60 protein-coding genes and 4 tRNA genes (1 of these 64 only partly in view) are annotated in these 56,724 nt (G+C 57.3%); 7 read left to right on the top strand and 57 right to left on the bottom strand.

The genetic code is table 11. From position 1 onward, the window contains the following. Positions 1–582, bottom strand: the 5' portion of a protein-coding gene (locus Q7C20_RS02140; RefSeq protein ID WP_375064998.1) for a sugar nucleotide-binding protein. The gene continues 303 nt to the left of window position 1, outside the view; only the first 582 of its 885 coding nucleotides appear in the window; it begins with the start codon at positions 580–582; its stop codon lies off the left edge, out of view. Positions 583–749: 167 nt separating this feature from the next. On the opposite strand from Q7C20_RS02140, the gene Q7C20_RS02135 reads away from it, so the two are divergent. Then, on the top strand, positions 750–4,997 hold the full coding sequence (locus tag Q7C20_RS02135; RefSeq protein ID WP_375064996.1) for a DEAD/DEAH box helicase: 4,248 nt from the start codon (positions 750–752) through the stop codon (positions 4,995–4,997). Between the two features lie 119 nt (positions 4,998–5,116). Here Q7C20_RS02135 and Q7C20_RS02130 read toward each other — a convergent pair whose 3' ends face one another. After that, complete coding sequence (locus Q7C20_RS02130; RefSeq protein ID WP_375064994.1) at positions 5,117–7,219, bottom strand: mechanosensitive ion channel family protein; 2,103 nt, start codon at positions 7,217–7,219, stop codon at positions 5,117–5,119. A gap of 254 nt (positions 7,220–7,473) precedes the next feature. Here Q7C20_RS02130 and Q7C20_RS02125 point away from each other — a divergent pair, with 254 nt between their 5' ends. From Q7C20_RS02125 to Q7C20_RS02115, 3 genes are read left to right on the top strand one after another with little or no spacing between them, the layout of a single operon-like run. Beyond that, the gene (locus tag Q7C20_RS02125; protein ID WP_375064992.1) at positions 7,474–8,253 is read left to right on the top strand and encodes an endonuclease/exonuclease/phosphatase family protein; all 780 of its coding nucleotides are present in this window, start codon (positions 7,474–7,476) and stop codon (positions 8,251–8,253) included. Beyond that, positions 8,250–9,512 carry a cardiolipin synthase ClsB gene (gene clsB / locus Q7C20_RS02120; protein WP_375064990.1) on the top strand — a complete coding sequence of 421 codons (1,263 nt, stop codon included), beginning with the start codon at positions 8,250–8,252 and terminating at the stop codon, positions 9,510–9,512. Before Q7C20_RS02125 ends, clsB begins: the two co-directional genes overlap by 4 nt. After that, on the top strand, positions 9,502–10,458 hold the full coding sequence (locus Q7C20_RS02115; RefSeq protein ID WP_375064988.1) for a lysylphosphatidylglycerol synthase domain-containing protein: 957 nt from the start codon (positions 9,502–9,504) through the stop codon (positions 10,456–10,458). The genes clsB and Q7C20_RS02115 overlap by 11 nt, the downstream gene beginning before the upstream one ends. Positions 10,459–10,587: 129 nt before the next feature. Here the strand turns inward: Q7C20_RS02115 and Q7C20_RS02110 are convergent, their stop codons facing one another. The 3 genes from Q7C20_RS02110 to Q7C20_RS02100 form a co-directional block, all read right to left on the bottom strand. Next, positions 10,588–11,343 carry an alpha/beta hydrolase family protein gene (locus tag Q7C20_RS02110; protein ID WP_375064986.1) on the bottom strand — a complete coding sequence of 252 codons (756 nt, stop codon included), beginning with the start codon at positions 11,341–11,343 and terminating at the stop codon, positions 10,588–10,590. Then, complete coding sequence (locus tag Q7C20_RS02105) at positions 11,333–12,442, bottom strand: DUF3182 family protein (RefSeq protein ID WP_375064984.1); 1,110 nt, start codon at positions 12,440–12,442, stop codon at positions 11,333–11,335. The genes Q7C20_RS02110 and Q7C20_RS02105 overlap by 11 nt, the downstream gene beginning before the upstream one ends. Before the next feature lie 171 nt (positions 12,443–12,613). After that, positions 12,614–13,573: a GlxA family transcriptional regulator gene (locus tag Q7C20_RS02100; RefSeq protein WP_375064981.1), complete on the bottom strand. Its 960-nt coding sequence runs from the start codon at positions 13,571–13,573 to the stop codon at positions 12,614–12,616. A 96-nt stretch (positions 13,574–13,669) separates the two neighbouring features. On the opposite strand from Q7C20_RS02100, the gene Q7C20_RS02095 reads away from it, so the two are divergent. Beyond that, a complete protein-coding gene (locus Q7C20_RS02095) occupies positions 13,670–14,233 on the top strand; it encodes a cysteine hydrolase family protein (RefSeq protein WP_375064979.1) in 564 nt (187 codons plus the stop codon). Positions 14,234–14,254: 21 nt separating this feature from the next. Here Q7C20_RS02095 and tam read toward each other — a convergent pair whose 3' ends face one another. Further along, positions 14,255–15,016 (bottom strand): trans-aconitate 2-methyltransferase, encoded by a 762-nt coding sequence (gene tam / locus Q7C20_RS02090; protein ID WP_375064977.1) that lies wholly within the window; start codon positions 15,014–15,016, stop codon positions 14,255–14,257. Positions 15,017–15,117: 101 nt separating this feature from the next. Between tam and Q7C20_RS02085 the strand changes: the two genes are divergently transcribed. Further along, on the top strand, positions 15,118–16,026 hold the full coding sequence (locus Q7C20_RS02085) for a LysR family transcriptional regulator (protein ID WP_375064975.1): 909 nt from the start codon (positions 15,118–15,120) through the stop codon (positions 16,024–16,026). A gap of 65 nt (positions 16,027–16,091) precedes the next feature. Here Q7C20_RS02085 and Q7C20_RS02080 read toward each other — a convergent pair whose 3' ends face one another. Both Q7C20_RS02080 and Q7C20_RS02075 read right to left on the bottom strand, forming a co-directional pair. Further along, on the bottom strand, positions 16,092–16,619 hold the full coding sequence (locus Q7C20_RS02080; protein WP_099235124.1) for a single-stranded DNA-binding protein: 528 nt from the start codon (positions 16,617–16,619) through the stop codon (positions 16,092–16,094). Positions 16,620–16,628: 9 nt separating this feature from the next. Continuing rightward, positions 16,629–18,023 carry an MFS transporter gene (locus Q7C20_RS02075; protein WP_375064973.1) on the bottom strand — a complete coding sequence of 465 codons (1,395 nt, stop codon included), beginning with the start codon at positions 18,021–18,023 and terminating at the stop codon, positions 16,629–16,631. A 178-nt stretch (positions 18,024–18,201) separates the two neighbouring features. On the opposite strand from Q7C20_RS02075, the gene uvrA reads away from it, so the two are divergent. Then, positions 18,202–21,036, top strand: coding sequence for an excinuclease ABC subunit UvrA (gene uvrA, locus Q7C20_RS02070; RefSeq protein WP_348062057.1), 2,835 nt, complete (start codon positions 18,202–18,204; stop codon positions 21,034–21,036). Positions 21,037–21,101: 65 nt separating this feature from the next. On the opposite strand, the gene bfr is transcribed toward uvrA, so the two are convergent. From bfr to birA, 49 genes are all read right to left on the bottom strand, one after another. After that, the gene (gene bfr, locus Q7C20_RS02065; protein ID WP_375064970.1) at positions 21,102–21,566 is read right to left on the bottom strand and encodes a bacterioferritin; all 465 of its coding nucleotides are present in this window, start codon (positions 21,564–21,566) and stop codon (positions 21,102–21,104) included. Between the two features lie 155 nt (positions 21,567–21,721). After that, entirely contained in the window at positions 21,722–23,170 is a 1,449-nt protein-coding gene (locus Q7C20_RS02060; RefSeq protein WP_375064968.1) for a catalase, read from the bottom strand. Between the two features lie 241 nt (positions 23,171–23,411). After that, complete coding sequence (rplQ, locus tag Q7C20_RS02055) at positions 23,412–23,798, bottom strand: 50S ribosomal protein L17 (RefSeq protein ID WP_017135967.1); 387 nt, start codon at positions 23,796–23,798, stop codon at positions 23,412–23,414. 41 nt (positions 23,799–23,839) lie between these two features. Continuing rightward, positions 23,840–24,841: a DNA-directed RNA polymerase subunit alpha gene (locus Q7C20_RS02050; RefSeq protein WP_003176403.1), complete on the bottom strand. Its 1,002-nt coding sequence runs from the start codon at positions 24,839–24,841 to the stop codon at positions 23,840–23,842. Positions 24,842–24,863: 22 nt separating this feature from the next. Beyond that, the gene (gene rpsD / locus Q7C20_RS02045; protein WP_003210056.1) at positions 24,864–25,484 is read right to left on the bottom strand and encodes a 30S ribosomal protein S4; all 621 of its coding nucleotides are present in this window, start codon (positions 25,482–25,484) and stop codon (positions 24,864–24,866) included. A gap of 18 nt (positions 25,485–25,502) precedes the next feature. Beyond that, positions 25,503–25,892 carry a 30S ribosomal protein S11 gene (rpsK, locus tag Q7C20_RS02040; protein WP_002555466.1) on the bottom strand — a complete coding sequence of 130 codons (390 nt, stop codon included), beginning with the start codon at positions 25,890–25,892 and terminating at the stop codon, positions 25,503–25,505. Positions 25,893–25,922: 30 nt separating this feature from the next. Next, the gene (gene rpsM / locus Q7C20_RS02035) at positions 25,923–26,279 is read right to left on the bottom strand and encodes a 30S ribosomal protein S13 (RefSeq protein WP_177013738.1); all 357 of its coding nucleotides are present in this window, start codon (positions 26,277–26,279) and stop codon (positions 25,923–25,925) included. Between the two features lie 129 nt (positions 26,280–26,408). After that, positions 26,409–26,525, bottom strand: coding sequence for a 50S ribosomal protein L36 (gene rpmJ / locus Q7C20_RS02030; protein ID WP_002555468.1), 117 nt, complete (start codon positions 26,523–26,525; stop codon positions 26,409–26,411). A 27-nt stretch (positions 26,526–26,552) separates the two neighbouring features. Then, a complete protein-coding gene (gene secY, locus Q7C20_RS02025; protein WP_071485371.1) occupies positions 26,553–27,881 on the bottom strand; it encodes a preprotein translocase subunit SecY in 1,329 nt (442 codons plus the stop codon). Beyond that, on the bottom strand, positions 27,882–28,319 hold the full coding sequence (rplO, locus tag Q7C20_RS02020; protein ID WP_003176407.1) for a 50S ribosomal protein L15: 438 nt from the start codon (positions 28,317–28,319) through the stop codon (positions 27,882–27,884). A gap of 3 nt (positions 28,320–28,322) precedes the next feature. Then, positions 28,323–28,499 carry a 50S ribosomal protein L30 gene (gene rpmD / locus Q7C20_RS02015; RefSeq protein ID WP_003176408.1) on the bottom strand — a complete coding sequence of 59 codons (177 nt, stop codon included), beginning with the start codon at positions 28,497–28,499 and terminating at the stop codon, positions 28,323–28,325. 2 nt (positions 28,500–28,501) lie between these two features. Beyond that, complete coding sequence (gene rpsE / locus Q7C20_RS02010) at positions 28,502–29,002, bottom strand: 30S ribosomal protein S5 (RefSeq protein ID WP_375064951.1); 501 nt, start codon at positions 29,000–29,002, stop codon at positions 28,502–28,504. A gap of 3 nt (positions 29,003–29,005) precedes the next feature. Next, a complete protein-coding gene (gene rplR, locus Q7C20_RS02005; RefSeq protein WP_015886135.1) occupies positions 29,006–29,356 on the bottom strand; it encodes a 50S ribosomal protein L18 in 351 nt (116 codons plus the stop codon). 10 nt (positions 29,357–29,366) lie between these two features. Beyond that, positions 29,367–29,900 carry a 50S ribosomal protein L6 gene (gene rplF, locus Q7C20_RS02000; protein WP_003176412.1) on the bottom strand — a complete coding sequence of 178 codons (534 nt, stop codon included), beginning with the start codon at positions 29,898–29,900 and terminating at the stop codon, positions 29,367–29,369. Positions 29,901–29,912: 12 nt separating this feature from the next. Beyond that, positions 29,913–30,305: a 30S ribosomal protein S8 gene (gene rpsH / locus Q7C20_RS01995; protein ID WP_010566853.1), complete on the bottom strand. Its 393-nt coding sequence runs from the start codon at positions 30,303–30,305 to the stop codon at positions 29,913–29,915. A 207-nt stretch (positions 30,306–30,512) separates the two neighbouring features. Continuing rightward, positions 30,513–30,818 (bottom strand): 30S ribosomal protein S14, encoded by a 306-nt coding sequence (gene rpsN, locus Q7C20_RS01990; RefSeq protein WP_003176414.1) that lies wholly within the window; start codon positions 30,816–30,818, stop codon positions 30,513–30,515. A gap of 13 nt (positions 30,819–30,831) precedes the next feature. Then, positions 30,832–31,371, bottom strand: coding sequence for a 50S ribosomal protein L5 (rplE, locus tag Q7C20_RS01985; protein WP_003176415.1), 540 nt, complete (start codon positions 31,369–31,371; stop codon positions 30,832–30,834). Between the two features lie 20 nt (positions 31,372–31,391). Then, positions 31,392–31,706: a 50S ribosomal protein L24 gene (gene rplX / locus Q7C20_RS01980; RefSeq protein ID WP_003176416.1), complete on the bottom strand. Its 315-nt coding sequence runs from the start codon at positions 31,704–31,706 to the stop codon at positions 31,392–31,394. Between the two features lie 11 nt (positions 31,707–31,717). Then, a complete protein-coding gene (gene rplN, locus Q7C20_RS01975; RefSeq protein ID WP_002555479.1) occupies positions 31,718–32,086 on the bottom strand; it encodes a 50S ribosomal protein L14 in 369 nt (122 codons plus the stop codon). A gap of 23 nt (positions 32,087–32,109) precedes the next feature. Then, positions 32,110–32,376 (bottom strand): 30S ribosomal protein S17, encoded by a 267-nt coding sequence (rpsQ, locus tag Q7C20_RS01970; RefSeq protein ID WP_003176419.1) that lies wholly within the window; start codon positions 32,374–32,376, stop codon positions 32,110–32,112. A gap of 2 nt (positions 32,377–32,378) precedes the next feature. After that, positions 32,379–32,570 (bottom strand): 50S ribosomal protein L29, encoded by a 192-nt coding sequence (gene rpmC, locus Q7C20_RS01965; protein WP_002555481.1) that lies wholly within the window; start codon positions 32,568–32,570, stop codon positions 32,379–32,381. Then, complete coding sequence (gene rplP, locus Q7C20_RS01960) at positions 32,570–32,983, bottom strand: 50S ribosomal protein L16 (RefSeq protein WP_003232424.1); 414 nt, start codon at positions 32,981–32,983, stop codon at positions 32,570–32,572. Before rplP ends, rpmC begins: the two co-directional genes overlap by 1 nt. A gap of 12 nt (positions 32,984–32,995) precedes the next feature. Further along, positions 32,996–33,682, bottom strand: a complete 687-nt coding sequence (rpsC, locus tag Q7C20_RS01955; protein WP_003176422.1) for a 30S ribosomal protein S3 — start codon at positions 33,680–33,682, stop codon at positions 32,996–32,998. 13 nt (positions 33,683–33,695) lie between these two features. Further along, a complete protein-coding gene (gene rplV / locus Q7C20_RS01950) occupies positions 33,696–34,028 on the bottom strand; it encodes a 50S ribosomal protein L22 (RefSeq protein ID WP_003210077.1) in 333 nt (110 codons plus the stop codon). An 11-nt stretch (positions 34,029–34,039) separates the two neighbouring features. Next, positions 34,040–34,315 (bottom strand): 30S ribosomal protein S19, encoded by a 276-nt coding sequence (rpsS, locus tag Q7C20_RS01945; RefSeq protein WP_003232420.1) that lies wholly within the window; start codon positions 34,313–34,315, stop codon positions 34,040–34,042. A gap of 16 nt (positions 34,316–34,331) precedes the next feature. Then, positions 34,332–35,156 carry a 50S ribosomal protein L2 gene (rplB, locus tag Q7C20_RS01940; RefSeq protein WP_003176423.1) on the bottom strand — a complete coding sequence of 275 codons (825 nt, stop codon included), beginning with the start codon at positions 35,154–35,156 and terminating at the stop codon, positions 34,332–34,334. A gap of 14 nt (positions 35,157–35,170) precedes the next feature. Continuing rightward, positions 35,171–35,470, bottom strand: a complete 300-nt coding sequence (rplW, locus tag Q7C20_RS01935) for a 50S ribosomal protein L23 (protein WP_002555488.1) — start codon at positions 35,468–35,470, stop codon at positions 35,171–35,173. Further along, a complete protein-coding gene (gene rplD, locus Q7C20_RS01930; protein ID WP_003176424.1) occupies positions 35,467–36,069 on the bottom strand; it encodes a 50S ribosomal protein L4 in 603 nt (200 codons plus the stop codon). The genes rplW and rplD overlap by 4 nt, the downstream gene beginning before the upstream one ends. Positions 36,070–36,081: 12 nt before the next feature. Then, on the bottom strand, positions 36,082–36,717 hold the full coding sequence (gene rplC / locus Q7C20_RS01925) for a 50S ribosomal protein L3 (protein ID WP_003194649.1): 636 nt from the start codon (positions 36,715–36,717) through the stop codon (positions 36,082–36,084). 81 nt (positions 36,718–36,798) lie between these two features. Continuing rightward, positions 36,799–37,110 (bottom strand): 30S ribosomal protein S10, encoded by a 312-nt coding sequence (gene rpsJ, locus Q7C20_RS01920; protein WP_003186070.1) that lies wholly within the window; start codon positions 37,108–37,110, stop codon positions 36,799–36,801. Positions 37,111–37,269: 159 nt separating this feature from the next. Continuing rightward, complete coding sequence (gene tuf / locus Q7C20_RS01915; protein WP_095109688.1) at positions 37,270–38,463, bottom strand: elongation factor Tu; 1,194 nt, start codon at positions 38,461–38,463, stop codon at positions 37,270–37,272. A gap of 30 nt (positions 38,464–38,493) precedes the next feature. Further along, entirely contained in the window at positions 38,494–40,599 is a 2,106-nt protein-coding gene (gene fusA, locus Q7C20_RS01910) for an elongation factor G (protein ID WP_076016466.1), read from the bottom strand. Positions 40,600–40,629: 30 nt separating this feature from the next. Continuing rightward, positions 40,630–41,100 (bottom strand): 30S ribosomal protein S7, encoded by a 471-nt coding sequence (gene rpsG / locus Q7C20_RS01905; protein ID WP_002555493.1) that lies wholly within the window; start codon positions 41,098–41,100, stop codon positions 40,630–40,632. Between the two features lie 118 nt (positions 41,101–41,218). Continuing rightward, on the bottom strand, positions 41,219–41,590 hold the full coding sequence (gene rpsL / locus Q7C20_RS01900; RefSeq protein ID WP_002555494.1) for a 30S ribosomal protein S12: 372 nt from the start codon (positions 41,588–41,590) through the stop codon (positions 41,219–41,221). Positions 41,591–41,806: 216 nt separating this feature from the next. Then, entirely contained in the window at positions 41,807–46,006 is a 4,200-nt protein-coding gene (gene rpoC, locus Q7C20_RS01895; protein WP_375064883.1) for a DNA-directed RNA polymerase subunit beta', read from the bottom strand. A 64-nt stretch (positions 46,007–46,070) separates the two neighbouring features. Next, positions 46,071–50,144, bottom strand: a complete 4,074-nt coding sequence (gene rpoB, locus Q7C20_RS01890) for a DNA-directed RNA polymerase subunit beta (protein WP_375064881.1) — start codon at positions 50,142–50,144, stop codon at positions 46,071–46,073. Positions 50,145–50,363: 219 nt separating this feature from the next. Next, positions 50,364–50,729: a 50S ribosomal protein L7/L12 gene (gene rplL / locus Q7C20_RS01885; RefSeq protein WP_092230792.1), complete on the bottom strand. Its 366-nt coding sequence runs from the start codon at positions 50,727–50,729 to the stop codon at positions 50,364–50,366. A 78-nt stretch (positions 50,730–50,807) separates the two neighbouring features. Next, positions 50,808–51,308 (bottom strand): 50S ribosomal protein L10, encoded by a 501-nt coding sequence (gene rplJ / locus Q7C20_RS01880; RefSeq protein ID WP_276195110.1) that lies wholly within the window; start codon positions 51,306–51,308, stop codon positions 50,808–50,810. A gap of 199 nt (positions 51,309–51,507) precedes the next feature. Then, positions 51,508–52,203 (bottom strand): 50S ribosomal protein L1, encoded by a 696-nt coding sequence (gene rplA, locus Q7C20_RS01875; RefSeq protein ID WP_003232403.1) that lies wholly within the window; start codon positions 52,201–52,203, stop codon positions 51,508–51,510. After that, complete coding sequence (rplK, locus tag Q7C20_RS01870; RefSeq protein ID WP_003210097.1) at positions 52,203–52,634, bottom strand: 50S ribosomal protein L11; 432 nt, start codon at positions 52,632–52,634, stop codon at positions 52,203–52,205. Before rplK ends, rplA begins: the two co-directional genes overlap by 1 nt. A 117-nt stretch (positions 52,635–52,751) precedes the next feature. Next, positions 52,752–53,285 (bottom strand): transcription termination/antitermination protein NusG, encoded by a 534-nt coding sequence (nusG, locus tag Q7C20_RS01865; RefSeq protein WP_003176436.1) that lies wholly within the window; start codon positions 53,283–53,285, stop codon positions 52,752–52,754. A 9-nt stretch (positions 53,286–53,294) separates the two neighbouring features. Next, positions 53,295–53,663: a preprotein translocase subunit SecE gene (gene secE, locus Q7C20_RS01860; RefSeq protein WP_003232399.1), complete on the bottom strand. Its 369-nt coding sequence runs from the start codon at positions 53,661–53,663 to the stop codon at positions 53,295–53,297. A gap of 45 nt (positions 53,664–53,708) precedes the next feature. Next, positions 53,709–53,784: transfer RNA gene (locus Q7C20_RS01855), tRNA-Trp, on the bottom strand. 161 nt (positions 53,785–53,945) lie between these two features. Next, positions 53,946–54,021, bottom strand: a tRNA-Thr gene (locus tag Q7C20_RS01850). Between the two features lie 26 nt (positions 54,022–54,047). Continuing rightward, positions 54,048–54,121, bottom strand: a tRNA-Gly gene (locus Q7C20_RS01845). A 23-nt stretch (positions 54,122–54,144) separates the two neighbouring features. Further along, positions 54,145–54,229, bottom strand: a tRNA-Tyr gene (locus Q7C20_RS01840). Between the two features lie 143 nt (positions 54,230–54,372). After that, entirely contained in the window at positions 54,373–54,819 is a 447-nt protein-coding gene (locus tag Q7C20_RS01835; RefSeq protein ID WP_375064863.1) for a hypothetical protein, read from the bottom strand. Between the two features lie 7 nt (positions 54,820–54,826). Next, entirely contained in the window at positions 54,827–55,576 is a 750-nt protein-coding gene (locus Q7C20_RS01830) for a pantothenate kinase (RefSeq protein WP_375064861.1), read from the bottom strand. After that, positions 55,566–56,525 carry a bifunctional biotin--[acetyl-CoA-carboxylase] ligase/biotin operon repressor BirA gene (birA, locus tag Q7C20_RS01825; RefSeq protein ID WP_375064859.1) on the bottom strand — a complete coding sequence of 320 codons (960 nt, stop codon included), beginning with the start codon at positions 56,523–56,525 and terminating at the stop codon, positions 55,566–55,568. The genes Q7C20_RS01830 and birA overlap by 11 nt, the downstream gene beginning before the upstream one ends. Positions 56,526–56,724: the final 199 nt, after the last annotated feature.

Raw genomic sequence — 56,724 nt, 5'->3', positions numbered from 1 at the left:
AATCACCCGCGCCGCATCGTCCACCGGCGTTGGATTACCGCGCCGGTCATCAGCCATCAGCAATTCATCGGTTTTTTCGGCACGGGCCAGGAAGCGCCCGAGCGTGCCGTCGGCACTGTCATCCAGCAACCAGCCAAACCGCAGTAACACATGCTGCGGGCAGGTGGCGCGCACGCTTTGTTCGATACGCCACAACGCTTGACCGCGCAGGCCCAGGGGCACTGGTTCGTCTTTTTCGCTGTAGGCGGTGGCGCGGGAGCCGTCGAATACGCGGTAGCTGGACGGTTGCACCAAGGTGATGTTGTGGTGCTGGCACAGTTCGGCCAAGCGCTCGATGGCGTATTCCTGGCTGGCCAGACGGGTAGCGCTGACGGCTTCGGCCTGGAACCAGTCGAAATAGTAGGCGAGGTTGATCAACGCATCGGGACGAGTGTCGTCGAGCAATTGGGTGAGGCTCGCGGCATCCCAGCCGTCTTGGGGCGGTTTGGGTGCGAGGAAACCAATGTCTTCCTCTGCACCGAGGCGAATCAGCGCTTGCCCGAGGGCATTCCCGCCGCCCAGTAACATAAGGCGCATTCGCATAGATTGAGCAGGCCCGGTCTGTTTGGAACGATGGCTATGGTCGGCAGGCGTGTGAGGCCTGACGTAGGGTTTAATCAGAATCGTTGCATTTTGCGGGTTTGTAGCGCAACCGTCACGGATAAAGTGCGCGGTTGCAACTTGTTGAAGCGGGCGCTATCAATCACTAGATGAACCTTCCTGAACTCACCGATACCGCGTTGAGCGGTTTTCACCCCGCCGTCAGCGCCTGGTTTCGCAGCACATTCCCCTCGGTGACCGGCGCCCAGGCCCAGGCGTGGCCGCTGATTCGCCAGCGCCGCTCAACGCTGATCGCCGCGCCCACCGGCTCCGGCAAAACGCTCACGGCGTTCCTCGCGGTGCTTGATGACCTGGTTCACCAAGGCCTGGCCAACGGCGGGCACCTGCCGGATGAAACGCAGGTGGTTTACGTGTCGCCGCTCAAGGCGCTGTCCAACGACATCCAGATCAACCTGCAAAACCCGCTGGCCGGGATCAGCGAGCACTTGCAGCGCCTGGGCTTGCCGCCGCTGGAGGTCCGCACCGCCGTGCGCACCGGCGACACCCCGCAAAAAGACCGCGTGCAGATGCGCAAGCGCCCGCCGCATATCCTCGTCACCACACCCGAATCGCTCTACGTACTGCTCGGCTCAGACTCCGGCCGGCAGATGCTCGCCAACACGCGCACGGTGATCGTCGATGAAATCCATGCCATCGCCGCCGGCAAACGCGGCAGTCACCTGGCCCTGAGCCTGGAACGCCTGCAAGGCTTGTGCGCCGAGCCGTTGACGCGCATCGGCCTGTCTGCCACGCAAAAGCCGATCGAGGCCGTGTCGCGCTTTCTGGTGGGCACGGGCCGCGAATGCGCGATTGTCGACATCGGCCATGCCCGCCCCCGCGACCTGGATATCGAAGTACCGCCGGTGCCGCTCTCGGCGGTGATGGCCAACGACGTGTGGGAGTTGGTTTACGACCGCCTCGCGGCACTGGCCCGCGAGCACCGCACCACACTGGTGTTCGTCAACACCCGGCGCCTGGCCGAACGCCTGGCGCGGCACTTGAGCGAGCGCCTGGGCAAAACCGCCGTGGCCGCCCACCACGGCAGCCTGGCCAAGGAAATGCGCCTGGACGCCGAGCAACGGCTCAAGGCTGGCGAGCTGCAAGTGTTGATCGCCACCGCGTCGCTGGAATTGGGGATTGATATTGGTGATGTGGATCTGGTCTGTCAGATCGGCTCGCCGGGCTCCATCAACGGCTTTCTGCAACGGGTCGGCCGCTCCGGCCACCAGGTCGGCGGCACGCCCAAGGGGCGCCTGTTCGCGACAACGCGCGATGACTTGATCGAATGCGCCGCCCTGCTCGACTGCGTGCGCCGAGGCGAGCTGGACACGCTGCACATCCCTGTAGCGCCGCTGGACGTGCTGGCCCAGCAGATCATCGCCGAGGTCAGCGCCCAAGAATGGTCGGAACAGGCGCTGCTCGCGTTGATCCGCCGCGCCTCACCCTTCGCAGAGTTGGACGAGCGCCATTATCAGGCGCTGCTGCAAATGCTCTCGGATGGCTACAACGGTCGTCAGGGCATTCGCAGCGCCTACCTGCACCGCGACGCCGTGACCCACACCTTGCGCGGGCGCCGTGGCGCCAAGCTCATCGCCGTGACCAGTGGCGGCACCATCCCCGATAACGCCGACTACAGCGTGTTGCTCGAACCTCAGAGCCTGAATATCGGCAGCGTCAACGAAGACTTCGCGGTGGAAAGCATCGCCGGGGATATCTTCCAGCTGGGTAACACGTCCTACCGAATCCTGCGGGTGGAAGCCGGCAAAGTGCGGGTCGAAGACGCCCATGGGCAGCCGCCGACCATCCCGTTCTGGCTCGGCGAAGCACCGGGGCGCAGCAACGAATTGTCGGCGGCGGTGGCGCGGTTTCAGGGGCAGTTGGACGCGTTGTTGAGCGCCACCCCCGGCGACCTGCAAGGCGCGCAGGACTGGCTCAGCGAAACCCTGGGCCTGAACCGCGCCAGCGCTGAGCAACTTCTCGATTACCTGGCCCGTACACGCCTGGCCCTGAGCGCGTTGCCGTCTCAGGACACCTTGATCATGGAGCGGTTTTTCGACGCTTCCGGCGGCACCCAATTGATCATCCACACGCCGTTTGGCAGCCGTATCAACCGCGCTTGGGGCCTGGCGCTGCGCAAGCGCTTTTGCCGCACGTTCAACGTCGAATTGCAGGCGGCGGCCAGCGAAAATGCGATCGTGTTGTCGCTGTCCACCCGTCACAGTTTTGAGCTGGATGAAGTGTGGCGCTATCTCAACAGCCACAGCGCTGAGCACATACTGATTCAGGCCGTGCTGGAGGCGCCGCTGTTCGGCGTGCGCTGGCGCTGGAATGCCGGAGTGGCGCTGGCGTTGCCGCGCTTTACCGGCGGGCGCAAAGTGGCGCCGCAGATCCAGCGCATGAAAAGCGAAGACCTGATCGCCAGTGTGTTTCCCGACCAGATCGCCTGCCTGGAAAACCTCGCCGGTGAACGCGAAGTGCCCGAGCACCCGCTGGTGGAGCAAACCCTCAACGACTGCCTGCACGACGCCATGGACAGCGACGGCTGGCTGGCCCTGCTGCGGCGTATGGAGAACGGCGACGTGCGCCTGATCAGCCGCGACCTGCCCGCGCCCTCGCCCATGGCCGCAGAAATTCTCAGTGCGCGCCCCTACACCTTTCTTGACGACGCGCCGCTGGAAGAACGCCGCACCCAGGCCGTGCTTAACCGGCGCTGGAGCGACCCGCAAAGTACCGACGACCTCGGCGCGCTGGACCTGGACGCCATCGCCGGGGTGCGCGATGAAGCCTGGCCGACGCCCCAAGGCCTCGATGAAATGCATGAGGCGTTGATGAGCCTGGCGTGTATCGCCCAGAGCGAAGTCACGCCGCAGTGGGCCGAATGGCTGAACACGCTGGCCAAGGGTGGCCGCGCGTTTCAATTGCACAATGGCCTGTGGGTCGCCGTGGAACGTTTGAATTGTTTACAGGCGATTTACCCCAACGGCCTGCCGATGCTGCCCGGCTTCGATGAGCCGTGGGCCTTTGATGAGGCGATCACAGAGGTACTGCGCGCTCGCCTCAGTGGCTTCGGCCCGCTGAGCCTGATCGAGATCGCCGCGCCCCTCGCCTTGACGGTCGCCGACGTCAGCCAGGCCCTCGCCCGCCTGGAGCAGGAAGGCTACGTGATGCGCGGCCATTTCACCCCCGGCGCCAGCGCCGAGCAATGGTGCGAACGCCACCTGTTGGCGCGCATTCATCGCTATACGGTGAAGCGCCTGCGCCGGGAAATCGAACCGGTGGCGTTGCAGGACTTCATGCGCTTTCTGTTTGATTGGCAGCACGTCTCCGACTGCACGCGCGGCCAGGGCAGCGCAATGCTGGCGCAGATCGTCGGCCAGTTCGAAGGCTATGCCGCCGCCACCTCGGCCTGGGACAGCGACTTGCTCAGCGCGCGGCTCAAGGATTACTCATCCACCTGGCTCGACGAGTTGTGCCGCAGCGGCAAGCTGGTGTGGACGCGACTGAGCCACAAGGCCGGCGCGATGGCCTTGCGCAGCACGCCGGTGGTGTTGCTGCCGCGCAGCCAGGTGGCGCTGTGGAGCGGGCTGACTGAGCTCACCGACAGCACGACGCTGTCGCCCAAGGCGCAGAAAGTCCATCAGGCCCTGCGCGATCAGGGCGCGCTGTTTTTCGATGAACTGGTGCATGAAGCCCATCTGCTGCGCAGCGAACTGGAAACCGCCCTGCAGGAATTGGTGGGCGCAGGGTTGGTCAACGCCGACAGCTTTGCCGGCCTGCGCGCGCTGACCACGCCCGCCAGCAAACGCCAGGCACGCAGCAGTCGGCGTGGGCGCGGGGCGTTTATCGGCGGCATGGACGATGCCGGGCGCTGGGCATTGGTGCGCCGTGCGCCCACCGTCACCGGCGCGCACTCGGCCGAGACGCTGGAGCATGTCGCGATGACCTTGCTGCGCCGTTATGGCGTGGTGTTCTGGCGGTTAATGGAGCGCGAGGCGGATTGGTTGCCGAGCTGGCGTGAGTTGCTGCGCACCTTCCATCGGCTGGAGGCGCGCGGCGAGATTCGCGGTGGGCGTTTTGTAAGTGGGTTGGCGGGGGAACAGTTTGCGTTGCCGGAGGCAATTCCGTTGCTTCGTGAAGTCCGGCGGCGCCCGCATGACGGCAGCCTGGTGGCGGTGTGTGGGGCTGACCCGCTGAATCTGGTGGGCACGCTGCTGCCGGGTAACAAAGTGCCGGCAGTGAGCGGGAACCGCGTGGTGTACCGGGATGGGTTGCCGGCGGCGGTGATGGTCGCGGGTAAGCAGCAGGTGTTGGTGGAGGTGGATCAATTGGCGGTGCAGGAGAAGTTGATCAGGCACTGAGGTGGGGTGACTTTAAGTGCCTCTTCGCGAGCAAGCCCGCTCCCACATTTGAACGGGTTCACACAATCAAAATGTGGGAGCGGGCTTGCTCGCGAAGAGGCCAGTGCAGGCACCCTCACTCACTGAGTACGCGGCTGCTCCGTCAACACCACCGGCGCCGGCACCTCTTGATCCGGTTCATCCACCTGCGCGTTGCGCTTGGGCAATAAAACCTGCTGTGGATAAGTTTGCGCGAAGTGCACCTCGTCACAGTTATCCACAAGCTTTTTCAGCCGCTGGTTAAAGGCGCGACTCACCGCATATTGCCCGCCCGACACGGTGCGGAACTGCGCCGTGAGCACCACGCCGTTGAGGTCCATCTTGTCCACACCAAACACCTCCAGCGGCCCCTGCAGGTTGTACTTGAGGAACACGTCATCGCTGATCGACTGACCCGCGCCGCGAATCAGTTCGACGGCCTTGTCCACATCCGTGTCGTACGTGAACTGCACCGAGAAGAACGCATAGGCAAACTGCCTCGACTGGTTGGTGACCGCCTTGATCTGGCCGAACGGCACCGAGTGCACAAAGCCCTTGCCGTCGCGCAGGCGCAGGGTGCGAATGGTCAGGCCTTCGACGGTGCCCGCATGGCCGGAATCGAGCACCACCCAGTCGCCGATGGACAGCGTGTCTTCAATGATAATGAACAGGCCGGTGATCACGTCCTGCACCAATTGCTGAGAGCCAAAACCGATGGCCAGACCGACTACACCGGCACCGGCCAACAGGGGCGCGACGTTGATGCCGAGGTTGGCCATGGTGGTGATCGCGCAGATCACCACCAGGATGATTTTCACCGCATTGCGCACCAGCGGCAGAATGGTTTTCACCCGCGTGCTGGGCTGGCGGCTCGAGCGTTTATTCACCGGCGGTTTCAGCGCTTCCTGAATCGCCGTGTCGAGTACCACCCAGAACAGCCAGGTCATCAGCAGAATCAGGCCAATGCTGCTGAGGGAGTCGCTGATCGCCCGGCCAATGGAATTGCGCTCGGCAAACTCAAACAACGACACGCCCCAGATACGCCCCAGCACTTCGATAAAACCGATGGCCATGGCGATGCGCAAGATCGCGTGCAACAAGCTCAGGAAGCGTTCCTTATAAGCACTGCTGCGCTGGATGGCGACCTGGCTGCGCGACTTGAACAGGTGTTGTAGAACCGTGCTCAGAAACACCGTGCCGATCAGTAAGATGGTGGTGAACAACGCGCATCGCAGGGCTTTCTGATTGTCGTCGCCGGCGCTGATCAGGTTGATTGCAGACACCAGCACCATCAACAGAATCGGCCAGTACCAAAGCCCGGAAAACACCCGCAACGATTGCTGCACGGCCGGGTGTTTAAGACGCTGGGAAAGCGGACGGTTGCGGATGAGATGGGCCACAGGCCGACGCAAGCGAATCACCAGTGCGCCGAAAATCACGGCCGCAAACATACCGGTGAACACCGCCACGCTGCTGGTGATATTGCCACCAAATTGACGAGCGATTTGCGGGCTGGTCAACGCGTCGCTGAGTGCGGCGAGGAAGCCGATCAAAAACAGTGGTTTTGGGCAGTAATCGCGGATGATCTGCACCGCCGGGCGTTTGTGCCCCACGTTAAACATCACGATGACGCACAGCAGAATTGACGTGGAGAAGATGCCGCTACTGGTCGCGTAGGCAAAACACAGCGCCAGCGCGCGGCCGATGGAGGTCGGCAGAAAATGGCTGACGTACAGCGTCAACGGCAAACAAATGATTGCAGGAATCGTGTAGGGCACGAAGTAACCCAGCACACCTTGCAAGCGTCCGCGCCGTTCCACAAAGGCCCGACGGCTCACACGCTTGACGATGACGCGACCCAGCAAGGTCAACAGCGCAAAGGCGCCGATCCAGGTGCCGGACAACACCAGAAAATCCCCGGCGACGCTCCAGGGCGAGCGGTCGGATGGACGATTGACCAGCCGCCCGACTTCATTGGCTGCGCGATCGGCGCGTAAACGCCAGGCGTCCAGCACGTTCTGGTTGAGGTCGAGTTTGTCTTGCACATCATCAATGCTGGAACTGATGGCCCCCAACAGGCCGCCCTCCACCAGAATCTCCGGCTTGGCCGGCGCCTCTGGTTCCGGCGCGGTGGCCGCAGCTTGCAGTTCGCCGCTGCCAAACAGCAGCGCACCAAGCAGTAATGCAGTCTTTAGATTCAGCAAAACACCGGGCTCCTCAGGAAGGGTCTGTAAGGAACTGACGGGTTTTCATCCTGATCGTTCCGCACCCGGCGTGAGAATGCCTAACGCGCACCGTCACTTGCGGCACTCCCACGCAGCGCATGGGAACGATCTGTGCGTAGGTGCTCGCGCCCACAGTTGCCGTGTGCCGTCGGTAAGAAGCTGGAAACTTTCAGTCAAAAATCGCAGTCAGCCATAAACGGGGGCAAGGCCCCTACCCTTATTCAGGAGCAAACATGGCTGCGATTCCCGACTGGGTGCCCACCACCCCCAGCGTCGCCATCACTCGCTTCACGGTGTTGACGGTCAATATTCACAAGGGCTTCACCGCCCTGAACCGGCGTTTCATCCTGCCCGAGTTGCGTGAAGCGGTGCGCAGTGTGGGCGCCGACATGGTGTTTTTGCAGGAAATCCACGGCACCCACGAACACCATCCCCAACGCTACAGCGAATGGCCGGACATGCCGCAGTACGAGTTCCTCGCCGACAGTATCTGGCCGCAGTACGCCTACGGGCGCAACGCGGTTTACCCCCATGGCGACCATGGCAATGCCTTGCTGTCGAAATTCCAGATCGTGCGCCATGACAACCTCGATATTTCCCAAAGCGGTCATGAAAATCGGGGCCTGCTGCATTGCGTGTTGCGCCTGCCGGGCAGTGGTCAGGAGGTGCATGCGATCTGCATTCACCTCGGCCTGCGCGAGGTGCACCGCCAGCAGCAGTTACGCTTGCTGGAGCAGCGCATCAGTGAGATTCCTGCCGATACGCCGCTGGTTGTTGCGGGCGATTTCAATGACTGGCGCCAGCGCGCCGACCTGAGCAAAAGCGGCCTGCGGGAAGTGTTCACCGAGACTCACGGCAAACTGCCGCGTACCTTCCCAGCCCGCTTGCCGTTGTTGGCGCTGGACCGCATTTATGTGCGCAACGTGAAAATCCATAACCCAAGGGTGCTGACCACTCGCCCGTGGTCGCACTTGTCCGACCATGTGCCGCTGTCGGTGGAGATCGAGCTATGAACGTTGCAGTCGAGCATATTTCCACCGACCAGCCGCCGGATGAAGCCAAGGCGCGTGACCTGGATTACGGCTGGCAACCGGGCAACAGCGTTGAACTGCTGGAAAATGGTGAGGCGTATTTCCCCAAGGTGTTTGCGGCGATGCGTGAGGCCAAGCGCGAGATCCTGCTGGAGACCTTTATTCTTTTCGAAGACAAGGTGGGTCATGAGCTGCAAGGCATTCTGATCGAGGCAGCGCAGCGCGGCGTGAAGGTGGTCATGAGCCTGGATGGTTTCGGGTGTGGCGAACTGAGCCCGGCGTTTCTGAGCGAGTTGGCGCAGGCCGGGGTGGCGGTGCAGATGTTTGACCCGGCGTCGAAGCGGCTGGGTATCCGCACCAACTGGTTTCGCCGCCTGCACCGCAAGATTGTGGTGGTGGATGCCGCCGTGGCGTTTATTGGCGGGATCAATTTTTCTGCCGACCACTTGGGCGATTTCGGGCCAGAGGCCAAGCAGGATTACGCCGTGCAGGTGACCGGCCCGGCGGTGGCCGACTTGCACCATTTCGCCCTCGCGCAAAGCGGTCGCCAGGTACGCACGCGGCGCGGCTGGCGTCGGCGCCAGCAACGTCCTTCGCCGTGGGCAACCGATACGGGCGAAGGCATGGTTCGCCTGATTTACCGCGACAACCTGCAGCACCGTGATGACATTGAAGAAGCCTATATCTACGCCCTGAGCAAAGCGCAAAAACGCGCGGTGATCGCCAATGCCTACTTCTTCCCCGGCTACCGCCTGCTGCGGGAGATCCGCAATGCCGCGCGCCGTGGCGTGCACGTACAACTGATCATGCAGGGCCAGCCCGACGTGCTGCTGGCCAAGCTGGCGGCGCGCATGCTCTACGACTATTTGCTCAAGGATGGCGTGGTGATTCACGAATACTGCCAGCGCCCGCTGCACGGCAAGGTGGCGCTGGTGGATGACGAATGGAGCACGGTGGGGTCGAGCAACTTGGACCCGCTGAGCCTGTCGCTGAACCTGGAAGCCAATGTGCTGATTCGCGACCGAGCGTTTAATCAGCAACTCTATGAGCGCCTGGAATCACTCGCCCAAAACCACTGCCAGACCATGCCGGAAAATCGCAAGCCGCGTTTGTGGCTGTGGCGACTGACCGTGGGGTTTCTGGTGTTTCATGTGATGCGCCACTTCCCCGCGCTGACGGGCTGGCTGCCAGCGCACAAACCGCGACTCAAACCTTTCGAGCACCAGGCCCATGACCTCTAAAGCCGGCGGTTCACGCTTCAAACGCTGGAAGAAGCCACTGACCGTGGTGTTTTTCCTGTTGCTGATCGTGTTGTTCACCCTGCTCGCCCGGCGCATCGACTGGAGCGAGGTGGTGCAAACACTGGGTGATTTCAAATTGCGTACGTTGCTCATCGCAGGCGCAGTGACGTTGTGCAGTTTTCTCGTCTACGCCAGCTTCGACTTGATCGGCCGCACTTACATTCGCCAGCCGCTGGGCTGGAAGCAAATCCTGCCGGTGGGGATTATCAGCTATGCGTTCAACCTCAACCTAAGCGCGTGGGTCGGCGGGATCGCCATGCGTTATCGGCTGTATTCGCGGCTTGGCGTCAGCACTGCCAATATTGCCAAGATTCTGGGGTTGAGCCTGGCCACCAACTGGTTTGGCTATATGGCACTGGCCGGCGTGGTGTTCGCCAGTGGCTTGGTGACCATGCCGCCGGGCTGGAAGGTCAGCACCACCGCGTTGCAGGGCATTGGCGCGCTGCTGATCGTGGCCAGCATGGGCTATCTGGCGGCGTGCCAGTTTTCGAAGAAGCGCGCGTGGTCGATCAAGGGCATCGAGATCAACCTGCCGTCGCTGCGCATGGCGTGTTTGCAGTTGGCATTGGGTGCGCTGAACTGGTCGTTGATGGCAGCGGTGATTTTTACCCTGCTGCCGGCGAAACTGGATTATCCGCTGGTGCTAGGCGTGTTGCTGATCAGCGCGATTGCCGGGGTGGTGACGCATATTCCAGCGGGCCTTGGGGTGCTGGAGGCGGTGTTTGTTGCACTGTTGCAGCATGAAGCGTCGCGGGGCAGTTTGCTGGCGGGGTTGATTGCGTACCGGGCGATTTATTTTATTTTGCCGCTGTTGATTGCGTTGGTGATGTACCTCACGGTGGAGGCCAAGGCCAAGGCGTTACGGGTGAAGAAGGCGCCGGCTTGAGACAATGTTGACTGGTTTGGCGCCTTCGCGAGCAAGCCCGCTCCCACATTTTGACCGAGTCCTACCGTTGGAATGCGGTTCAAATGTGGGAGCGGGCTTGCTCGCGAAGGCGTTCTAAAGAGCAGCATTTTATCGAGATTGAATAATGCTCAACCGCTCGCCCACCACCATCTCGGTAATCCAGTCCACCAAAATTGAGGTGTACGCCTGCTGAGACACCGGATCGCTCAACGAATGATCAGCCCCATCGATAATCCGGTGAGTCAACGAATGCGTCTGCTGGCACGCCGCGCGGTAGCTCATGATTGTGGCGTGGGGCACATGGTCGTCGGTTTCCGACTCGACAATCAGCACATCACCGGTAAAGGCCGAACAGGCGTGCAACGCGCGGTTGGTGCCGGCGTGCACCAGCGTGCTGCGGTAATCCATCAAGTCGGCTTTATCCAGATCGCGCTTGGGCTTGAGCCATTCCCGGTCGCGGTACAGCGCCGGCGCGCGCAGCGCCAGCCAGCGCACCGGGCGCAATGAAGTCAGGATCGCGGCGAGGTAACCGCCATAACTGGTGCCCACCACTGCCACCGCCGAGGTGTCGATGGCCGGGTGGGAGAGCAAGCGGTCGTAGGCCGCGAGCAGGTCACGCAGGTTGTCTTCGCGGGTCACGCGGTTCAGCGCAATACCCGAGCCGGCGTGACCGCGCAGGTCGAAGGTCAGGCAAACGCATCCAAGCCCTGCAATGCCTTTGGCCCGTTCCAGGTCGCGTTCCTGGCTACCACCCCAGCCGTGTACAAATAACACCCCCGGCACTTTGGATTTGGGGCTCAGAAAGGTGCCACTCATCTGTTCGTCGTCTATATCGATCGCAATGCTTTCGCTTCTAGCCGTCATAAGATTTAACCGTCACATACTTGAGGAGAAAGTCGCTGTTTTCCGCAGGCCCGCGATACACCTCAATGGCATCCGCTGGCAGCGGTTGATCCACGTAGGTTTCAACCGAACACACATGAATGGCGCGCAGGCCAGGGTGATTGATGAAGCTTTGCAGCGCCGCGACTTCCGCACTGCTGGCCCCGCCCATGCGCCAGGATTGTTCGAGCACGCCACTGCGGCGTTGGCCGTCGCTGTCCAGGCCCTGGGCAATGTCGTAATTGCGCCGCGAAGCGTAGAAGCCGGGATAGGCTTCATCTGCTGCGGTGTCGAAGACCTGCGCTTGTTCGATGGCTTCGCGCACATCAGCGGGCAAGTCGAGCTTGAGCAGGCATTCGTAGTCACCGGGCACCACCAGTAGATTGGAGCCGCCGTAGACGTCTTCGCCCTGCCCGTCTTTCGTCAGGTATTGCTCGCCGCAGTAGCTCAAGACGTGATCGCCGATAAAGCTTTGGCCCACGCTGTGGGTGACCACGTCGTGCAGGTCCTGTTCCAGCACGACGCCTTGATTGAACAGTTGCGCCGCGTCGGGCCGCAGCAGCACGGCTTCGAATTCGTCGAGGCTGTGGATAACTTCCTGGCCTCGCCCGGCGCAGGCGTGCACGGGTTTCAGGCGGATCGGCCCGCTGTAAAGCAGGCGCGTGGCGGCGGGCAATGCGTCTGCAAGGGCAAATACACTGAGGCCGTCGAGCACCACCTTGCGCACACGCTCACCGAATACTGTCGACCAGCCTTCCGGCGCCATGGCCTCGGGGCTGAGCAGGCCATGGCTGATGGCCTTGGTGCAGATGAAGTCGTGATCAACATAGCCACCCCACAAGTCTTCGGGACCTTTGATGTTGAGTGCGTAAGCCTGGTGCAAACCGACCAGCGTCTGGGTGGGCAGCCAGTAAAGATCACGCCCGGCATGTTTGTGCGGGTCGTAGCTGCCGCCGAACCTGAGGCCGAGAATATGCGCCAGCCAGCGCGCCAGTGCGCGGTTGGTCTCGATTTCGTGCCGGGGCGCGCCCTCGCGGGTGGAGTGAGCGACTACCAGTTTCCTGCGTTGAGTCGGGGTCATACGTCCCCCTTGGCTATCCTGCCATGAGTGTAGACGTTGGGTTGCAGGGATCAGGCCAGGGCGTGTTTAAGGGGGATGGTCATGAAATCAGTCAGTTGGCGCAAAACAGGTGGCAGTTGGCCTGTTTGATTCTGCACGACGCCGCATTAAAAAGGCGGCGTTCTGCACGGTTCACACGCCAAAGCGGCTGCGGTAGTCGCTCGGCGCCAAGCCAGTGATTTTCTTGAAGGTGGCGCGAAAGGCACTCGGGTCTTGGTAACCGACTGTCCAGGCGATGTGGTCGATGGTGCCGTTGGTGAATTCCAGCATTTGCCGCGCCTTGCCCACCCTTAAGTGCTGGCAATATTCGGTCGGTTTCAACCCCGTGGCAGTGCGAAAGCGCCGCAGGAACGTTCGCTCTTCCAGCCCCGCCTCCTGCGCCATCGCCGTGACCGACACGTCCACCGCACCGCTGGCTTGCAGCCAATGCTGAACCTTCAAAATGGCGCCGTCGCCATGCCCCAGGATCGGCGCAAAGTTGCTGCCGCACTGGCTGGCGCTGTCGCTGTGTTCGATTACCAGGAAACGCGCGGTGTCGGCGGCGATGCTCGGCCCCATTAGACGGTCGACCAGGCGCAGGCCCAGTTCGGACCAGGCCATCAGCCCGGCGGTGGTGATCAGGTCGCCATCATCGACGATGGGTTTATCCGCCTCCAGGCGCACAGCCGGGTAGTGCATGGCGAAAGACTCGGCGGAAGACCAATGCGTGGTGGCGCTGCGTCCGTCCAGCAGGCCACTGCGCGCCAGCATAATCGAGCCGATGCACACGCCGCCGAGTACGGTGCCGGCCGCGTGCCTGGCGCGAATCCACGCCAGCAGCGCGGGCGGCGCCTGCTCTTCGGTGAACTCACCAATGGAAGGTGGCACCAGTAGCGCCATCATCGGCTGTTCCGGGCCTGGGTGACTGTCAAATACGCGCGAGGTCGAGCCATGGGCGTCCACCTGCCAGTGGCTGATTCGCAGCCAGGGCAGTTGCGCAGATTGATGCTCGGCGGCGATCCGGTTGGCCACGCCGAACAGGTCGGTCAAGCCATGCACCGCCGCCAGTTGCGCACCCTGGTAGATCAATACGCCCAGCTCTACAACGGCCATTGTCAGTTTTCCCCCTGTTATTGTCGGTGCAGCCAATCCCCGGTGCTGGCGCCAGCTAACATACTGAACCCATCAACCCATCACGAGGCAACACACATGGCCAAGCAAGCGCTCATCCTAATCGATATCCAGAACGACTACTTCCCTCAGGGCAAGTGGCCACTTGACGGCGTAGAGGCGGCAGCAGACAAAGCCGCGCAGGTGTTGCAGGCCTTTCGTCAGGCGGGCAAGGCCGTGATTCACGTGCGCCATGAGTTCACGGCCGAGGACGCACCGTTCTTCACGCCGGGCTCCGACGGTGCGCACCTGCATACCAAGGTGCTGAACGAGGGTGATGAGCCGGTGGTGCTTAAACATTTCGTGAATGCGTTTCGCGAGACTGATCTGCGCGCTTTGCTGGAAAAACGCAGCATCACCGACGTGGTGGTGGTCGGCAGCATGAGCCATATGTGTATCGATGCCGTGGTGCGGGCCGCAGCGGACCTGGGCTACAACGTCACCGTGATCCATGACGCCTGCGCAACGCGGGACCTGGAATTTAACGGGCAGGTGATTCCGGCGGCGCAAGCGCATGCGGCCTATATGGGATCGCTGGCGTTTGGTTACGCGCAGGTGGTGTCGGCGGATGAATACCTGAAGGCACAAGCGGCGGCAGCGTAGCCGCCACTCGTTAGCCCTGGCTTAGCGGGTCGCGATAATGAACAGGCGCGGGAATGGCAGCAATACTGTGCCATCGGCCAGGGCTGGGTAAGCCTTGCTGATCCGCGCCTGGTACTCGCGCAGGAAAGCGACCCGTTCGTCGGCGGCCAAAGGCGCAAGAAATGGCCGCAGCGCCGACCCCTTGAACCACTCCACAACGCCAGCGTGATCGGCCAGCGGATGCTGATAAGTGGTGCGCCACACATCGACGCTGCTGCAGTGTTTACTCAGCACTTCAAAGTAATAACTCGCCGTGTGCCGTTCGTTATGTTTCACCGCGCCGATCCTGGCCGACCATGGGCCGTCGGCGGCCACTTCCCGCGCCAGCCGGTGAGCGGGTTCGTCAAGGTTGTCGGGGGTCTGCACAGCCAGGGCGCCGCCGGGCGTCAGTTGGTTGACCAAGTGCGGATACAGCGTGGCGTGGTCGGGCAACCATTGCAGGGAAGCGTTGGCCAGAATCACATCAAACGCTTGTGCGGGCTTCCAGGCGCCGATATCCGCCAGTTCGAAGCTCAGCGCTGGCAGGCGTTTGCGCGCATCCGCAAGCATGTCGTCTGAACTGTCCATGCCGGTGACGTGAGCCTGAGGAAAACGCTCGGCCAGTACCTCAGTGGAATTGCCCGGGCCGCAGCCCAAATCCACAGCCGTGTTTACCTCGATAGTGGGGATGGCCGCCACCAGGTCACGAACGGGACGGGTGCGCTGCTGTTCAAACATCGTGTATTGCTTGGCGGACCAGGTCATCGAGGCTTTCCTTCTTTTTGAGGTTGGGCACAGCCTAAATCTTGTCAGCCATGAGAACAAATGCCAGGATTGGCGCTCTCCCATACCTCAAAAGTATCCCTATGTTGGAGCTTCGCCAACTTAAAGCCTTTGTCGCCATCGCCGAAGAAGGCTATATCACCCGCGCAGCCGAGCGCTTGGGCATGCAACAGCCTCCGCTGACACGCTTGCTGCAAAGTCTTGAGGCCGAGTTGGGCACCGTGTTGATGGAGCGCCTGCCCCGTGGCGTGCGGCCCACTACCGCCGGGCTGGCCTTATTGGAACAAGCGCGGGAAATACTCGCTCAGGCCGACGGCTTGGCCGAAGTGGTGCGTCGCGCCGCAAAGGGCGAGCGCGGGCGGTTGGCTATCGGTTTTACCAGCTCTGCGGCATTGCACCCCTTTGTGCCAGGCGTGCTGCGGCTGTTTCGCGAAACCTTTGTGGGCGTCTCGGTGGTGTTGGAGGAAGCGGGTACTGGCGAATTGTTGGATGCGTTGTTGCATCAAAAACTCGACGCCGCGTTTATCCGCTCTCCCCTCAGCGGGACGCAGGCACTGCACGACGAACCTATCCTGGTGGAACCGATGCTGCTGGCATTGCCCACTGATCACCCATTAGCCCTCGATTCGGGATTACCACTGCCCTTGGCAACGCTGGTTAACGAATCCTTCGTGCTCTACCGCCGTCGCGTTGGGCTGGGCTTGTATGACGCGATCCTGGTGGCCTGCCGTGAAGCGGGGTTCAGCCCGCAGGTCGTGCAGGAAGCGCCGCGAATGACAGCCACGCTGAGCCTGGTAGCGGCCGGCCTGGGTGTGTCCATTGTGCCGGCGTCCATGCAGCGACTGCGTGGAGACGGCATCGTTTACCGGGAGCTGACGGAGTGCCGCAATCTGGTAGCACCGTTGCACCTGGCCACGCGGCTGGGTGATGGCTCGTCTGTGTTGCGTGAGTTCAGGCAGATGGTGGTGACGGCGGCAGCGGCGGACGCCTGATTGCAGGCCATAAAAAACCCCCGAGGCCAGGGCCGTCGGGGGTTTGCGTGTTCCGGGTCTTGGACCTAGAACGGGATATCGTCATCAAAGCTGTCGAAATCCGGAGCCGGTTGCGGAGCGGCCTGTTGTGGCGCTGGACGCGACTCACGTTGTGGCTGCTGGCTTGGCTGTTGGCTCGGCTGCGGACGGGACTGCTGTGGACGCGGCGCCGAGTTGGACATGCCGCCCTGGCCTTGTTGGTCGCCCTGCGGACGGCCGCCCAGCAGTTGCATGGTGCCTTGCATGTCGACCACGATTTCAGTGGTGTAACGCTTGATGCCGTCTTTTTCCCACTCGCGGGTTTGCAGTTTGCCTTCGATGTAAACCTGTGAACCTTTGCGCAGGTACTCACCGGCAATCTCGGCCACTTTGCCGAACATCGACACACGGTGCCATTCGGTTTTCTCGACCTTCTGGCCGGTTTGCTTGTCGGTCCACTGTTCGCTGGTCGCCAGACTCAGGTTGGTCACGGCGTTACCGTTAGGCAAGTAGCGAACTTCGGGATCCTGGCCGCATGTACCGACCAATATGACTTTGTTAACCCCACGGGCCATAACGTTCTCCTAGGCTGGGCGCGCTGTCGGCACTGGGTTGACCAGTTGCTCAAGCGTCGCGCGATCCAATAATTCGGTGTCCAATTTGATGTAGATGGCGGCTTCTTCAGCAATAACCACGGCATCCGTAACCCCTGCGACAGCCTTAAGGCGCTCAACCAGACCGACTTCGCGGATCGCTTCTGGCGATAACGGCAAACGCAGGCTCGTCACATAGGGAGGTTCGCGCATGGTAACAGCAAAGGCTAGCCAGAGGGCAGCCAGACCTGCGCATCCGAGGAACACAACTGACAGACCGCCATGCTGGAACATCCAGCCACCCATGATGCCGCCCAGTGCAGAGCCGAGGAACTGGCTGGTGGAATAAACCCCCATCGCAGTACCCTTGCCACCGGCCGGTGAAACTTTACTGATCAGCGAAGGCAACGACGCCTCCAGCAGGTTGAACGCGGTGAAAAACACCACCGTGCCCGTCACCAGCGCCCGCAGGCTGTCGCCGAACTTCCAGAAGAATAGCTCAGTGAGCATCAGCGTCGCGACGGCGCCGAGTAAAACTCGTTTCATTTTGCGTTTCTTCTCGCCGTAGATGATGAACGGGATCATGGCGAAGAATGAAATCAGCAGTGCCGTGAGGTACACCCACCAGTGCTGTTCCTTGGGCAGGCCGGCTTTTTCGACCAGTGCCAGGGGCAGTGCGACGAAGCTGCACATCAGCATCGCGTGCAACACGAAGATACCTAAATCCAGGCGCAGCAGGTCTGGATGCTTGAGCGTCGGCAATAGCGCCTTGCGCGCAACGCCCGATTCACGGTGCTGCAAGGTGCCTGTGGAATGCGGGACCATAAAGGCCACGATCACGATACCGAACAACGCCATGCCGCCGGTGGCCAGGAACAGCCCGTGCAAACCAAAGGCGCGCGTCAGCAACGGGCCGACCACCATGGCCACGGCGAACGACAGCCCGATGGTCATGCCGATCATCGCCATCGCCTTGGTACGGTGTTGTTCGCGGGTCAGGTCCGAGAGCAGCGCCATGACGGCGGCGGAAATCGCACCCGCGCCCTGCAGGATGCGCCCGGCGATCACGCCCCAGATGGAGTCGGCCTGTGCTGCGAGCACGCTGCCGAGGGCGAAGACGATCAGCCCGAGGTAAATTACCGGGCGACGGCCAATGCGGTCGGAGATGATCCCGAACGGAATCTGAAAAAGCGCCTGGGTCAGGCCATAGGCGCCAATGGCCAGGCCGATCAGGGCGGGGGTTGCGCCTGCGAGATCCATCCCATAGGTCGCCAGTACCGGCAACACCATAAACATGCCAAGCATACGGAAGGCGAACACCAGAGCCAGACCGCTTGCCGCTCGGGTCTCGCCGCTACTCATGCGTTCGCTGTGGGGATCGTGCATGGAAAAACCTCGTGTGAACCGGCGACGATTCTACCAGTCCCATCGAGTGAGAGGGTATATGCGGCGCTTTGCCGCGCAGCTTTCATGTAACGCTGCAACCGGCACTTTGACAGTGTATATTCATCCAGTCATTAGCCGTATACTCCTGCATTATTTACGCCCGCCGTGCGAGGCCATCTTGGACAAGATCCTGATTCGTGGGGCTAGAACCCACAACTTGAAGAACATCGACCTGACCCTGCCCCGGGACAAACTGATCGTCATCACCGGCTTGTCGGGGTCCGGCAAATCGTCCCTGGCGTTTGACACGCTGTACGCCGAAGGCCAGCGTCGCTATGTGGAATCGCTGTCGGCGTATGCCCGCCAGTTTCTGTCGATGATGGAAAAGCCCGACGTCGACACCATTGAAGGCCTGTCGCCGGCTATTTCCATCGAGCAAAAATCGACCTCCCACAACCCGCGTTCAACCGTGGGCACCATCACCGAAATCTACGACTACCTGCGTCTGCTGTACGCGCGTGTGGGTATTCCGCGTTGCCCGGACCACGATATTCCGCTGGAAGCCCAGACCGTCAGTCAGATGGTCGACCTGGTACTCGCCCAGCCGGAAGGCGCCAAGCTGATGCTGCTGGCCCCGGTGATTCGCGAGCGCAAGGGTGAACACCTTTCCGTCTTCGAAGAACTGCGTGCGCAGGGCTTTGTACGTGCGCGCATCAACGGCAAGCTCTATGAGCTGGACGAAGCACCGAAGCTCGACAAACAGAAGAAGCACTCCATTGATGTGGTCGTCGACCGTTTCAAAGTGCGCGCTGACTTGCAGCAGCGACTGGCGGAATCCTTTGAGACTGCCCTGAAACTGGCAGACGGCATTGCGCTGGTTGCGCCGATGGATGATGAGCCGGGCGAAGAGACTATTTTCTCCGCGCGCTTTGCGTGCCCGATCTGCGGCCACGCCATCAGCGAGCTGGAACCGAAGCTGTTTTCCTTCAACAACCCGGCTGGCGCCTGCCCGACCTGTGACGGCCTGGGGGTTAAACAGTTCTTCGACATCAAGCGACTGGTCAATGGCGACCTGACGCTGGCGGAGGGCGCGATACGCGGCTGGGACAGGCGTAACGTCTATTACTTCCAGATGCTCGGGTCGCTGGCGTCCCACTACAAGTTCAGCCTGGAAGTACCGTTCAACGAATTGCCGGCCGAGCAGCAGAAAGTCATCCTGCACGGCAGCGGCTCGCAGAACGTCGACTTCAAGTACCTGAACGACCGTGGCGATATCGTTAAACGTTCGCACCCGTTCGAAGGCATCGTGCCGAACCTGGAACGCCGCTATCGCGAGACCGAGTCAGCGAGCGTGCGCGAAGAACTGGCGAAATTCCTCAGCACCCAGCCGTGCCCGGATTGCCGCGGCACTCGCCTGCGTCGTGAAGCGCGGCACGTCTGGGTTGGCGAAAAAACCTTGCCGGCGGTGACCAACCTGCCGATCGGCGATGCCTGCGAGTACTTTGGTGTACTCAAACTGACCGGGCGGCGCGGCGAAATTGCCGACAAGATCCTCAAGGAAATCCGTGAGCGCTTGCAGTTTCTGGTCAACGTAGGCCTGGACTACCTGTCGCTGGATCGCAGCGCCGATACGTTGTCTGGCGGTGAAGCCCAGCGTATTCGACTGGCCAGCCAGATTGGCGCCGGCCTCGTGGGCGTGTTGTACATCCTCGATGAACCGTCGATTGGCTTGCACCAGCGGGATAACGACCGCCTGCTGGGCACGTTGAAACACCTGCGCGACATCGGCAACACGGTGATCGTGGTCGAGCATGACGAAGACGCGATTCGCCTGGCGGATTACGTCGTCGATATCGGCCCGGGCGCCGGTGTGCACGGCGGGCATATTGTTGCCGAGGGCACGCCAGCAGAAGTGATGGCGCATCCTGATTCGCTGACCGGCAAGTACTTGTCCGGCCGCGTGAAAATCGCCGTGCCGGCCAAACGCACCCCACGCAACAAGAAGCAGGCGCTGCATCTGAAAGGCGCGCGCGGCAACAACCTGCGCAATGTTGACCTGGAAATTCCGCTGGGCCTGCTGACCTGCGTGACCGGTGTTTCCGGCTCGGGCAAATCGACGCTGATCAACAACACGCTGTTCCCGCTGAGTGCCACCGCCCTGAACGGCGCGACCACGCTGGAGGCCGCTGCTCACGACAGCATCAAGGGCCTGGAGCTGCTGGACAAGGTGGTCGATATCGACCAAAGCCCGATTGGCCGCACACCGCGCTCCAACCCGGCGACCTACACCGGTTTGTTCACGCCGATTCGCGAACTGTTCGCTGGCGTGCCGGAGTCCCGCTCACGGGGTTATGGGCCTGGCCGGTTCTCGTTCAACGTCAAGGGTGGACGCTGCGAAGCGTGCCAGGGCGACGGCCTGATCAAGGTAGAGATGCACTTTTTGCCGGACATCTACGTGCCGTGCGACGTGTGCAAGAGCAAGCGCTATAACCGCGAAACTCTGGAGGTGAAGTACAAAGGCAAGAACATTCACGAAACCCTCGAAATGACCATCGAGGAAGCCCGGGTGTTCTTCGACGCGGTGCCAGCGTTGGCGCGCAAGCTGCAGACGTTGATGGATGTGGGCTTGTCGTACATCAAGCTAGGGCAATCGGCCACCACGCTGTCGGGTGGTGAAGCGCAGCGGGTGAAACTGTCGCGTGAGCTGTCCAAGCGCGATACCGGCAAGACCTTGTATATCCTTGATGAGCCGACCACCGGCCTGCACTTTGCGGATATTCAGCAGTTGCTGGATGTGTTGCATCGCTTGCGTGACCACGGCAACACCGTGGTAGTGATCGAGCACAACCTGGATGTGATCAAGACCGCCGACTGGCTGGTAGACCTTGGGCCGGAAGGCGGTTCCAAGGGCGGCCAGATTATTGCAGTGGGCACGCCGGAGCAGGTTTCCGAAATGCCGCAATCGCATACCGGCTACTACCTGAAGCCGTTGCTGGCCCGCGACAAAGCCTGATTTATCGGGCCCATGAAAAAGCCCCTGTCACTTTGCGGTGACAGGGGCTTTTTTGTAGCCGGGAATCAGAACTGCGATTGCAGGTAATTCTCCAGACCGATCAGCTTGATCAGGCCCAACTGCTTTTCCAGCCAGTAAGTATGATCTTCTTCGGTGTCGGCCAACTGCACCCGCAGAATCTCGCGAGTGACATAGTCGTTGTGCTGCTCGCAGAGCTGAATGCCCTTGCAGAGCGCGGCACGCACCTTGTATTCAAGGCGCAAGTCGCTGGCGAGCATCTCGGGCACCGTGGTGCCGGTGTCCAAGTCGTCGGGACGCATACGCGGCGTGCCTTCGAGCATCAGGATACGGCGCATCAGTGCGTCGGCGTGCTGCGCCTCTTCTTCCATTTCGTGGTTGATACGTTCGTAGAGCTCGGTAAAGCCCCAGTCTTCGTACATGCGCGAATGGATAAAATATTGGTCACGAGCTGCCAGTTCGCCCGTCAGCAACGTGTTGAGGTAATCGATTACGTCGGGGTGACCTTGCATCGCCCTACATCTCCCTGCTTGAAAGACTGTAGTTTGAACCATGATGACCCGGAGGTCACGGGGCCATCGGCAGAAAAGTGAAGATATTCTTGGAAAAGTGGCGGAAATAACGCAAAAACCGCCCTAATGAGGGCGGTTCTGCTTCTCGTTTAGAGTCAGCTAAGCGTTACGCCCAGCGCGGTCGCAATACCTTGGCCGTATGCAGCATCGGCTTTGAAGAAGTGCTGCAGTTGGCGCTGAACCACATCGCTGCTGACACCGGCCATAGCGCCGGCAATGTTGTTGATCAACAGCGCCTTCTGCACGGGATCCATCAAGCGGTACAACTCACCTGCGTGGCTGTAATAGTCCGTGTCTTCACGATGATCGTAGCGAGTTGCCGCTCCGCTCAATGCCAAGGCTGGCTCCGCGTACTGTGGCGCCTGTTTAGGTGTGTCGGCGTAACTGTTTGGCTCGTAATTGGGTGTAGCACCGCCGTTGGGGCCAAATGTCATTGAACCGTCCCGCTGGTTGGTGTTCACCGGACTGCGAGGGGCGTTCACCGGCAATTGCTGGTGGTTGGTACCAATACGGTAGCGATGGGCATCAGCGTACGCAAAGACGCGGCCTTGCAGCATGCGGTCTGGCGAGAGGCCGACGCCAGGCACCATGTTGCTTGGCCCAAACGCCGCCTGCTCGACCTCTGCGAAGAAGTTCTGCGGGTTGCGGTTCAGCTCCAACTCACCTACCTCGATCAACGGAAACTCCTTCTGCGACCAGGTCTTGGTCACGTCGAAGGGGTTCTCATAATGCGCATCGGCCTGAGCCTCGGTCATGATCTGAATGTTGACACTCCATTTCGGAAAGTCACCGCGCTGGATCGCACCGAACAGATCACGCTGGGCGTAATCGGGGTCGCTACCTGCCAGGCGCTCAGCCTCAGCCGGTGTCAGGTTTTTGATGCCCTGCTTGGTTTTGTAGTGCCACTTCACCCAGTGACGCTCGCCTGCGGCGTTGATCAGGCTGTACGTGTGGCTACCGAAGCCGTGCATGTGGCGGTAGCCGTCTGGCGTGCCGCGGTCCGAAAACAGAATCGTAATCTGGTGCAGCGCCTCGGGCGAGAGCGACCAGAAGTCCCAGATTGCCTGGCCACTTTTCAGGTTGGTCTGCGGCAGGCGCTTTTGGGTGTGAATGAAGTCTGGAAACTTCATTGGGTCGCGGATGAAGAACACGGGAGTGTTGTTACCTACGATGTCCCAGTTACCTTCTTCGGTATAGAACTTAAGGGCAAAGCCGCGGGGGTCGCGATCGGTATCAGCTGAGCCGCGCGAACCGCCTACGGTTGAGAATCGCAGGAAGATAGGCGTTTGCTTACCTACCGACTCAAACAGTTTGGCACGGGTGAATTGGGTGATGTCCCTGGAGACGGTGAACGTACCGTAAGCGCCAGAACCCTTGGCGTGCACGCGGCGCTCGGGGATGTTTTCCCGGTTGAAATGCGCAAGCTTTTCGATGAGGTGGAAATCGTCGAGGAGTAACGGGCCGCGGGGGCCAGCAGTACGGGAGTTCTGGTTATCGGCAACGGGCGCACCGCTGGCGGTAGTAAGAATTTTGTTCATGCTCAAACTTCCTCAGGTCAGTCTAGGAACTGCCGGCGTATCGGCTTGGAGGGAGTATTGACCATCAAGAAGACACCATCAAATTCATTAAATCATGGACTTTGATAGAGAATAACTAACGAAACATCAGCGCAAATAGCTTCGGTTAAATCAGGCAACCGGCAGTGACTTGAGGAGAATAGACGCTTTTTATTGCGCCCACAAAAAACCGGGCGCTAGGCCCGGTTCTTCGTTGCAGACTGTCGTCTTACTCGGCGCTTACAGCTTCGCCGGCAGTAGCACGATCAACCAACTCGACGTACGCCATAGGCGCGTTGTCGCCAGTGCGGAAGCCGCACTTGAGGATGCGCAGGTAGCCACCCTCACGGGTAGCGTAACGCTTGCCCAGGTCGTTGAAGAGCTTACCAACGATAGCTTTCGAACGAGTACGGTCGAAAACCAAACGGCGGTTAGCCAGACTGTCTGTCTTGGCCAAAGTGATCAGCGGCTCAGCAACGCGACGCAGTTCTTTAGCTTTCGGCAGTGTAGTTTTGATCAGCTCGTGCTCGAACAGCGACACCGCCATGTTTTGAAACATGGCCTTGCGGTGCGAGCTGGTACGGCTCAGGTGACGACCACTTTTACGATGACGCATGGTTCATTCCTTACCAAACTCACGTTCGGTGATTACGACGATCAGGCAGTCGCCTTGTCGTCCTTCTTAAGACTTGCAGGCGGCCAGTTGTCGAGGCGCATGCCGAGGGACAGACCGCGGGAGGCCAGAACGTCCTTGATTTCAGTCAAGGATTTCTTGCCCAGGTTCGGAGTCTTCAACAGTTCTACTTCGGTGCGCTGAATCAGATCGCCGATGTAGTAAATGTTTTCCGCCTTAAGGCAGTTAGCCGAACGTACAGTCAGTTCCAGATCGTCAACCGGGCGAAGCAGGATCGGATCGATCTCGTCTTCCTGCTCGATTACCACTGGTTCGCTGTCACCTTTGAGGTCGACGAACGCAGCCAACTGCTGTTGCAGAATGGTTGCAGCGCGGCGGATAGCCTCTTCAGGATCCAGAGTACCGTTGGTTTCCAGATCAATAACCAGCTTGTCCAGGTTAGTACGCTGCTCGACACGGGCGTTTTCCACCACGTATGCGATACGGCGAACCGGGCTGAACGAAGAGTCAAGCTGCAAGCGACCAATGCTGCGGCTTTCGTCTTCATCGCTCTGACGCGAGTCGGCCGGTTCATAACCACGACCACGAGCTACGGTGAGCTTCATGTTCAGGGCGCCGTTAGACGCCAGGTTAGCGATTACGTGATCGGGATTAACGATCTCGACATCATGATCCAGCTGAATATCGGCAGCGGTAACCACCCCCGAACCCTTCTTCGACAAGGTCAGCGTAACTTCGTCACGGCCGTGCAGCTTGATAGCCAGACCTTTAAGGTTCAACAGGATTTCAATTACGTCTTCCTGTACACCTTCGATGGCGCTGTACTCGTGGAGCACACCGTCAATCTCGGCCTCGACTACTGCACAGCCGGGCATTGAGGACAACAGGATGCGGCGCAGCGCGTTGCCCAGGGTGTGGCCAAAACCACGCTCGAGAGGCTCGAGAGTGATCTTGGCGCGGGTTGGACTGACAACCTGCACATCAATGTGGCGGGGTGTCAGGAACTCATTTACCGAAATCTGCATGGATGCACCTATTTTCTAGCCCTTACTTGGAGTAGAGCTCGACAATCAGGCTTTCGTTGATGTCGGCGGACAGATCACTGCGAGCAGGAACGTTCTTGAAAACGCCCGACTTCTTCTCAGTGTCTACTTCTACCCATTCTACGCGGCCACGTTGGGCACACAGATCGAGAGCTTGGACAATGCGAAGTTGGTTTTTTGCTTTCTCGCGAATCGCGACCACGTCACCAGCACGAACCTGGTAAGACGGGACGTTAACGGTTTGGCCGTTTACGCTGACGGATTTGTGCGATACCAGCTGACGGGATTCGGCACGAGTCGAACCAAAGCCCATACGGTATACAACGTTGTCCAGACGGCATTCGAGCAGTTGCAGCAGGTTTTCACCGGTTGCACCTTTCTTGCCAGCAGCTTCTTTGTAGTAGCCGCTGAACTGACGCTCGAGAACGCCGTAAATACGACGGACCTTCTGCTTTTCACGCAGTTGGGTGCCGTAATCGGACTGGCGACCGCGGCGTTGGCCGTGGATACCAGGTGCTGCTTCAATGTTGCACTTCGATTCGATCGCGCGCACGCCGCTCTTCAGGAAGAGATCGGTGCCTTCGCGACGAGCGAGTTTGCATTTTGGACCAATGTAACGAGCCATTCTTTACAATCTCCTGGATTACACGCGGCGCTTCTTCGGCGGACGGCACCCGTTGTGCGGGATTGGCGTCACGTCGGTGATGCTGGCGATCTTATAGCCACAGCCGTTCAAAGCACGGACAGCAGACTCACGACCTGGACCTGGACCTTTGACGTTGACGTCGAGGTTTTTCAGGCCGTATTCCAGCGCAGCTTGACCAGCACGTTCAGCAGCTACTTGAGCAGCAAACGGGGTGGACTTGCGGGAACCGCGGAAACCCGAACCACCGGAGGTAGCCCAAGACAGCGCGTTACCTTGACGGTCGGTAATGGTCACGATTGTGTTGTTAAAAGAAGCATGGATGTGGGCGATGCCATCAACCACTGTCTTTTTAACTTTTTTACGAGGACGAGCAGCAGGTTTTGCCATGATAATTTTCCTGTCGATTCGCGTGGGCGATTACTTGCGGATCGGCTTACGCGGACCTTTACGGGTACGCGCGTTAGTCTTGGTACGCTGACCGCGCACTGGAAGACCACGACGATGACGCAGACCACGGTAGCAACCGAGGTCCATCAAACGCTTGATTTTCATGTTGATTTCGCGACGCAGGTCACCTTCAGTGGTGAACTTCGCCACTTCGCCACGCAACAGCTCAATCTGCTCGTCGCTCAGATCCTTGATCTTAGCAGCTGGGTTTACCCCAGCGACCGCGCAAATGTTCTGCGCGGTAGTGCGACCAACACCATAGATGTAGGTCAGCGAGATAACAGTGTGCTTGTTATCTGGAATGTTAACGCCTGCAATACGGGCCATTCAGTGGGACTCCAATTGACAGCTACCTACGCCCCGGAAGCCAAGAAATAGGGCGCGAGATAATATCGCTGTAATAACAAATAATCAACCCGGCAGCGCACTAGCTGCCGGGCTTCAAGCGGATCACACTCAGCCTTGGCGCTGTTTGTGACGCGGTTCCGCGCTGCAAATTACTCGAACAACACCTTCGCGGCGAATAATCTTGCAGTTACGGCACAGCTTTTTCACCGATGCACGAACTTTCATCACCAACTCCTCGAACCTTATGGGTACTCAGCGCAACATGCCGCTGCCGTAACCCTTCAGGTTGGCTTTCTTCATCAGGGATTCGTACTGGTGCGAAACGAGGTGCGATTGTACTTGGGACATGAAGTCCATCACAACCACGACCACGATCAGCAACGAGGTCCCGCCAAGGTAGAACGGTACGTTTGCTGCAACCACCAGGAACTGGGGAAGCAAACACACGGCCGTCATATATAGAGCACCGAACAGGGTCAAACGTGTCAGAACGCCATCAATGTAGCGTGCCGACTGCTCACCTGGACGGATACCCGGAATAAAGGCACCGGACTTCTTCAGGTTCTCCGCTACGTCTTTCGGATTGAACATCAACGCCGTATAGAAGAAGCAGAAGAAAATAATCCCTGCACTAAACAGCAGAATATTCAACGGCTGACCAGGAGCGATCGACTGAGAGAGGTCCTGCAGCCAGCCCATATTTTCAGACTGACCAAACCAGGTACCCAACGAAGCCGGAAACAGCAAAATGCTGCTCGCGAAAATTGCCGGAATAACACCGGCCATATTCACTTTCAGCGGCAAGTGGCTGGTCTGCGCGGCAAAAACCTTGCGGCCTTGCTGACGCTTGGCGTAGTGAACAGCAATACGACGCTGGCCACGCTCAATGAACACCACAAAACCGATAATCGCTACTGCCAGCAAACCGATAGCAACCAAAGCGAAGATATTGATATCGCCCTGACGTGCAGACTCGAAAGACTGCCCAATTGCTCTCGGAAGACCGGCGACGATACCTGCGAAAATCAACATCGAGATACCGTTACCAACACCACGCTCAGTAATCTGCTCACCCAGCCACATCATAAACATCGCACCAGCCACAAAAGTGGATACCGCGACGAAATAGAAGCCAAAGTCACCAGTGAACGCAACACCCTGCCCTGCCAAACCAACGGACATGCCGATAGCCTGAACCAGAGCGAGGATGACAGTGCCGTAGCGGGTGTACTGGCTAATCTTGCGACGGCCAGCTTCACCTTCCTTCTTCAACTGCTCCAGCTGCGGGCTGACGGCGGTCATCAGCTGCATGATGATCGATGCCGAAATGTACGGCATGATCCCCAATGCAAAGATGCTCATCCGTTCCAGCGCGCCGCCGGAAAACATGTTGAACAAGCTAAGAATGGTCCCCTCATTCTGTCGAAACAGGTCTGCGAGTCGGTCCGGGTTGATACCTGGAACCGGGATGTGTGCGCCTATTCGGTAGACGATAATCGCCAGGAACAGAAAACGCAGACGAGCCCAAAGTTCAGACATACCGCCTTTGCCGAGCGCTGAGAGAGCACCTTGCTTAGCCATTTATTCCTCGAACTTGCCGCCAGCTGCTTCGATAGCCGAACGCGCACCTTTGGTGGCGCCGATTCCCTTGCCGATAGTGACAGCGCGAGTCACTTCACCGGACAGCATGATTTTCACACGCTGTACGTTGACGTTGATCACGTTGGCATCTTTCAGGGTCTGCACAGTAACGATGTCGCCTTCCACTTTGGCCAGCTCGGACAAACGCACTTCTGCGCGGTCCATGGCTTTCAGGGATACGAAACCGAACTTAGGCAGGCGACGATGCAGCGGCTGTTGACCGCCTTCAAAGCCTGGAGCGATGGTGCCACCGGAGCGGGAGGTTTGACCTTTGTGGCCACGGCCACCAGTCTTACCCAAACCGCTACCGATACCACGGCCCGGACGATGCTTTTCGCGACGGGAACCCGGCGCTGGACTCAGATCATTGAGTTTCATCGATTAACCCTCGACACGCAGCATGTAGTAAGCCTTATTGATCATCCCGCGATTCTCGGGAGTATCCTGGACTTCTACAGTGTGACCGATGCGACGCAGACCCAAACCCTTAACGCACAATTTGTGGTTAGGGATGCGACCGGTCATGCTTTTGATCAGCGTTACTTTAACGGTAGCCATGATCAGAAGAGCTCCTTAACAGTCAAGCCGCGCTTGGCAGCAATGGACTCAGGAGATTGCATAGCCTTCAAACCTTTGAAAGTGGCGTGAACCACGTTTACCGGGTTAGTCGAGCCGTAGCATTTGGCCAGAACGTTCTGAACGCCAGCAACCTCGAGGACAGCACGCATAGCGCCGCCAGCGATGATACCGGTACCTTCAGAAGCAGGCTGCATGTACACCTTCGAAGCGCCATGGGCAGACTTCATTGCGTACTGCAGCGTGGTGCCGTTCAGATCAACTTGGATCATGTTGCGACGAGCAGCTTCCATTGCCTTCTGGATCGCAGCAGGCACTTCACGTGACTTGCCACGGCCGAAGCCAACACGCCCTTTACCATCACCTACCACGGTCAACGCGGTGAAGGTGAAGATACGGCCGCCTTTAACGGTTTTGGCTACGCGGTTAACTTGAACCAGCTTCTCAATGTAGCCTTCGTCGCGCTTTTGGTCGTTATTTGACATAACTTAGAACTCCAGCCCAGCTTCACGAGCAGCATCAGCCAGCGCTTTAACGCGGCCGTGATACTTGAAGCCAGAGCGGTCGAAAGCCACTTGCGAGACGCCGGCGGCCTTAGCACGCGTAGCGACCAGCTGGCCAACCTTTGTGGCCGCGTCGATGTTGCCAGTGGCACCATCACGCAGTTCTTTATCCAAAGTCGAGGCGCTTGCCAGGACTTTGTTGCCGTCGGCCGAGATGACCTGGGCGTAGATGTGCTGCGACGAGCGATACACGCAGAGACGCACGACTTCGAGTTCGTGCATTTTCAGGCGTGCTTTGCGAGCGCGACGCAGTCGAGTAACTTTTTTGTCGGTCATTTGCTATGCCCTACTTCTTCTTGGCTTCTTTACGACGGACGACTTCGTCCGCGTAGCGCACACCTTTGCCTTTGTACGGCTCTGGTGGACGGAAGTCGCGGATCTCAGCGGCCACCTGACCTACCAGCTGCTTATCGATGCCCTTGATCAGGATATCGGTTTGGCTAGGGGTCTCAGCGGTGATGCCTTCCGGCAGTTCGTAATCCACTGGGTGCGAGAAGCCAAGGGCCAGGTTCAAAACCGTGCCTTTTGCTTGCGCTTTGTAACCAACACCGACCAGCTGGAGCTTACGCTCGAAGCCTTGGCTTACGCCTTGGACCATGTTGTTTACCAACGCACGCGTGGTACCGGCCATTGCGCGAGTTTGTTGATCGCCATTGCGAGCAGCGAAACGCAGCTCACCAGCTTCTTCAACGATCTCAACGGACGAATGGATGTTCAGTTCAAGAGTGCCCTTGGCACCCTTCACCGAAAGCTGTTGGCCTGCGAATTTTACTTCGACACCGGCTGGCAGCTTAACGGGGTTCTTAGCGACGCGAGACATGCTTATCCCCCCTTAGAACACAGTGCAAAGAACTTCGCCGCCGACACCGGCAGCGCGCGCAGCACGATCCGTCATCACACCTTTATTGGTGGAGACGATAGACACGCCCAGACCGCCACGAACTTTCGGCAGATCTTCAGCGGACTTGTACTGACGCAGGCCTGGACGGCTAACGCGCTTCACTTCCTCGATGACCGAACGGCCTTCGAAGTACTTCAGCTCGATGGACAGCAGTGGCTTTGTTTCGCTGCTGATCTGATAACCCGCAATGTAGCCTTCGTCTTTCAGGACTTTGGCAACAGCTACCTTCAACTTGGAAGATGGCATGCTTACGACGGACTTTTCAGCCATCTGGGCATTACGGATACGAGTTAGCATGTCCGCTAACGGGTCCTGCATACTCATGGCTAGACGCTCCTAATACAAAAAAATTAGCCTTGCGGCTACATATGTCGCCGAGAATCTCCGAGCATAAAAAACACGGGCTCAGGCGAGCCGCGTATTTTAGACACACTCCAGAAATGAAACAAGCCCCAAAAGGGGCTTGATCCAGATTCAAGGCCACCGGCGGTCAGTATCTTGCGATTCTGCCCACCGGGACGCTGAAAGTACTTACCAGCTGGCTTTAACCAGACCTGGTACGTCACCACGCATTGCCGCTTCACGCAATTTGTTACGGCCGAGGCCGAACTTGCGGTAAACGCCGTGTGGACGACCGGTCAGGCGGCAGCGGTTACGCATGCGCGAGGCGCTTGCGTCACGTGGCTGCTTCTGCAGAGCAACTGTAGCTTCCCAACGCGCTTCTGGACTTGCGTTCAGATCAACGATGATTGCTTTCAGTGCTGCACGCTTCTTGGCGTACTTGGCAACCGTGAGCTGACGCTTCAGCTCGCGGTTTTTCATGCTCATCTTGGCCATGGTCCTACTCCAATCAGTTGCGGAACGGGAATTTGAAAGCACGCAACAGGGCGCGACCTTCATCATCGTTCTTGGCAGTGGTGGTCAGGGTGATGTCCAGACCGCGGAGAGCATCGATCTTGTCGTAGTCGATTTCCGGGAAGATGATCTGCTCTTTTACGCCCATGCTGTAGTTACCACGACCATCGAAGGACTTGGCATTCAGGCCGCGGAAGTCGCGAACCCGAGGCAGGGAGATCGACAGCAGACGATCCAGGAATTCATACATACGCTCACGGCGCAGAGTCACTTTGACGCCGATCGGCCAACCTTCACGGACTTTAAAGCCAGCGATGGATTTCCGAGCGTAAGTCACAACGACTTTTTGACCGGTGATCTTTTCCAGGTCAGCAACAGCGTGCTCGATGACTTTTTTGTCGCCGACCGCTTCGCCCAGACCCATGTTCAGGGTGATTTTGGTAACGCGTGGAACTTCCATCACGTTCGAAAGCTTAAGTTCTTCCTTAAGTTTCGGTGCGATTTCTTTCCAGTAAATCTCTTTTAGTCGTGCCATGGTCTTCTACCTAGCAGTGTTCAAGCATCAACCGCTTTTTGGGTCGACTTGAAGACACGAATTTTCTTGCCATCTTCTACTTTGAAACCAACGCGGTCAGCCTTGTTGGTTTCGCCGTTGAAAATGGCGACGTTAGAAGCGTCCAGTGGAGCTTCTTTTTCGACGATACCGCCTTGCACGCCCGACATCGGGTTAGGCTTGGTATGACGCTTAACCAGGTTCAGACCACCGATAACCAGACGGTTATTAGCGAGAACCTTAAGCACCTTACCGCGCTTACCTTTGTCTTTGCCGGCGATCACGATGATCTCGTCGTCACGACGAATCTTTTGCATGTCGGATCTCCTTACAGCACTTCTGGGGCGAGCGAGACGATCTTCATGAACTTCTCAGTACGAAGTTCACGGGTCACTGGCCCAAAGATACGGGTGCCGATCGGCTCTTGCTTGTTGTTCAGAAGAACAGCAGCGTTGCCATCAAAGCGGATAATGGAGCCATCAGCACGGCGTACGCCGTGACGAGTGCGGACTACGACAGCAGTCATCACTTGGCCTTTTTTCACTTTACCGCGAGGAATTGCTTCCTTCACGGTAACTTTGATGATGTCACCGATACCAGCGTAACGACGATGGGAGCCACCCAGCACCTTGATGCACATAACACGGCGAGCGCCGCTGTTATCGGCCACATCGAGCATGGATTGAGTCTGAATCATATAATTTCTCCGACCCCTAGTCCTTAGACTTCCACAGCGCGTTCGAGAACATCAACCAGTGCCCAAGACTTGGTCTTGGCCAGCGGACGAGTTTCACGAATAGTGACTTTGTCGCCGATGTGGCACTGATTGGTTTCGTCGTGCGCGTGCAGCTTAGTCGAACGCTTAACATATTTACCGTAGATCGGGTGCTTAACGCGACGCTCGATCAAAACGGTGATGGTTTTGTCCATCTTGTCGCTGACAACACGGCCAGTCAGCGTACGGACAGTCTTTTCGGCTTCAGCCATGATCACTTACCTGCCTGCTGGTTAAGCACAGTCTTCACGCGAGCGATGTCACGCTTAACTTGCGAGAGCAGATGAGACTGCCCCAACTGGCCAGTTGCTTTCTGCATACGCAGATTGAACTGGTCGCGCAGCAGGCCGAGCAGTTGCTCGTTCAGCTGCTGTGCGGATTTTTCACGAAGTTCATTCGCTTTCATCACATCACCGTCCGTTTAACAAAGGCGGTGGCGAGCGGCAGCTTTGCAGCAGCCAGGGCAAAAGCCTCACGCGCCAGCTCTTCAGTTACACCCTCGATTTCATACAGGACTTTGCCTGGCTGAATCTGGGCTACCCAGTATTCCACGTTACCCTTACCTTTACCCATACGAACCTCGAGAGGTTTTTTGGAGATCGGCTTGTCCGGGAATACACGGATCCAGATCTTGCCGCCACGTTTAACGTGACGGGTCAGAGCACGACGCGCTGACTCGATCTGACGAGCGGTGAGACGACCACGAGCTACAGACTTCAGCGCGAACTCGCCGAAGCTGACTTTGCTACCGCGCTGAGCCAGACCACGGTTGTGGCCTGTCATCTGCTTGCGGAACTTCGTACGCTTAGGTTGCAACATTTGGCGTACCCCTTACTTAGCAGCTTTTTTACGAGGCGCTGGTGCTTGTGGTTTCAGTTCTTCTTGGCGACCACCAATTACTTCGCCCTTGAAGATCCAAACCTTTACACCGATCACACCATAAGTGGTGTGAGCTTCGTAGTTGGCATAGTCGATGTCGGCACGCAGGGTGTGCAATGGCACACGACCTTCGCGATACCATTCAGTACGTGCGATTTCAGCACCGCCGAGACGACCGCTCACTTGGATTTTGATGCCTTTGGCACCAATGCGCATGGCGTTCTGTACAGCGCGCTTCATAGCGCGACGGAACATTACACGACGCTCCAGCTGCTGAGCTACGCTCTGCGCAACCAGCATACCGTCGAGCTCCGGCTTGCGGATCTCTTCGATATTGATGTGCACAGGCACACCCATTTGCTTGGTCAGGTCCTGACGCAGTTTCTCAACATCTTCACCTTTCTTCCCGATAACGATACCTGGACGAGCGGTGTGGATGGTGATACGTGCAGTTTGCGCCGGACGATGGATATCGATACGGCTTACGGACGCGCTTTTTAGTTTGTCTTGGAGATACTCGCGCACCTTCAGATCAGCGAACAAATAGTCCGCATAAGTCCGACCGTCTGCGTACCAGACGGAGGTGTGCTCCTTGACGATTCCCAGGCGAATGCCAATGGGATGTACTTTCTGACCCATCTCTTCGACTCCGTTACTTGTCAGCAACCTTGACAGTGATATGGCAAGACCGCTTGACGATGCGATCAGCACGGCCTTTGGCACGTGGCATGATGCGCTTCAGCGAACGCCCTTCGTTGACGAAAACGGTGCTGACCTTAAGGTCATCAACGTCTGCGCCTTCGTTATGCTCGGCGTTGGCTACGGCCGACTCCAGCACTTTCTTGATGATCTCGGCGGCTTTCTTACTGCTGAAAGCCAACAGGTTGAGCGCTTCGCCCACCTTCTTCCCGCGGATCTGGTCGGCGACCAAGCGGGCTTTCTGGGCGGAGATTCGAGCGCCCGACAACTTAGCGGCTACTTCCATTTCCTAACCCCTTAACGCTTGGCTTTCTTGTCTGCCACGTGCCCACGGTAAGTGCGGGTACCGGCAAACTCGCCTAGTTTGTGGCCGACCATGTCTTCGTTAACGAGAACTGGGACGTGGAGACGACCGTTGTGTACAGCGATGGTCAAACCGACCATTTGTGGCAGGATCATCGAACGACGCGACCAGGTTTTCACCGGTTTGCGATCGTTCTTTTCCGCCGCCACTTCGATCTTCTTCAGTAGGTGAAGATCAATAAAAGGACCTTTTTTCAGAGAACGTGGCACTGTCGTATCCCTCTATTTACTTGCGACGACGGACGATCATTTTGTCGGTACGCTTATTACCACGAGTCTTCGCGCCCTTAGTCGGGAAGCCCCATGGCGATACCGGATGACGACCACCAGAGGTACGACCTTCACCACCACCGTGTGGGTGGTCAACCGGGTTCATGGCAACACCACGAACGGTTGGGCGAACGCCACGCCAGCGTTTGGCACCAGCTTTACCCAGCGAACGCAGGCTGTGCTCGGAGTTCGAGACTTCACCCAGGGTCGCGCGGCATTCAGCCAGCACTTTACGCATCTCACCAGAACGCAGACGCAGGGTCACGTAGACACCTTCACGAGCGATCAGCTGAGCCGAAGCACCAGCGGAACGAGCGATTTGCGCGCCTTTACCTGGCTTCAATTCGATGCCGTGTACGGTGCTACCAACTGGAATGTTGCGCAGTTGCAGAGCGTTGCCCGGCTTGATCGGTGCCAAAGCACCTGCGATCAGCTGGTCGCCAGCGCTCACGCCTTTAGGGGCGATGATGTAGCGACGCTCGCCATCTGCGTACAGCAGCAGAGCGATGTGAGCAGTACGGTTTGGATCGTATTCAATGCGCTCGACAGTGGCACTGATGCCATCTTTGTCGTTGCGACGGAAATCGACCAGACGATAATGCTGCTTATGGCCACCACCAATGTGACGAGTGGTAATACGACCATTGTTGTTACGACCACCAGTCTTCGATTTTTTCTCGAGCAGCGGTGCGTGAGGAGCGCCTTTATGCAGCTCCTGGTTGACCACCTTGACCACAAAACGGCGGCCAGGGGAAGTCGGTTTGCATTTAACGATTGCCATGATGCACCCCTTCCTTACTCAGCACTGCTGCTGAAATCGAGATCTTGGCCTGGCTGAAGGGAGATAACTGCCTTCTTCCAGTCATTACGCTTGCCCAGACCGCGAGCAGTGCGCTTGCTCTTACCCAGAACATTCAGGGTAGTAACACGCTCTACTTTCACGCTGAACAGGCTTTCGACGGCCTTCTTGATTTCCAGCTTGGTTGCGTCAGTTGCAACCTTGAAAACAAACTGGCCTTTCTTGTCAGCCAGAACCGTAGCCTTTTCGGAAACGTGCGGGCCAAGCAGAACTTTAAATACGCGTTCCTGGTTCATCCCAGCAGCTCCTCGAATTTCTTCACGGCCGACACGGTGATCAACACCTTGTCGTATGCGATCAGACTAACTGGATCGGAACCTTGCACATCACGTACATCGACGTGTGGCAGGTTGCGAGCAGCCAGGTACAGGTTCTGATCAACAGCTTCAGACACGATCAAAACGTCGGTCAGGCTCATGTTGTTCAGTTTGCCCAGCAGATCTTTGGTTTTTGGACTTTCAACAGCGAAGTCCTGAACCACGACCAGACGATCAGTACGTACGAGTTCAGCAAGGATGGAGCGCAGAGCTGCGCGGTACATCTTCTTGTTGAGCTTCTGCGAGTGATCCTGTGGACGAGCTGCGAAAGTGGTACCACCGCCACGCCAGATTGGGCTACGGATTGTACCGGCACGAGCACGGCCAGTACCTTTCTGACGCCAAGGGCGCTTACCGCCACCACGAACGTCGGAACGGGTCTTTTGCTGCTTGCTACCTTGACGGCCGCCGGCCATGTAGGCCACGACTGCTTGGTGAACCAGCGTCTCGTTGAATTCGCCGCCAAATGTCAGTTCGGAAACTTCGATCGCTTGAGCGTCATTTACATTTAATTGCATGTCAGCTTCCCCTTAACCGCGAGCCTTGGCCGCTGGACGTACAACCAGGTTGCCGCCAGTAGCGCCAGGAACAGCACCCTTGACCAACAACAGATTGCGTTCAGCGTCGACGCGCACTACTTCGAGGGACTGCACGGTCACGCGCTCAGCGCCCATATGACCGGACATTTTTTTGCCCTTGAATACACGACCAGGAGTCTGGCACTGGCCAATAGAGCCCGGGACGCGGTGGGAGACGGAGTTACCGTGAGTGTTGTCTTGACCACGGAAATTCCAACGCTTGATCGTACCCTGGAAGCCTTTACCCTTGGACTGACCGGTTACATCAACCAGTTGACCAGCGGCGAAGATTTCAGCGTTGATCAGATCGCCAGCCTGGTAGTCACCATCTTCAAGACGGAACTCCATAACAGTGCGACCAGCTGCAACGTTTGCTTTAGCGAAGTGACCTGCTTGAGCAGCAGTCACACGCGAAGCACGACGCTCGCCGACAGTGACTTGCACTGCACGATAGCCATCGGTCTCTTCAGTTTTGAACTGGGTGACGCGATTCGGTTCGATCTCAATGACCGTGACCGGAATGGAGACACCTTCTTCGGTGAAAATACGGGTCATACCGCATTTACGACCGACTACACCAATAGTCATGTTGTAAACCTCATGAGTGTACGGGGCTTTCACCCGCTATGGCCGCCCATTTCAGAGCGTTACACGACTAAGACCCAAGTCTTAGCCGAGGCTGATCTGTACTTCCACACCGGCCGCCAGATCAAGCTTCATAAGTGCATCAACGGTTTTATCCGTTGGCTGGACGATGTCCAGTACGCGCTTATGAGTGCGGATCTCGTACTGGTCACGCGCGTCTTTGTTGACGTGCGGGGAGACCAGAACGGTGAACCGCTCTTTACGGGTAGGCAGTGGAATTGGACCACGCACTTGAGCACCAGTACGTTTCGCGGTTTCCACGATTTCCTGGGTGGATTGGTCGATCAGGCGATGGTCAAAAGCCTTCAACCTGATACGGATTTGCTGATTTTGCATTGGATTTCAGACTCCGGCTGCTATTCCCACCGAGCGCAATACGCCCGTTAAAAGGAGGCGCAATTCTATAGACGCCCCAGATGGGTGTCAACCCAATAAAAAAGGCCCCCGCTAAGCGGGGGCCTTCTCAAAACATCGAAACCATCTCAGAAGAGATAATTACTCGATGATTTTAGCTACAACGCCAGCACCAACGGTACGGCCGCCTTCACGGATAGCGAAGCGCAGACCGTCTTCCATTGCGATGGTTTTGATCAGGGTAACAACCATTTTGATGTTGTCGCCTGGCATAACCATTTCAACGCCTTCCGGCAGTTCGCAGTTACCAGTCACGTCCGTAGTACGGAAGTAGAACTGTGGACGGTAGCCTTTGAAGAACGGAGTGTGACGACCGCCTTCTTCTTTGCTCAGCACATACACTTCAGCTTCGAACTTGGTGTGCGGCTTAACCGAACCTGGCTTAACCAGAACCTGGCCACGCTCAACGTCGTCACGCTTGGTACCACGCAGCAGAACGCCGCAGTTCTCGCCAGCACGACCTTCGTCGAGCAGTTTACGGAACATTTCAACACCGGTGCAGGTGGTGACAGTAGTGTCACGCAGACCAACGATTTCCAGTGGATCTTGAACCTTGACGATACCGCGCTCGATACGACCAGTCACAACAGTACCGCGACCGGAGATCGAGAATACGTCTTCGATTGGCATCAGGAACGGCTTGTCGATAACACGGACTGGATCTGGGATGTAGCTGTCCAGAGTCTCAACCAGTTTACGAACGGACGTGGTGCCCATTTCGTTATCGTCTTTGCCTTCCAGAGCCATACGAGCAGAACCGATGATGATCGGAGTGTCGTCGCCTGGGAAGTCGTAAGTGCTCAGCAGATCGCGCACTTCCATCTCAACCAGTTCCAGCAGCTCAGCGTCGTCTACCAGGTCAGCCTTGTTCAGGTAAACCACGATGTACGGAACGCCTACCTGGCGGGACAGCAGGATGTGCTCACGGGTTTGTGGCATCGGACCGTCAGCGGCCGAGCAAACCAGGATTGCGCCGTCCATTTGAGCAGCACCGGTGATCATGTTCTTCACATAGTCAGCGTGACCTGGGCAGTCAACGTGAGCGTAGTGACGGATCAGCGAGTTGTATTCAACGTGAGCGGTGTTGATGGTGATACCACGAGCTTTTTCTTCTGGCGCGCTGTCGATCTTGTCGAAGTCAACAACAGCCGAACCGAAAATCTCGGAGCAAACACGAGTCAGAGCAGCAGTCAGCGTAGTTTTACCGTGGTCAACGTGACCGATGGTGCCAACGTTGACGTGCGGTAGGGAACGATCAAATTTTTCTTTAGCCACGACAATTAACTCCTTGCCTAAAGGACTGAATCAGCCTTGTTTTTTGGATACAGTTTCAGCGATGTGCGCCGGAGCTGTGTTGTATTTTTTGAATTCCATAGAGTAGCTTGCGCGACCCTGGGACATGGAGCGAACGTCGGTCGCATAACCGAACATCTCACCCAACGGAACCTCGGCGCGAATCACTTTGCCGGAAACCGTGTCTTCCATACCCAAGATCATGCCGCGACGACGGTTAAGGTCGCCCATGACATCACCCATATAGTCTTCAGGTGTAACAACTTCTACCGCCATGATTGGCTCAAGCAACTCACCACCGCCCTTCTGGGCCAGTTGCTTGGTTGCCATGGAAGCAGCCACCTTAAACGCCATCTCGTTGGAGTCGACGTCGTGGTAAGAACCGTCAAAAACGGTTGCTTTCAGGCCGATCAGCGGATAGCCGGCAACAACACCGTTCTTCATCTGCTCTTCGATACCCTTCTGGATAGCAGGGATGTATTCCTTAGGAACAACACCACCTACTACTTCGTTCACGAATTGCAAACCTTCCTGACCTTCGTCAGCAGGAGCAAAACGGATCCAGCAGTGACCGAACTGACCACGACCACCGGACTGACGAACGAATTTGCCTTCGATTTCGCAATTCTTCGTGATGCGCTCACGATAGGAAACCTGAGGCTTACCGATGTTGGCTTCGACGTTGAACTCACGGCGCATCCGGTCAACCAGGATGTCCAGGTGCAGCTCGCCCATGCCAGAGATGATCGTTTGACCAGTCTCTTCATCAGTCTTAACGCGGAAAGATGGATCTTCCTGAGCAAGTTTGCCCAGAGCGATACCCATTTTTTCCTGGTCATCCTTGGTCTTAGGCTCTACGGCAACCGAAATAACCGGCTCCGGGAAGTCCATACGAACGAGGATGATTGGCTTGTCAGCGTTGCACAAGGTTTCACCAGTGGTGACGTCCTTCATGCCGATCAAGGCCGCGATGTCACCAGCGCGTACTTCCTTGATCTCTTCGCGGGCGTTTGCGTGCATTTGCACCATACGACCCACGCGCTCTTTCTTGCCTTTAACCGAGTTGATCACGCCGTCGCCGGAGTTCAACACGCCCGAGTAAACGCGGACGAAGGTCAAGGTACCCACGAATGGGTCAGTGGCAATTTTAAATGCCAGAGCGGAGAACGGTTCTGCGTCGTCTGCATGACGCTCCAGCTCGATAGTCTCGTCATCCGGGTCAGTACCCTTGATGGCAGGAATATCAACCGGCGCCGGCAGGTAGTCGATCACAGCATCGAGAACCAGGGGAACACCCTTGTTCTTGAACGAGGAACCGCAAACAGCCAAGACGATCTCACCAGCGATAGTACGCTGACGCAGAGCGGCCTTGATTTCCGCGTTGGTGAGCTCTTCACCTTCGAGGTACTTGTTCATCAGCTCTTCGTTGGCTTCGGCCGCAGCTTCAACCATGTTGTTGCGCCATTCGTCAGCCAGTTCCTGCAGTTCAGCAGGGATAGGCTTGCGAACAGGAACCATACCTTTGTCAGCATCGTTCCAGTAAACAGCTTCCATGGTCACCAGATCGATCTGGCCCTGGAAATTGTCCTCGGAACCGATAGCCAATTGGATTGGCACCGGGGTGTGACCCAGACGCTGCTTGATCTGACCGATCACGCGCAGGAAGTTGGCGCCAGCACGGTCCATCTTGTTTACGTAAACAAGACGTGGAACGCCGTATTTGTTGGCTTGACGCCATACGGTTTCCGACTGAGGCTCAACACCCGAGGTACCGCAGAACACAACGACAGCGCCATCGAGTACGCGCAGGGAGCGTTCAACTTCAATGGTGAAGTCTACGTGGCCCGGGGTATCGATGACGTTGAAGCGGTGCTCATCCTTGTACTGCTTCTCGGAACCTTTCCAGAAGGCGGTAATAGCAGCAGAAGTAATGGTAATACCACGCTCCTGCTCCTGAACCATCCAGTCTGTGGTCGCGGCGCCATCATGCACCTCGCCCATCTTGTGACTTTTGCCGGTGTAAAACAGTACGCGCTCGGTGGTGGTAGTTTTACCAGCATCCACGTGAGCAACGATACCGATGTTACGGTAGCGGCTAATCGGAGTAGTACGAGCCATAAAGCCCTCGCAAAATTAGTGAAGCTAAGATTAGAAGCGGTAGTGCGAGAAAGCTTTGTTAGCTTCAGCCATACGGTGCACGTCTTCACGCTTCTTAACAGCAGCACCTTTACCTTCAGCAGCGTCCAACAGTTCGCCAGCCAAACGCAGGGCCATAGACTTCTCGCCGCGCTTACGGGCGAAGTCTACCAACCAGCGCATTGCCAGAGCGTTACGACGGGACGGGCGAACTTCAACCGGAACCTGGTAAGTAGCACCGCCTACACGGCGCGACTTCACTTCGACCAGCGGAGCGATGGCGTCGAGAGCTTTCTCGAAGATTTCCAGGGGGTCGCTGTTCTTGCGTTCTTTAACCTTTTCCAGCGCGCCATAAACGATACGCTCGGCAACGGCTTTTTTGCCGCTTTCCATCACGTGGTTCATGAACTTGGCCAGAATTTGGCTTCCGTATTTTGGATCGTCAAGCACTTCGCGCTTGGCTGCTACGCGTCTTCTTGGCATGGATAAGCCCTCAAACGGTCTTCAGGTTCGCTCGGAATCTGTGCCCTTTCGGGACACCTCCGACCTTACTCTTATCGACTCAGAAAATAAGATGATTCAGTTTTACAAAAAGCCGCTACTACTTAGGCTTCTTGGTACCGTACTTCGAACGACCCTGGTTACGACCTTTAACGCCGGAGGTATCCAAGGAGCCGCGTACGGTGTGGTAACGAACACCTGGCAAGTCTTTTACACGACCGCCGCGGATCAGTACCACGCTGTGCTCTTGCAGGTTGTGACCTTCACCACCGATGTACGAGGAAACCTCGAAACCGTTGGTCAGGCGCACACGGCATACTTTACGCAGTGCCGAGTTAGGTTTTTTCGGCGTAGTGGTATACACACGGGTGCATACGCCACGACGTTGCGGGCAGTTCTGCAGCGCAGGCACGTCGGATTTCTCGACGATACGCTTACGCGGCTGACGTACCAGCTGGTTGATAGTTGCCATCTACTAGCTCCACTGTTGTCTTGCGACGCTATTGTCTTGCAAGAAAAGCAAAATGGCAGGAACGAATTCCCGCCAAATTTAGGGGTACAAGAGTCTAAAGAGGATCTTGTCCCCAGTCAAGGCAAGGCCCCGACCTCCCCTCTCGCCGAACCGGGGCAAAACTGCCTCGATCCGACGAATGGGGCTGCCAGGGCCCGGACTTATCTACCGCAGAACTCAGTTACCGCTTGAGTTCAGCGCTTCGGTCAGTGCAGCTTCCACTTCACTGGCGCTTACGCGCAACGGCTTGTCAGCTTCACGGCGGCGCTTACGCTCGCTGTGGTAAGCCAAACCGGTACCTGCCGGGATCAAACGACCCACGACCACGTTCTCTTTCAGGCCGCGCAGGTAATCGCGCTTGCCGGTTACCGCTGCTTCGGTCAGTACGCGAGTGGTCTCCTGGAAGGAGGCCGCCGAGATGAACGACTCAGTGGACAACGACGCCTTGGTGATACCCAGCAACACACGAGTGAACTTGGAAACGAATTTCTCGTCGCCAGCCAGACGCTCGTTCTCTACGAGTACGTGAGTCAGTTCCATCTGGTCGCCCTTGATGAAACTGGAATCGCCGGATTCAGCGATTTCAACTTTACGCAGCATCTGACGCAGGATGGTCTCGATGTGCTTATCGTTGATCTTCACGCCTTGCAGACGGTAAACGTCCTGGATCTCGTTAACGATGTACTTGGCCAGCGCACTCACACCCAGCAGACGCAGGATGTCGTGTGGATCGCTCGGGCCGTCGGAGATAACTTCGCCGCGGTTTACCTGTTCGCCTTCGAAGACGTTCAGGTGACGCCACTTCGGAATCAGCTCTTCGTACGGATCGGTACCGTCGTTCGGGGTAATGACCAAGCGGCGCTTGCCTTTGGTCTCTTTACCGAATGCGATGGTGCCGCTGACTTCAGCCAGAATCGACGCTTCTTTCGGACGACGAGCTTCGAACAAGTCGGCAACACGCGGCAGACCACCGGTGATGTCACGGGTCTTCGAAGTTTCTTGCGGGATACGAGCGATAACATCACCGATCGCGATCTTCGCACCATCCGCTACACCGACCAAGGCGTTGGCTGGCAGGAAGTACTGAGCGATTACGTCAGTGCCTGGCAACAACAAGTCCTTGCCGTTGTCATCGACCATCTTCACGGCAGGACGAATGTCTTTACCGGCAGCTGGACGATCTTTCGCGTCGAGTACTTCAATGTTGGTCATACCGGTCAATTCGTCAGTCTGACGCTTGATCGTGATGCCTTCTTCCATGCCCACGTAGGTCACGGTACCTTTCATTTCGGTAACGATTGGGTGAGTGTGCGGATCCCACTTGGCCACGATTGCGCCAGCGTCGACCTTGTCACCTTCTTTAACCGAAATCACAGCACCGTACGGCAGCTTGTAGCGCTCACGCTCACGACCGTAGTCATCAGCGATTGCCAGCTCACCGGAACGGGATACAGCAACCAGGCAACCATCCACTCGCTCAACGTGTTTCAGGTTGTGCAGACGGACAGTACCGCCATTCTTCACCTGAACGCTGTCAGCTGCGGAGGTCCGGCTTGCCGCACCACCGATGTGGAACGTACGCATGGTCAGCTGGGTACCCGGCTCACCGATGGACTGGGCAGCAATAACGCCGACCGCTTCACCGATGTTCACCTGGTGACCACGAGCCAAGTCACGGCCGTAGCACTTGGCGCAAATGCCGTAGCGGGTTTCGCAGCTGATCGGCGAGCGAACAATCACTTCGTCGATGCTGTTGAGTTCGATGAACTCGACCCACTTTTCGTCTACCAGGGTGCCGGCAGGAACGATGATTTCCTCGGTGCCTGGCTTGAATACGTCACGGGCGATTACTCGGCCCAGTACGCGCTCACCCAACGGCTCTACAACGTCGCCGCCTTCGATGTGTGGAGTCATCAGCAGACCGTGCTCGGTACCGCAGTCGACTTCAGTCACAACCAAGTCTTGCGCAACGTCTACCAGACGACGAGTCAGGTAACCGGAGTTAGCGGTCTTCAACGCGGTATCCGCCAAACCTTTACGAGCACCGTGAGTGGAGATGAAGTACTGAAGTACGCTCAAACCTTCACGGAAGTTCGCAGTAATCGGCGTTTCAATGATGGAACCGTCCGGCTTGGCCATCAGGCCACGCATACCGGCGAGCTGACGGATCTGCGCAGCAGAACCCCGTGCGCCCGAGTCGGCCATCATGTACATCGAGTTGAACGACTCTTGATCGACTTCTACGCCATGACGGTCGATAACTTTCTCTTTCGAGAGGTTAGCCATCATCGCCTTCGACACTTCGTCGTTGGCCTTGGACCAAAGGTCGATCACTTTGTTGTACTTCTCGCCCTGGGTTACCAGGCCGGAGGCGTACTGGCTTTCGATCTCTTTCACTTCATCAGTAGCAGCATTGATGATTTGAGCTTTTTCATCCGGGATAACGAAGTCGTTAACGCCGATGGAAACGCCGGAAATGGTCGAATAAGCAAAGCCGGTGTACATCAACTGGTCAGCGAAGATCACGGTCTCTTTCAAACCAACCACGCGGTAGCACTGGTTGATCAGCTTGGAGATCGCCTTTTTCTTCATCGGCAAGTTGACGACGTCGTACGACAGGCCTTTTGGCACAACTTGATACAGCAGCGCACGGCCGACGGTGGTGTCGACGATACGGGTGCCGCTCACGCTGCCGCCATCACGGTCATTGACGGTTTCGTTGATCCGCACTTTAACCTTGGCGTGCAGTGCGGCTTCGCCGGCACGGAACACACGGTCAACTTCCTGCAGGTCAGCGAATACGCGGCCTTCGCCCTTGGCGTTGATCGCTTCACGGGTCATGTAGTACAGACCCAATACAACGTCCTGCGACGGAACGATGATTGGCTCACCGTTGGCTGGCGACAGAATGTTGTTGGTCGACATCATCAACGCACGCGCTTCCAACTGGGCTTCCAGTGTCAGCGGTACGTGCACGGCCATTTGGTCGCCGTCGAAGTCGGCGTTGTACGCAGCACAGACCAGAGGGTGCAGCTGGATAGCCTTACCTTCGATCAGTACCGGTTCAAACGCCTGGATACCCAGACGGTGAAGGGTCGGTGCACGGTTGAGGAGAACCGGGTGTTCGCGAATCACTTCAGCGAGAACGTCCCAAACCTCTGGCAGCTCGCGCTCGACCATTTTCTTGGCCGCTTTGATGGTGGTCGCGAGACCGCGCATTTCCAGCTTGCCGAAGATGAACGGCTTGAACAGCTCAAGCGCCATCTTCTTAGGCAGACCGCACTGGTGCAGACGCAGGGTCGGGCCTACGGTAATTACCGAACGACCGGAGTAGTCAACACGCTTACCGAGCAAGTTCTGACGGAAACGACCTTGCTTACCCTTGATCATGTCAGCCAGGGATTTCAGAGGACGCTTGTTCGAACCGGTAATAGCACGGCCACGACGACCGTTGTCGAGCAGAGCATCGACCGCTTCTTGCAACATACGCTTTTCGTTGCGCACGATGATGTCCGGAGCAGACAGATCGAGCAGGCGCTTCAAGCGGTTGTTACGGTTGATCACGCGGCGGTACAGGTCGTTGAGGTCGGACGTCGCGAAACGACCACCGTCCAACGGTACCAGCGGACGCAGGTCTGGCGGCAGAACCGGCAGAACGGTCAGCACCATCCACTCTGGCAAGTTGCCGGAACCCTGGAAGGCTTCCATCAACTTCAGACGCTTGGACAGCTTCTTAATTTTGGTTTCGGAGTTGGTTTGCGGAATTTCTTCACGCAGACGGCCAATCTCGTGTTCCAGGTCGATAGCGTGCAGCAGTTCACGGACAGCTTCGGCACCCATGCGGGCATCGAAATCGTCACCGAACTCTTCCAGCGCTTCGAAATACTGCTCGTCGTTCAGCAGCTGACCTTTTTCAAGGGTGGTCATGCCTGGGTCGATAACGACGTAGCTCTCGAAGTAGAGAACGCGCTCGATATCACGCAGGGTCATGTCCATCAGCAAGCCGATACGGGACGGCAGCGATTTCAGGAACCAGATGTGGGCAACCGGCGAAGCCAGCTCGATGTGCGCCATGCGCTCACGACGAACTTTGGCCAGTGCAACTTCAACGCCGCACTTCTCGCAGATCACACCACGGTGCTTCAAGCGCTTGTACTTACCGCACAGGCACTCGTAATCCTTAACCGGGCCAAAGATCTTGGCGCAGAACAGGCCGTCACGCTCAGGTTTGAACGTACGGTAGTTAATGGTTTCCGGCTTTTTAACTTCACCGAACGACCACGAACGGATCATCTCAGGCGATGCCAACCCAATACGGATGGCGTCGAACTCTTCGACTTGACCCTGGTTTTTCAGCAAATTCAGTAGGTCTTTCAAGGCCTTTCCTCCTGGCGGAGCAGAGAGCGGGCTGTACAGCCCCGCTCTCGATTCGCGTCACGTGTTATTCGGTTTCCAGATCGATATCGATGCCGAGGGAACGAATTTCTTTGATCAACACGTTGAAAGACTCGGGCATGCCCGGCTCCATACGGTGATCGCCGTCCACGATGTTTTTGTACATCTTGGTCCGACCGTTCACATCGTCCGACTTCACTGTGAGCATTTCTTGCAGAGTGTAAGCAGCACCGTATGCTTCCAGTGCCCAGACCTCCATCTCCCCGAAACGCTGACCACCGAACTGAGCCTTACCACCCAGCGGCTGCTGGGTAACCAGGCTGTACGAACCGGTAGAACGAGCGTGCATCTTGTCGTCTACCAAGTGGTTCAGCTTCAGCATGTACATGTAGCCAACAGTAACCGGGCGCTCAAACTTGTTGCCGGTACGGCCGTCGAACAGCTGCATCTGGCCGCTTTCTGGCAGGTCTGCCAGTTTCAGCATGGCCTTGATTTCGCTTTCCTTGGCACCGTCGAACACCGGGGTAGCCATTGGAACGCCGCCGCGCAGGTTCTTCGCCAGATCCAGAATTTCCTGGTCGGTGAAGGTGTCCAGCTCTTCGTTGCGACCGCCGATCTCGTTGTAGATCTCGTGCAGGAACTTACGCAGGTCAGCAACCTTGCGCTGCTCTTCGATCATACGGTTGATCTTCTCGCCCAGACCTTTAGCCGCGAGGCCCAGGTGGGTTTCAAGGATCTGACCAACGTTCATACGCGAAGGTACGCCCAACGGGTTGAGGACGACGTCGACCGGGGTGCCATTGGCATCGTGCGGCATGTCTTCAACCGGCATGATCACGGAGACCACACCTTTGTTACCGTGACGACCGGCCATCTTGTCGCCCGGCTGGATGCGGCGACGGATTGCCAGGTAAACCTTGACGATTTTCAGCACGCCTGGAGCCAGGTCATCGCCCTGCTGCAGTTTGCGCTTCTTGTCCTCGAACTTGTCGTCCAGCAGACGGCGACGATCAACGATGTAAGCCTGAGCTTTCTCGAGCTGCTCGTTCAGAGCATCTTCAGCCATGCGCAGTTTGAACCACTGGCCGTGCTCAAGACCGTCGAGAACTTCGTCGGTGATGTCCTGACCTTTCTTCAGACCTGCGCCGCCTTCAGCCTTGCGGCCTACCAGAGCGGAACGCAGACGTTCGAAGGTCGCGCCTTCAACGATACGGAACTCTTCGTTCAGGTCCTTGCGGATCTCGTCGAGTTGGGTCTTCTCGATGGACAGTGCACGAGCATCACGCTCAACGCCGTCACGGGTGAAGACCTGTACGTCGATGACTGTACCCTTGGTACCGGTAGGTACACGCAGGGAGGTGTCTTTAACGTCGCTGGCTTTTTCACCGAAGATGGCACGCAACAGCTTCTCTTCCGGAGTCAGCTGGGTCTCGCCTTTCGGAGTGACCTTACCTACCAGAATGTCGCCTGCGCCAACTTCAGCACCTACGTAAACGATACCGGCTTCGTCCAGTTTGTTCAGTGCAGCTTCACCCACGTTCGGGATGTCTGCAGTGATTTCTTCAGGCCCAAGCTTGGTGTCACGCGCCACGCAGGTCAGTTCCTGAATGTGGATCGTGGTGAAACGGTCTTCTTGTACAACTCGTTCCGACAGGCAGATGGAGTCTTCGAAGTTGTAACCGTTCCAGGCCATGAACGCGATGCGCATGTTCTGACCCAGTGCCAGCTCACCCATATCGGTGGACGGGCCGTCAGCCATGATGTCGCTGCGCTGAACCCGATCACCCTTGCTCACCAGCGGACGCTGGTTGATGCAGGTGTTCTGGTTGGAGCGGGTGTATTTGGTCAGGTTGTAGATGTCGACACCGGCTTCGCCAGTTTCAACTTCGTCATCAGCAACACGAACCACGATACGGCTGGCATCAACGGAGTCGATCACGCCGCCACGACGAGCCACGACGCAAACGCCGGAGTCACGCGCTACGTTACGCTCCATGCCAGTACCTACCAGCGGCTTGTCAGCACGCAAAGTCGGTACAGCTTGACGCTGCATGTTGGAACCCATCAACGCACGGTTGGCGTCATCGTGTTCCAGGAACGGGATCAGCGACGCTGCAACCGAAACTACCTGCTTGGGCGACACGTCCATCAAGGTGACGTCTTCCGGCGCCTTGACGGTGAACTCGTTCAAGTGACGAACAGCTACCAGCTCGTCGATCAGCATTTTCTTGTCGTTCATCGTGGCCGAAGCCTGAGCGATCACGTGATCAGCTTCTTCGATAGCGGACAGGAACACGATCTCGTCGGTGACCAGAGCGTCTTTCACCACACGGTACGGGCTCTCAAGGAAGCCGTACTGGTTGGTGCGCGCATAAGCAGCCAGGGAGTTGATCAGACCGATGTTCGGACCTTCCGGCGTTTCGATCGGGCAAACACGACCGTAGTGCGTCGGGTGTACGTCACGAACTTCAAAGCCTGCACGCTCACGGGTCAAACCGCCAGGGCCGAGTGCGGAAACACGGCGCTTGTGGGTGATCTCGGAGAGCGGGTTGTTCTGGTCCATGAACTGCGAGAGCTGGCTGGAACCGAAGAACTCTTTCACCGCCGCAGCCACTGGCTTGGCGTTGATCAGGTCTTGCGGCATCAGGCCTTCGCTTTCGGCCATCGACAGCCGCTCTTTGACCGCACGCTCAACACGTACCAGGCCAACGCGGAACTGGTTTTCAGCCATTTCGCCTACACAGCGAACACGACGGTTACCCAAGTGGTCGATGTCATCGACGATGCCTTTGCCGTTACGGATATCGACCAGAGTCTTCAGTACCGCGACGATGTCTTCCTTGCACAACACGCCCGAACCTTCGATCTCGGTACGACCGATACGACGGTTGAACTTCATCCGGCCGACCGCAGACAGGTCATAGCGCTCAGGGCTGAAGAACAGGTTGTTGAACAGGGTCTCGGCAGCGTCTTTGGTCGGTGGCTCGCCAGGACGCATCATGCGATAGATCTCGACCAGCGCTTCCAATTGGTTGCTGGTGGAGTCGATCTTCAGTGTGTCGGAGACAAACGGACCGCAGTCGATATCGTTGGTATACAGGGTTTCGATCCGAACGACCTGAGCCTTGGCGATTTTGGCCAGGATCTCGGTGTTCAGCTCGGTGTTGCACTCAGCCAGGATTTCGCCGGTGGCTGGGTGAACGATAACCTTGGCGGTCGTACGACCCAGAACATAGTCCAAAGGCACGTCGAGCGACTTGATACCGGCTTTTTCGATCTGGTTGATGTGGCGCGCAGTAATACGGCGACCAGCCTCAACGATGACCTTGCCGTTTTCATCCTGGATATCCAGGACGGCAATTTCACCACGCAGACGCGAAGCAATCAGCTCCAGACTGAGAGTTTCACCCTTCAGGCTGAATACGTTGGTGGTGTAGAAAGCGTCCAGCACTTGCTCAGTGGTATAGCCGAGCGCGCGCAGCAGTACCGAGGCCGGCAGCTTGCGACGACGGTCGATACGCACGAACACGCAGTCTTTCGGGTCGAACTCGAAGTCCAACCACGAACCGCGGTACGGAATGATCCGCGCGGAGTAAAGGAGCTTACCGGAGCTGTGCGTCTTGCCGCGGTCGTGGTCGAAGAACACGCCCGGGGAACGGTGCAGCTGGGAAACGATCACACGCTCGGTACCGTTGATAACGAAGGTACCGTTTTCAGTCATCAGTGGGATTTCGCCCATGTAGACTTCTTGCTCTTTGATGTCCTTGATCGCTTTGTTCGACGATTCTTTGTCGAAAATGATCAGGCGGACTTTTACCCGCAAAGGTACGGCGTACGTAACACCGCGCAACACGCATTCTTTGACATCAAATGCCGGTTCGCCCAGGCGATAACCCACGTACTCCAGCGCAGCATTGCCGGAGTAGCTGATGATCGGGAAAACGGATTTGAAGGCCGCATGCAGGCCCACGTCGCGGAACTGATCTTTGGTCGCTCCCGCCTGCAAGAATTCACGATACGAATCCAGCTGGATAGCCAGAAGGTACGGGACATCCATGACGTCCGGCAACTTGCTAAAGTCCTTGCGGATACGTTTTTTCTCAGTATATGAGTAAGCCATCAGCGTTCCCCAGCTTGGTCACCTGCTTGTTTGGCCCCTCCGACGGGAGCAGCCAGAAAATCTTGCAAACCCCATGGTTTGCACCACCGCATCGGGTGGCTACAGCGCGTTTATGGCGGCGACCGAGTCGACAGCCAATAACGGAAAAAGGCCGGTGGCAAGAGCCACCAGCCATCAGCCTTCAGCTTAACGCTTGGGCTGGAAACGCAAGGTCGATACTTACTTCAGCTCGACTTTAGCGCCTGCTTCTTCCAGAGTGGCCTTAGCCTTGTCAGCTGCGTCTTTCGACACTGCTTCCAGAACCTGGGCAGGAGCGCCGTCAACTACAGCCTTGGCTTCTTTCAGGCCCAGACCGGTCAGTTCACGTACTGCCTTGATCACGTTTACTTTCTTCTCGCCAGCTTCCAGCAGCATGACGTTGAATTCGGTTTGCTCTTCAACCACGGCAGCAGCAGCAGCTGGACCAGCGGAAGCAGCGGCAGCGGAAACGCCGAATTTTTCTTCGAAAGCTTTGATCAGCTCAACAACCTGCAGAACCGACATTTCAGCTACGGCGTTGAGGATATCGTCTTGGGAGATAGACATTGCTGTATTTCCTGAATTGGGGGACGGCCTACGCGGCCATCGAAATAAACAAAAAAACGCGAGAGAATTTGCTCAGCCTTAGGCCGCGGCAGCTTCTTTTTGCTCGCGAACTGCGGCCAGAGTACGAGCCAACTTGCTGGTAGCGCCTTGAATCACGCTCATCAGCTGAGAAATAGCTTCGTTACGGGTCGGCAGTGTTGCCAGTACGTCGATTTGGTTAGCTGCGAGGAACTTGCCCTCGAACGCAGCTGCCTTGATCTCGAACTTATCCTGACTCTTGGCGAATTCCTTGAACAAACGGGCAGCAGCGCCTGGATGATCAGTGGAGAATGCGATCAGAGTCGGGCCGGTGAACACGTCGTTGAGGACACTGTATTCAGTGTCAGCAACAGCGCGCTTGAGCAGGGTGTTACGTACAACACGTACGTAGACGCCAGCTTCACGAGCCTCTTTACGGAGTCCGGTCATAGCGCTTACTGTCACACCACGGGCATCAGCCACGACAGCGGACAGAGCAGCTTTGGCAGCCTCGTTGACTTCAGCGACGATGGCCTTCTTGTCTTCGAGATTAATTGCCACGGGTTTAACTCCTGCTTGTTACCGTTTCATCTGGCCTGAGCCGGATGTCGTTTTGGTGTCTGATTCGGTAAGGAACCGGGAGCACCATCTGCGTAGGCTTTTGGTTTAAGGCTTGCGCCGCCTACGGTCTTGGATAGCCCCCGCCAGGCAGGGACCCCAATTTTTTCAATTGACGCAATCGCTTGCGCCAACGTGTGTCTTATACGTCCAGCGAGCCTTGGTCGATGACCAGACCTGGGCCCATAGTGGTGCTCAGGGTAACGCGCTTGACGTAGATACCTTTCGACGAAGCTGGCTTGATACGCTTCAGATCAGCGATCAGGGCTTCAACGTTTTCCTTCAGCTTGACGGCGTCGAAGCCGACTTTGCCAACGGAAGTGTGAATGATGCCGTTTTTGTCGGTGCGATAACGAACCTGACCAGCCTTGGCGTTTTTAACCGCGGTGGCTACGTCTGGCGTTACGGTGCCGACTTTAGGGTTAGGCATCAGACCACGTGGACCGAGGATCTGACCCAACTGACCTACAACGCGCATAGCATCCGGGGATGCAATAACTACGTCATAGTTCAGGTCGCCGCCTTTCATTTCGGCAGCCAGGTCGTCCATGCCAACGCGATCAGCGCCGGCGGCCAGAGCAGCTTCAGCTGCCGGGCCTTGGGTGAAGACAGCAACACGTACAGTCTTGCCAGTACCGTGTGGCAGCACAGTAGCGCTACGAACGACCTGGTCGGATTTACGTGGGTCAACACCCAGGTTTACAGCAACGTCAACGGACTCGCTGAACTTGACAGTCGACAGCTCGGTCAGCAGAGCAGCAGCGTCTACAAAATTGTAGGCCTTGCCCGCTTCGATTTTACCGGCGATAGCCTTTTGGCGCTTGGTCAGCTTAGCCATTACACACCCTCCACGTTAAGGCCCATGCTACGAGCAGAACCGGCGATGGTACGCACGGCTGCATCCATATCAGCTGCAGTCAGATCCGCGTTTTTGGTTTTCGCGATTTCTTCCAGCTGAGCACGAGTTACGGTGCCAACCTTAACGGTGTTAGGACGAGCGGAACCGCTAGTCAAACCAGCAGCTTTCTTCAACAAAACCGAAGCCGGGGTCGACTTGGTTTCGAAAGTAAAGCTACGGTCGCTGTACACAGTGATGATCACTGGAGTCGGCAGACCAGGCTCAATACCCTGAGTACGGGCGTTGAAGGCCTTGCAGAATTCCATGATGTTCACGCCGTGTTGGCCCAGAGCTGGACCGACAGGTGGACTTGGGTTGGCCTGAGCGGCCTTCACTTGCAGCTTGATGTAAGCGGTAATCTTCTTGGCCATGAGGCACTCCAATTACGGGTTCAAGCGCCTCGAAAGGCTCCCCGGTTACTTGCGCGTATATCCCAGTGACGACAAAACCCCACAGCCTATGGCTGCGGGGTTGGGATGCTTGCTCAGTTAGACCTTTTCGACCTGACTGAACTCCAACTCTACCGGAGTAGAGCGTCCGAAAATGAGCACCGCCACTTGGATCCGGCTCTTTTCGTAGTTAACTTCTTCGACGGTACCGTTGAAATCAGCAAACGGACCATCTGTGACACGAACAACCTCCCCCGGCTCGAACAACGTCTTCGGCTTGGGCTTGTCGCTGCCGTCAGCAACGCGACGCAGAATTGCTTCTGCCTCTTTGTCAGTGATCGGAGCAGGTTTATCAGCGGTACCGCCGATGAAACCCATAACACGAGGAGTGTCCTTGACCAAGTGCCAAGTACCTTCATTCATGTCCATCTGAACCAGCACGTAGCCAGGGAAGAACTTGCGTTCACTTTTGCGCTTCTGACCATTCCGCATTTCAACCACTTCTTCAGTGGGAACCAGAATTTCGCCGAAGCCATCTTCCATGCCTGCCAGCTTTACGCGCTCCAGCAAAGAGCGCATAACATGCTTCTCGTAACCCGAGTAAGCATGCACAACGTACCAACGCTTAGCCACGGGACACCCTTAGCCAACAATCAAGGAAACAAGCCAGCCGAGCAGGGAATCGAGCCCCCACAACAGCAACGCCATAACCAGAACAACAGCCACTACGATCAACGTGGTCTGCGTGGTTTCTTGGCGAGTCGGCCAAACGACTTTACGGATTTCGGTGCGAGCTTCCTTTACCAGGACCGCGAAAGACTTGCCCTTGGCAGTCTGCAGGCCCACAAAGGCAGCTACAGCAGCAAGGGCAAGCAAAGCAAGTACACGGTACAGGATCGGCGAAGCAGAATAGTACTGATTGCCAACAACGCCTACGACCACCAAGGCGACTACAACGAGCCACTTGACTAGATCGAAACGAGAGCTTTGAGCTTCAGCCTTAGGAGTCATCTATGAAGATCCTGTGAAAAGAAAGCCAGACACACCACGTGAATCTGGCAGGTCAGGAGGGAATCGAACCCCCAACCTACGGTTTTGGAGACCGTCGCTCTGCCAATTGAGCTACTGACCTAAAACAAAATCAGGCCGACCATTATGCAGGCCTGAAAAAGACTTTACAACAACCAACCCCAAGACACTTGAAATCACCAAGCAACAAAGCAAGGCACAACACAATCAAGCCGAGGTAGCTGTTAAAACAAAGGCAGATATTTTCATATCTGCCTTGTTATATGGAGCTCTTGAGCGGATTTGAACCGCTGACCTCACCCTTACCAAGGGTGTGCTCTACCAACTGAGCTACAAGAGCAAAACACCGTGCACAACCTGCAAACTTGGAGCGGGTAGCGGGAATCGAACCCGCATCATCAGCTTGGAAGGCTGAGGTTCTACCACTAAACTATACCCGCGGAGCTTGCAGCTCACGCTAAAATGGTGGAGGGGGAAGGATTCGAACCTTCGAAGTCGTAGACGTCAGATTTACAGTCTGATCCCTTTGGCCGCTCGGGAACCCCTCCTAAGCGAGCCGGCATTCTACATCACGCCGGCCTTCTGTCAAGCATTTTCTCATTTAAAAATATGAGGTTAGCTGCGTTGACCTTCGCTTCACACCGTAGACCGTTAAGGTCTTCACTGCGAAGCGGGCGCCATTCTATGCAAACTATTCGAGAGTTGCAACGCCTTCGCACAACAATATTTTATGTTTTAACTCATTGAATTCCTTAGCAAGGTTTTCAAAGGGCAGATCGTCGGCCAAGCGTCTGCTTTCCGGGGCGACACGAAGCCAGTACCCCGAAGCTTCAGACGTATTCAACAACTGGACCTTAGACTTGATGTCCAGACTCATGAGGCGCTGCTCGACCGACTGAGCTTGCCGCTGATCAGCGAACCCCCCGATATACAGACATGTATTTTGCGCATCGGGAGCTTTTGCTCGATCGCGACGCACCACGGAGTCAGCAGACTCGCTTAATAGCCGGATATCCTGCTGAGAACCCCGGTAAAGACTCAGGGGAGTGACATCCTTGGCGCGTAACGGAGCCTCTTGTTGATGCCAAATGTAATAAAAGGCATTGAGAACGAGCAGAAGCAGAAACAGCCAACGCATAAATACCTCAGGACAAAGGGCACGCCATCGCTAGACCCACAAAAACCAGATCCGGCACTAGCCGAGCCTGCGGTACCGCATCCGAGACCAGGTCAGCATCCCCGCCAGTCAAGAACACGGTGAAGTCATCACCCCAGTAATTTTGGGCCAATTCAAGCTGAGTGAGCACGAACCCTCTGAGCATCAGCGTACAACCACGCTCAACAGCCTCCACGGTTGTGCGACCTGGAGACAATCGCTCAACAGCTCTTTCGGCAGCAGCGTCGTCATAGCGAATCTTGCGTGTGTGCGTGCGCAACTGGTTGCGCATCAGGGGCATTCCCGGGCAAATGAACCCACCAAGATGCTCGCCATCGGCGGCGATAAAATCTGCAGTTGCTGCGGTGCCAAAATCGAGCACCAGGCACGCACCCGAAGCTAACTTAAACCCACCCAGCATTGCCAGCCAACGATCAAGTCCTAGCCGCTCGAACTCGTCATAACCGTTGCGCACTCCCGCCATCTCCCGCGCAGAGGTCGCACACGATACAGCCACCCCAAAGGCGCTCTCCAATGCCTTGACCAGCTCGTGGGTCTCATCCGCCGCCCGAACACTCACAAGGCGGCAACGCGTCAGCAACAAACCGGGAATCGCGATCAGGCTTTCAATCAATGCGACATCAGAACCAACCACCCCTCCTACGGAGGCATTAGCCTTACTCGACTCAAGCACACGCCACTTGATAAAACTATTTCCACAGTCGAGCTCAAGAATCATGACGCAACCTCAGGCTTAACTCACCACCGCTGTATATTTTCTCGACACCATCAACACTCAAACGCAGAGCGCCCTGGCGATCAACACCAAGCACCACTCCATCTATCTGGTTCACACCTGCAATGAGGGACACCGCCTTTCCTTGCCACAAGTGATGTTGTTCCCACTCGTCCTGGAGTGCGGCGAATCCTGAAGACTTATGCCGATCAAGGTAGGCCTGCAGCTGCAGACTCAGTTGTGCAACCAGATAATTACGGTCGATCGGAGACCCCTTTTCGAGCCCCACAGAAGTCCATTGCTGATCGACCTCTGCAGCCTTCTGCATATTCACATTAATGCCTATCCCCAGCACAACGTGACAGATATCAGCAGGATCCCCGACCAGCTCGAGCAAGATACCTGCAATTTTCTTCTGACCAACCAGCACATCGTTTGGCCACTTTAACGCCGCACCTTGCACACCCACCCCTCGCAGCGCGTGCATAACTGCAAGCCCTACAACAAGGCTGAGACCCTCCAATTGCCGCAACCCACCCTCAATACGCAACACAAGGCTGTAATACACATTCTGCGCAAATGGGCTGACCCAGGTACGACCTCGTCGCCCCCTTCCCGCCGTTTGCTGCTCGGCAAGCACTAGAAATGGCGCGGAACAGCCTGCCCCAACAAGGCGCAAAGCTTCTGCGTTGGTCGAATCTATTGATTCTGAAATATGGATCGGCCACGTCAAAGGCGCGGCATTTTCGGCGATGCCTTCAGCATTCAAAAGCACCAGCGGCGAAGCAAGCTGATACCCCTTGCCACGAACTTTATGGATGGGCAGACTTAATTCAGCCTCAAGATTCTGGAGTTGTTTCCAGACAGCACTACGACTGACGCCCAGGGCAGCGCCCAGCGCTTCTCCGGAATGGAATCGGCCATCTTTCAAGAGTTTCAACAACGTCAGCATGCAAGTATCGCCTCACAATGAGGCAGGCATGATAGCCATGCGTAACGCCATTGCATAGAAATGGCCTGACTTTAGCGCCGAAGAACGCCCTAAGATGGCTTGGCTCACTTTCCGACCGCCCAAAACAAAACCCCTGCTTGCGTTAGCAAACAGGGGTTCTGGAATTTAATCTTGACGATGACCTACTCTCACATGGGGA

It is taken from the genome of Pseudomonas sp. AMR01 (genome assembly GCF_041946035.1).
In the GTDB taxonomy this organism is placed as follows: domain Bacteria; phylum Pseudomonadota; class Gammaproteobacteria; order Pseudomonadales; family Pseudomonadaceae; genus Aquipseudomonas; species Aquipseudomonas antarctica_B.
This window is presented reverse-complemented; position numbering and strand designations above follow the sequence as displayed.

Coding starts and splice junctions, on each gene's coding strand:
- Q7C20_RS02135 (WP_375064996.1), top strand. CDS start 750: ATGAACCTTCCTGAACTCACCGATACCGCGTTGAGCGGTTTTCACCCC.
- Q7C20_RS02125 (WP_375064992.1), top strand. CDS start 7,474: ATGGCTGCGATTCCCGACTGGGTGCCCACCACCCCCAGCGTCGCCATC.
- clsB (WP_375064990.1), top strand. CDS start 8,250: ATGAACGTTGCAGTCGAGCATATTTCCACCGACCAGCCGCCGGATGAA.
- Q7C20_RS02115 (WP_375064988.1), top strand. CDS start 9,502: ATGACCTCTAAAGCCGGCGGTTCACGCTTCAAACGCTGGAAGAAGCCA.
- Q7C20_RS02110 (WP_375064986.1), bottom strand. CDS start 11,343: ATGACGGCTAGAAGCGAAAGCATTGCGATCGATATAGACGACGAACAG.
- Q7C20_RS02105 (WP_375064984.1), bottom strand. CDS start 12,442: ATGACCCCGACTCAACGCAGGAAACTGGTAGTCGCTCACTCCACCCGC.
- Q7C20_RS02100 (WP_375064981.1), bottom strand. CDS start 13,573: ATGGCCGTTGTAGAGCTGGGCGTATTGATCTACCAGGGTGCGCAACTG.
- Q7C20_RS02095 (WP_375064979.1), top strand. CDS start 13,670: ATGGCCAAGCAAGCGCTCATCCTAATCGATATCCAGAACGACTACTTC.
- tam (WP_375064977.1), bottom strand. CDS start 15,016: ATGACCTGGTCCGCCAAGCAATACACGATGTTTGAACAGCAGCGCACC.
- Q7C20_RS02085 (WP_375064975.1), top strand. CDS start 15,118: ATGTTGGAGCTTCGCCAACTTAAAGCCTTTGTCGCCATCGCCGAAGAA.
- Q7C20_RS02080 (WP_099235124.1), bottom strand. CDS start 16,619: ATGGCCCGTGGGGTTAACAAAGTCATATTGGTCGGTACATGCGGCCAG.
- Q7C20_RS02075 (WP_375064973.1), bottom strand. CDS start 18,023: ATGCACGATCCCCACAGCGAACGCATGAGTAGCGGCGAGACCCGAGCG.
- bfr (WP_375064970.1), bottom strand. CDS start 21,566: ATGCAAGGTCACCCCGACGTAATCGATTACCTCAACACGTTGCTGACG.
- rplQ (WP_017135967.1), bottom strand. CDS start 23,798: ATGCGTCATCGTAAAAGTGGTCGTCACCTGAGCCGTACCAGCTCGCAC.
- Q7C20_RS02050 (WP_003176403.1), bottom strand. CDS start 24,841: ATGCAGATTTCGGTAAATGAGTTCCTGACACCCCGCCACATTGATGTG.
- rpsD (WP_003210056.1), bottom strand. CDS start 25,484: ATGGCTCGTTACATTGGTCCAAAATGCAAACTCGCTCGTCGCGAAGGC.
- rpsK (WP_002555466.1), bottom strand. CDS start 25,892: ATGGCAAAACCTGCTGCTCGTCCTCGTAAAAAAGTTAAAAAGACAGTG.
- rpsM (WP_177013738.1), bottom strand. CDS start 26,279: ATGGCCCGTATTGCAGGCGTTAACATTCCAGATAACAAGCACACTGTT.
- rpmJ (WP_002555468.1), bottom strand. CDS start 26,525: ATGAAAGTTCGTGCATCGGTGAAAAAGCTGTGCCGTAACTGCAAGATT.
- secY (WP_071485371.1), bottom strand. CDS start 27,881: ATGGCTAAGCAAGGTGCTCTCTCAGCGCTCGGCAAAGGCGGTATGTCT.
- rplO (WP_003176407.1), bottom strand. CDS start 28,319: ATGAAACTCAATGATCTGAGTCCAGCGCCGGGTTCCCGTCGCGAAAAG.
- rpmD (WP_003176408.1), bottom strand. CDS start 28,499: ATGGCTACCGTTAAAGTAACGCTGATCAAAAGCATGACCGGTCGCATC.
- rpsE (WP_375064951.1), bottom strand. CDS start 29,002: ATGTCAAATAACGACCAAAAGCGCGACGAAGGCTACATTGAGAAGCTG.
- rplR (WP_015886135.1), bottom strand. CDS start 29,356: ATGACCGACAAAAAAGTTACTCGACTGCGTCGCGCTCGCAAAGCACGC.
- rplF (WP_003176412.1), bottom strand. CDS start 29,900: ATGTCTCGCGTCGCTAAGAACCCCGTTAAGCTGCCAGCCGGTGTCGAA.
- rpsH (WP_010566853.1), bottom strand. CDS start 30,305: ATGAGTATGCAGGACCCGTTAGCGGACATGCTAACTCGTATCCGTAAT.
- rpsN (WP_003176414.1), bottom strand. CDS start 30,818: ATGGCCAAGATGAGCATGAAAAACCGCGAGCTGAAGCGTCAGCTCACG.
- rplE (WP_003176415.1), bottom strand. CDS start 31,371: ATGGCACGACTAAAAGAGATTTACTGGAAAGAAATCGCACCGAAACTT.
- rplX (WP_003176416.1), bottom strand. CDS start 31,706: ATGCAAAAGATTCGTCGTGACGACGAGATCATCGTGATCGCCGGCAAA.
- rplN (WP_002555479.1), bottom strand. CDS start 32,086: ATGATTCAGACTCAATCCATGCTCGATGTGGCCGATAACAGCGGCGCT.
- rpsQ (WP_003176419.1), bottom strand. CDS start 32,376: ATGGCTGAAGCCGAAAAGACTGTCCGTACGCTGACTGGCCGTGTTGTC.
- rpmC (WP_002555481.1), bottom strand. CDS start 32,570: ATGAAAGCGAATGAACTTCGTGAAAAATCCGCACAGCAGCTGAACGAG.
- rplP (WP_003232424.1), bottom strand. CDS start 32,983: ATGTTGCAACCTAAGCGTACGAAGTTCCGCAAGCAGATGACAGGCCAC.
- rpsC (WP_003176422.1), bottom strand. CDS start 33,682: ATGGGTCAGAAAGTACATCCCATTGGCATTCGCCTGGGAATCGTCAAG.
- rplV (WP_003210077.1), bottom strand. CDS start 34,028: ATGGAAGTAGCCGCTAAGTTGTCGGGCGCTCGAATCTCCGCCCAGAAA.
- rplB (WP_003176423.1), bottom strand. CDS start 35,156: ATGGCAATCGTTAAATGCAAACCGACTTCCCCTGGCCGCCGTTTTGTG.
- rplW (WP_002555488.1), bottom strand. CDS start 35,470: ATGAACCAGGAACGCGTATTTAAAGTTCTGCTTGGCCCGCACGTTTCC.
- rplD (WP_003176424.1), bottom strand. CDS start 36,069: ATGCAATTAAATGTAAATGACGCTCAAGCGATCGAAGTTTCCGAACTG.
- rplC (WP_003194649.1), bottom strand. CDS start 36,717: ATGACTATTGGTGTAGTCGGTCGTAAATGCGGTATGACCCGTATTTTC.
- rpsJ (WP_003186070.1), bottom strand. CDS start 37,110: ATGCAAAATCAGCAAATCCGTATCAGGTTGAAGGCTTTTGACCATCGC.
- fusA (WP_076016466.1), bottom strand. CDS start 40,599: ATGGCTCGTACTACTCCGATTAGCCGCTACCGTAACATCGGTATCGTT.
- rpsG (WP_002555493.1), bottom strand. CDS start 41,100: ATGCCAAGAAGACGCGTAGCAGCCAAGCGCGAAGTGCTTGACGATCCA.
- rpsL (WP_002555494.1), bottom strand. CDS start 41,590: ATGGCAACTATCAACCAGCTGGTACGTCAGCCGCGTAAGCGTATCGTC.
- rpoB (WP_375064881.1), bottom strand. CDS start 50,144: ATGGCTTACTCATATACTGAGAAAAAACGTATCCGCAAGGACTTTAGC.
- rplL (WP_092230792.1), bottom strand. CDS start 50,729: ATGTCTATCTCCCAAGACGATATCCTCAACGCCGTAGCTGAAATGTCG.
- rplA (WP_003232403.1), bottom strand. CDS start 52,203: ATGGCTAAGCTGACCAAGCGCCAAAAGGCTATCGCCGGTAAAATCGAA.
- rplK (WP_003210097.1), bottom strand. CDS start 52,634: ATGGCCAAGAAGATTACCGCTTACATCAAGCTGCAAGTGAAGGCCGCT.
- secE (WP_003232399.1), bottom strand. CDS start 53,663: ATGACTCCTAAGGCTGAAGCTCAAAGCTCTCGTTTCGATCTAGTCAAG.
- Q7C20_RS01835 (WP_375064863.1), bottom strand. CDS start 54,819: ATGCGTTGGCTGTTTCTGCTTCTGCTCGTTCTCAATGCCTTTTATTAC.
- Q7C20_RS01830 (WP_375064861.1), bottom strand. CDS start 55,576: ATGATTCTTGAGCTCGACTGTGGAAATAGTTTTATCAAGTGGCGTGTG.
- birA (WP_375064859.1), bottom strand. CDS start 56,525: ATGCTGACGTTGTTGAAACTCTTGAAAGATGGCCGATTCCATTCCGGA.